Source organism: Vibrio sp. AND4, from assembly GCF_000171815.1.
GTDB lineage: Bacteria > Pseudomonadota > Gammaproteobacteria > Enterobacterales > Vibrionaceae > Vibrio.
This window is the reverse complement of record NZ_ABGR01000005.1, coordinates 57,672-115,342: the sequence shown is the minus strand read 5'-3', so window position 1 is coordinate 115,342 and position 57,671 is coordinate 57,672. Positions and strand designations below refer to the sequence as shown.

The 57,671-nt window shown below is 46.4% G+C and carries 60 protein-coding genes and 2 pseudogenes (2 of these 62 cut by a window edge); 10 read left to right on the top strand and 52 right to left on the bottom strand.

Annotated features, from left to right (window positions below; translation table 11 throughout):
* The 4 genes from AND4_RS08575 to AND4_RS08560 form a co-directional block, all read left to right on the top strand.
* On the top strand, window positions 1-409 hold the 3' portion of the coding sequence (locus AND4_RS08575) for a sigma-70 family RNA polymerase sigma factor (protein WP_086026805.1). 140 nt of this gene lie to the left of the window's left edge; only the last 409 of its 549 coding nucleotides appear in the window; its start codon lies beyond the left edge, outside the window; the stop codon is at window positions 407-409.
* Window positions 402-1,136, top strand: a complete 735-nt coding sequence (locus AND4_RS08570) for a DUF3379 domain-containing protein (protein WP_009842562.1) — start codon at window positions 402-404, stop codon at window positions 1,134-1,136. The genes AND4_RS08575 and AND4_RS08570 overlap by 8 nt, the downstream gene beginning before the upstream one ends.
* 299 nt (window positions 1,137-1,435) lie before the next feature.
* Window positions 1,436-2,716: an outer membrane protein transport protein gene (locus AND4_RS08565; RefSeq protein ID WP_009842561.1), complete on the top strand. Its 1,281-nt coding sequence runs from the start codon at window positions 1,436-1,438 to the stop codon at window positions 2,714-2,716.
* 304 nt (window positions 2,717-3,020) lie between these two features.
* Window positions 3,021-4,310 carry an outer membrane protein transport protein gene (locus AND4_RS08560; RefSeq protein ID WP_009842560.1) on the top strand — a complete coding sequence of 430 codons (1,290 nt, stop codon included), beginning with the start codon at window positions 3,021-3,023 and terminating at the stop codon, window positions 4,308-4,310.
* A gap of 88 nt (window positions 4,311-4,398) precedes the next feature.
* On the opposite strand, the gene AND4_RS08555 is transcribed toward AND4_RS08560, so the two are convergent.
* The 49 genes and pseudogenes from AND4_RS08555 to AND4_RS08315 all read right to left on the bottom strand — a co-directional run bounded on the left by AND4_RS08555 (window position 4,399) and on the right by AND4_RS08315 (window position 52,523).
* Window positions 4,399-5,178, bottom strand: a complete 780-nt coding sequence (locus AND4_RS08555; protein WP_009842559.1) for an MlaA family lipoprotein — start codon at window positions 5,176-5,178, stop codon at window positions 4,399-4,401.
* A 195-nt stretch (window positions 5,179-5,373) separates the two neighbouring features.
* Window positions 5,374-6,591, bottom strand: coding sequence for a c-type cytochrome biogenesis protein CcmI (gene ccmI / locus AND4_RS08550; RefSeq protein ID WP_009842558.1), 1,218 nt, complete (start codon window positions 6,589-6,591; stop codon window positions 5,374-5,376).
* Window positions 6,591-7,076 carry a cytochrome c-type biogenesis protein gene (locus AND4_RS08545; protein WP_009842557.1) on the bottom strand — a complete coding sequence of 162 codons (486 nt, stop codon included), beginning with the start codon at window positions 7,074-7,076 and terminating at the stop codon, window positions 6,591-6,593. The genes ccmI and AND4_RS08545 overlap by 1 nt, the downstream gene beginning before the upstream one ends.
* Complete coding sequence (locus AND4_RS08540) at window positions 7,073-7,627, bottom strand: DsbE family thiol:disulfide interchange protein (RefSeq protein WP_009842556.1); 555 nt, start codon at window positions 7,625-7,627, stop codon at window positions 7,073-7,075. The genes AND4_RS08545 and AND4_RS08540 overlap by 4 nt, the downstream gene beginning before the upstream one ends.
* Before the next feature lie 3 nt (window positions 7,628-7,630).
* Window positions 7,631-9,613 (bottom strand): heme lyase CcmF/NrfE family subunit, encoded by a 1,983-nt coding sequence (locus tag AND4_RS08535; protein WP_009842554.1) that lies wholly within the window; start codon window positions 9,611-9,613, stop codon window positions 7,631-7,633.
* Window positions 9,610-10,095: a cytochrome c maturation protein CcmE gene (ccmE, locus tag AND4_RS08530; protein ID WP_009842553.1), complete on the bottom strand. Its 486-nt coding sequence runs from the start codon at window positions 10,093-10,095 to the stop codon at window positions 9,610-9,612. Before ccmE ends, AND4_RS08535 begins: the two co-directional genes overlap by 4 nt.
* Window positions 10,092-10,298, bottom strand: coding sequence for a heme exporter protein CcmD (gene ccmD, locus AND4_RS08525; RefSeq protein ID WP_009842552.1), 207 nt, complete (start codon window positions 10,296-10,298; stop codon window positions 10,092-10,094). The genes ccmE and ccmD overlap by 4 nt, the downstream gene beginning before the upstream one ends.
* 2 nt (window positions 10,299-10,300) lie before the next feature.
* Window positions 10,301-11,053 carry a heme ABC transporter permease gene (locus AND4_RS08520; protein WP_009842551.1) on the bottom strand — a complete coding sequence of 251 codons (753 nt, stop codon included), beginning with the start codon at window positions 11,051-11,053 and terminating at the stop codon, window positions 10,301-10,303.
* Window positions 11,054-11,161: 108 nt separating this feature from the next.
* Window positions 11,162-11,830, bottom strand: coding sequence for a heme exporter protein CcmB (ccmB, locus tag AND4_RS08515; RefSeq protein WP_043991570.1), 669 nt, complete (start codon window positions 11,828-11,830; stop codon window positions 11,162-11,164).
* 1 nt (window position 11,831) lies between these two features.
* On the bottom strand, window positions 11,832-12,449 hold the full coding sequence (gene ccmA / locus AND4_RS08510) for a cytochrome c biogenesis heme-transporting ATPase CcmA (RefSeq protein ID WP_009842549.1): 618 nt from the start codon (window positions 12,447-12,449) through the stop codon (window positions 11,832-11,834).
* A 197-nt stretch (window positions 12,450-12,646) separates the two neighbouring features.
* Complete coding sequence (locus AND4_RS08505; RefSeq protein WP_009842548.1) at window positions 12,647-13,135, bottom strand: DUF2802 domain-containing protein; 489 nt, start codon at window positions 13,133-13,135, stop codon at window positions 12,647-12,649.
* A gap of 14 nt (window positions 13,136-13,149) precedes the next feature.
* Complete coding sequence (locus AND4_RS08500) at window positions 13,150-13,644, bottom strand: chemotaxis protein CheW (RefSeq protein ID WP_009842547.1); 495 nt, start codon at window positions 13,642-13,644, stop codon at window positions 13,150-13,152.
* Window positions 13,645-13,680: 36 nt separating this feature from the next.
* A complete protein-coding gene (locus AND4_RS08495) occupies window positions 13,681-14,754 on the bottom strand; it encodes a chemotaxis protein CheW (RefSeq protein ID WP_009842546.1) in 1,074 nt (357 codons plus the stop codon).
* Window positions 14,744-15,522: pseudogene (locus tag AND4_RS08490) on the bottom strand (ParA family protein). Before AND4_RS08490 ends, AND4_RS08495 begins: the two are co-directional and overlap by 11 nt.
* Before the next feature lie 8 nt (window positions 15,523-15,530).
* A pseudogene (locus AND4_RS08485) lies at window positions 15,531-16,643 on the bottom strand (chemotaxis response regulator protein-glutamate methylesterase).
* Between the two features lie 29 nt (window positions 16,644-16,672).
* Window positions 16,673-18,886 (bottom strand): chemotaxis protein CheA, encoded by a 2,214-nt coding sequence (locus AND4_RS08480; protein ID WP_009842542.1) that lies wholly within the window; start codon window positions 18,884-18,886, stop codon window positions 16,673-16,675.
* Window positions 18,887-18,895: 9 nt separating this feature from the next.
* Complete coding sequence (locus AND4_RS08475) at window positions 18,896-19,636, bottom strand: protein phosphatase CheZ (protein WP_009842541.1); 741 nt, start codon at window positions 19,634-19,636, stop codon at window positions 18,896-18,898.
* Window positions 19,637-19,755: 119 nt separating this feature from the next.
* Window positions 19,756-20,124: a chemotaxis response regulator CheY gene (cheY, locus tag AND4_RS08470; RefSeq protein WP_043991578.1), complete on the bottom strand. Its 369-nt coding sequence runs from the start codon at window positions 20,122-20,124 to the stop codon at window positions 19,756-19,758.
* 45 nt (window positions 20,125-20,169) lie between these two features.
* Window positions 20,170-20,904 carry an RNA polymerase sigma factor FliA gene (locus tag AND4_RS08465; RefSeq protein ID WP_009842539.1) on the bottom strand — a complete coding sequence of 245 codons (735 nt, stop codon included), beginning with the start codon at window positions 20,902-20,904 and terminating at the stop codon, window positions 20,170-20,172.
* The gene (locus AND4_RS08460; protein WP_009842538.1) at window positions 20,897-21,784 is read right to left on the bottom strand and encodes a MinD/ParA family protein; all 888 of its coding nucleotides are present in this window, start codon (window positions 21,782-21,784) and stop codon (window positions 20,897-20,899) included. The genes AND4_RS08465 and AND4_RS08460 overlap by 8 nt, the downstream gene beginning before the upstream one ends.
* 14 nt (window positions 21,785-21,798) lie before the next feature.
* Window positions 21,799-23,310 carry a flagellar biosynthesis protein FlhF gene (flhF, locus tag AND4_RS08455; protein ID WP_009842537.1) on the bottom strand — a complete coding sequence of 504 codons (1,512 nt, stop codon included), beginning with the start codon at window positions 23,308-23,310 and terminating at the stop codon, window positions 21,799-21,801.
* Between the two features lie 28 nt (window positions 23,311-23,338).
* Entirely contained in the window at window positions 23,339-25,438 is a 2,100-nt protein-coding gene (gene flhA / locus AND4_RS08450) for a flagellar biosynthesis protein FlhA (RefSeq protein WP_009842536.1), read from the bottom strand.
* 227 nt (window positions 25,439-25,665) lie between these two features.
* Window positions 25,666-26,796: a flagellar biosynthesis protein FlhB gene (flhB, locus tag AND4_RS08445; RefSeq protein WP_009842535.1), complete on the bottom strand. Its 1,131-nt coding sequence runs from the start codon at window positions 26,794-26,796 to the stop codon at window positions 25,666-25,668.
* Window positions 26,797-26,805: 9 nt separating this feature from the next.
* Complete coding sequence (fliR, locus tag AND4_RS08440) at window positions 26,806-27,588, bottom strand: flagellar biosynthetic protein FliR (protein WP_009842534.1); 783 nt, start codon at window positions 27,586-27,588, stop codon at window positions 26,806-26,808.
* 8 nt (window positions 27,589-27,596) lie between these two features.
* Complete coding sequence (fliQ, locus tag AND4_RS08435) at window positions 27,597-27,866, bottom strand: flagellar biosynthesis protein FliQ (RefSeq protein ID WP_009842533.1); 270 nt, start codon at window positions 27,864-27,866, stop codon at window positions 27,597-27,599.
* Window positions 27,867-27,893: 27 nt separating this feature from the next.
* The gene (gene fliP / locus AND4_RS08430) at window positions 27,894-28,763 is read right to left on the bottom strand and encodes a flagellar type III secretion system pore protein FliP (protein WP_009842532.1); all 870 of its coding nucleotides are present in this window, start codon (window positions 28,761-28,763) and stop codon (window positions 27,894-27,896) included.
* Complete coding sequence (gene fliO / locus AND4_RS08425) at window positions 28,750-29,163, bottom strand: flagellar biosynthetic protein FliO (protein ID WP_009842531.1); 414 nt, start codon at window positions 29,161-29,163, stop codon at window positions 28,750-28,752. The genes fliP and fliO overlap by 14 nt, the downstream gene beginning before the upstream one ends.
* A gap of 1 nt (window position 29,164) precedes the next feature.
* Window positions 29,165-29,575 carry a flagellar motor switch protein FliN gene (gene fliN / locus AND4_RS08420; protein WP_009842530.1) on the bottom strand — a complete coding sequence of 137 codons (411 nt, stop codon included), beginning with the start codon at window positions 29,573-29,575 and terminating at the stop codon, window positions 29,165-29,167.
* Between the two features lie 97 nt (window positions 29,576-29,672).
* Complete coding sequence (gene fliM / locus AND4_RS08415) at window positions 29,673-30,719, bottom strand: flagellar motor switch protein FliM (RefSeq protein ID WP_009842529.1); 1,047 nt, start codon at window positions 30,717-30,719, stop codon at window positions 29,673-29,675.
* 7 nt (window positions 30,720-30,726) lie between these two features.
* Window positions 30,727-31,227 carry a flagellar basal body-associated protein FliL gene (fliL, locus tag AND4_RS08410; RefSeq protein WP_009842528.1) on the bottom strand — a complete coding sequence of 167 codons (501 nt, stop codon included), beginning with the start codon at window positions 31,225-31,227 and terminating at the stop codon, window positions 30,727-30,729.
* Between the two features lie 36 nt (window positions 31,228-31,263).
* Window positions 31,264-32,955: a flagellar hook-length control protein FliK gene (locus AND4_RS08405; protein ID WP_009842527.1), complete on the bottom strand. Its 1,692-nt coding sequence runs from the start codon at window positions 32,953-32,955 to the stop codon at window positions 31,264-31,266.
* Between the two features lie 391 nt (window positions 32,956-33,346).
* Window positions 33,347-33,790, bottom strand: a complete 444-nt coding sequence (fliJ, locus tag AND4_RS08400) for a flagellar export protein FliJ (RefSeq protein ID WP_009842526.1) — start codon at window positions 33,788-33,790, stop codon at window positions 33,347-33,349.
* Between the two features lie 6 nt (window positions 33,791-33,796).
* Window positions 33,797-35,116, bottom strand: coding sequence for a flagellar protein export ATPase FliI (gene fliI / locus AND4_RS08395; RefSeq protein WP_009842525.1), 1,320 nt, complete (start codon window positions 35,114-35,116; stop codon window positions 33,797-33,799).
* A gap of 3 nt (window positions 35,117-35,119) precedes the next feature.
* Entirely contained in the window at window positions 35,120-35,920 is an 801-nt protein-coding gene (gene fliH, locus AND4_RS08390) for a flagellar assembly protein FliH (protein ID WP_009842524.1), read from the bottom strand.
* A gap of 154 nt (window positions 35,921-36,074) precedes the next feature.
* The gene (gene fliG, locus AND4_RS08385) at window positions 36,075-37,130 is read right to left on the bottom strand and encodes a flagellar motor switch protein FliG (RefSeq protein WP_009842523.1); all 1,056 of its coding nucleotides are present in this window, start codon (window positions 37,128-37,130) and stop codon (window positions 36,075-36,077) included.
* Complete coding sequence (fliF, locus tag AND4_RS08380) at window positions 37,123-38,865, bottom strand: flagellar basal-body MS-ring/collar protein FliF (protein ID WP_009842522.1); 1,743 nt, start codon at window positions 38,863-38,865, stop codon at window positions 37,123-37,125. Before fliF ends, fliG begins: the two co-directional genes overlap by 8 nt.
* Before the next feature lie 14 nt (window positions 38,866-38,879).
* Complete coding sequence (gene fliE, locus AND4_RS08375) at window positions 38,880-39,191, bottom strand: flagellar hook-basal body complex protein FliE (RefSeq protein ID WP_009842521.1); 312 nt, start codon at window positions 39,189-39,191, stop codon at window positions 38,880-38,882.
* 126 nt (window positions 39,192-39,317) lie between these two features.
* Window positions 39,318-40,727 carry a sigma-54 dependent transcriptional regulator gene (locus AND4_RS08370; protein WP_009842520.1) on the bottom strand — a complete coding sequence of 470 codons (1,410 nt, stop codon included), beginning with the start codon at window positions 40,725-40,727 and terminating at the stop codon, window positions 39,318-39,320.
* 38 nt (window positions 40,728-40,765) lie between these two features.
* Complete coding sequence (locus tag AND4_RS08365; protein ID WP_009842519.1) at window positions 40,766-41,794, bottom strand: ATP-binding protein; 1,029 nt, start codon at window positions 41,792-41,794, stop codon at window positions 40,766-40,768.
* 192 nt (window positions 41,795-41,986) lie between these two features.
* The gene (locus AND4_RS08360; protein ID WP_009842518.1) at window positions 41,987-43,453 is read right to left on the bottom strand and encodes a sigma-54 dependent transcriptional regulator; all 1,467 of its coding nucleotides are present in this window, start codon (window positions 43,451-43,453) and stop codon (window positions 41,987-41,989) included.
* 284 nt (window positions 43,454-43,737) lie between these two features.
* On the bottom strand, window positions 43,738-44,148 hold the full coding sequence (fliS, locus tag AND4_RS08355; protein ID WP_009842517.1) for a flagellar export chaperone FliS: 411 nt from the start codon (window positions 44,146-44,148) through the stop codon (window positions 43,738-43,740).
* A gap of 12 nt (window positions 44,149-44,160) precedes the next feature.
* Window positions 44,161-44,466 (bottom strand): flagellar protein FliT, encoded by a 306-nt coding sequence (locus tag AND4_RS08350; protein ID WP_009842516.1) that lies wholly within the window; start codon window positions 44,464-44,466, stop codon window positions 44,161-44,163.
* Window positions 44,467-46,455, bottom strand: a complete 1,989-nt coding sequence (fliD, locus tag AND4_RS08345; protein WP_009842515.1) for a flagellar filament capping protein FliD — start codon at window positions 46,453-46,455, stop codon at window positions 44,467-44,469.
* Window positions 46,456-46,475: 20 nt separating this feature from the next.
* Window positions 46,476-46,904 carry a flagellar protein FlaG gene (flaG, locus tag AND4_RS08340; RefSeq protein ID WP_043991568.1) on the bottom strand — a complete coding sequence of 143 codons (429 nt, stop codon included), beginning with the start codon at window positions 46,902-46,904 and terminating at the stop codon, window positions 46,476-46,478.
* A 79-nt stretch (window positions 46,905-46,983) separates the two neighbouring features.
* Window positions 46,984-48,114, bottom strand: a complete 1,131-nt coding sequence (locus AND4_RS08335; RefSeq protein ID WP_009842513.1) for a flagellin — start codon at window positions 48,112-48,114, stop codon at window positions 46,984-46,986.
* A gap of 287 nt (window positions 48,115-48,401) precedes the next feature.
* Complete coding sequence (locus tag AND4_RS08330; RefSeq protein ID WP_009842512.1) at window positions 48,402-49,535, bottom strand: flagellin; 1,134 nt, start codon at window positions 49,533-49,535, stop codon at window positions 48,402-48,404.
* Window positions 49,536-49,796: 261 nt separating this feature from the next.
* Window positions 49,797-50,930, bottom strand: coding sequence for a flagellin (locus AND4_RS08325; RefSeq protein ID WP_009842511.1), 1,134 nt, complete (start codon window positions 50,928-50,930; stop codon window positions 49,797-49,799).
* Between the two features lie 163 nt (window positions 50,931-51,093).
* Entirely contained in the window at window positions 51,094-51,996 is a 903-nt protein-coding gene (locus AND4_RS08320; RefSeq protein ID WP_009842510.1) for a Dyp-type peroxidase, read from the bottom strand.
* A 41-nt stretch (window positions 51,997-52,037) separates the two neighbouring features.
* On the bottom strand, window positions 52,038-52,523 hold the full coding sequence (locus AND4_RS08315; protein WP_009842509.1) for a DUF2919 domain-containing protein: 486 nt from the start codon (window positions 52,521-52,523) through the stop codon (window positions 52,038-52,040).
* Between the two features lie 145 nt (window positions 52,524-52,668).
* Between AND4_RS08315 and AND4_RS08310 the strand changes: the two genes are divergently transcribed.
* On the top strand, window positions 52,669-53,022 hold the full coding sequence (locus tag AND4_RS08310) for a DUF2956 domain-containing protein (protein WP_009842508.1): 354 nt from the start codon (window positions 52,669-52,671) through the stop codon (window positions 53,020-53,022).
* A 1-nt stretch (window position 53,023) separates the two neighbouring features.
* Entirely contained in the window at window positions 53,024-53,356 is a 333-nt protein-coding gene (locus tag AND4_RS08305) for a DUF4156 domain-containing protein (protein ID WP_009842507.1), read from the top strand.
* Between the two features lie 19 nt (window positions 53,357-53,375).
* On the opposite strand, the gene AND4_RS08300 is transcribed toward AND4_RS08305, so the two are convergent.
* Window positions 53,376-53,663, bottom strand: a complete 288-nt coding sequence (locus AND4_RS08300; RefSeq protein WP_009842506.1) for a helix-turn-helix domain-containing protein — start codon at window positions 53,661-53,663, stop codon at window positions 53,376-53,378.
* Window positions 53,664-53,951: 288 nt separating this feature from the next.
* Here AND4_RS08300 and AND4_RS08295 point away from each other — a divergent pair, with 288 nt between their 5' ends.
* The 4 genes from AND4_RS08295 to AND4_RS08280 are packed head-to-tail and all read left to right on the top strand — an operon-like array spanning window position 53,952 to window position 56,389.
* Window positions 53,952-54,302 carry an ArsC family reductase gene (locus AND4_RS08295; RefSeq protein ID WP_009842505.1) on the top strand — a complete coding sequence of 117 codons (351 nt, stop codon included), beginning with the start codon at window positions 53,952-53,954 and terminating at the stop codon, window positions 54,300-54,302.
* Window positions 54,303-54,320: 18 nt separating this feature from the next.
* Entirely contained in the window at window positions 54,321-55,457 is a 1,137-nt protein-coding gene (gene dapE / locus AND4_RS08290; protein ID WP_009842504.1) for a succinyl-diaminopimelate desuccinylase, read from the top strand.
* A gap of 33 nt (window positions 55,458-55,490) precedes the next feature.
* Entirely contained in the window at window positions 55,491-56,189 is a 699-nt protein-coding gene (locus AND4_RS08285; protein ID WP_009842503.1) for a M15 family metallopeptidase, read from the top strand.
* A complete protein-coding gene (locus tag AND4_RS08280) occupies window positions 56,186-56,389 on the top strand; it encodes a DUF2897 family protein (protein WP_009842502.1) in 204 nt (67 codons plus the stop codon). The genes AND4_RS08285 and AND4_RS08280 overlap by 4 nt, the downstream gene beginning before the upstream one ends.
* A gap of 149 nt (window positions 56,390-56,538) precedes the next feature.
* On the opposite strand, the gene bamC is transcribed toward AND4_RS08280, so the two are convergent.
* Together bamC and dapA are read right to left on the bottom strand one after the other, a co-directional pair.
* The gene (gene bamC, locus AND4_RS08275; RefSeq protein ID WP_009842501.1) at window positions 56,539-57,558 is read right to left on the bottom strand and encodes an outer membrane protein assembly factor BamC; all 1,020 of its coding nucleotides are present in this window, start codon (window positions 57,556-57,558) and stop codon (window positions 56,539-56,541) included.
* Window positions 57,559-57,623: 65 nt separating this feature from the next.
* On the bottom strand, window positions 57,624-57,671 hold the end of the coding sequence (gene dapA, locus AND4_RS08270; RefSeq protein WP_009842500.1) for a 4-hydroxy-tetrahydrodipicolinate synthase. The gene runs 831 nt beyond the window's last position; only the last 48 of its 879 coding nucleotides appear in the window; the start codon falls outside the window, past its right edge; its stop codon occupies window positions 57,624-57,626.

The window sequence follows — 57,671 nt, the reverse complement described above, 5'->3', positions numbered from 1 at the left end:
AGACCTGGTGCAAGAAACCTGTCTGCGCGCTTGGAAGTCACTGGATAGTCTTCAAGATGAAAAGGCCGCTAAATCTTGGCTTATTACTATTTTAAGACGAGAAAACGCCCGCCGCTTCGAACGTAAACAATTTGATTTGGTTGATATCGATGATCACAGCAACGATGCTAAAGTCAGCGATGACCCACATCACCAGCAAGAATGGCTTCAAGCTCAGATCATGAAGCTTGATGTTGAATACCGTGAGCCTTTGTTTCTTCAGGTTGTCGGCGGTTTCAGTGGAGAAGAAATCGGCAATATTCTTGATCTAAACAAAAACACAGTAATGACACGTCTATTTCGCGCACGTAACCAATTAAAAGAGATGTTGGATTCTCAAGATACTCAGAGAGGACAAAAAAATGGATGATTTAGAATTTCGTCGTCGTATTTTGTCGGATCCAAAACAAAAGGATGAAGAGCTTCTGCGAGCGTTGGCGAAGAACGATGCCAACAGTAAGTTTGCTGATGACGTTTTGGATCTCGACCTGAAAATACAGCAAGCCATGAATGTTGACGTACCTGAAGATCTTGCTGATAAAATTTTGTTTAACCAGACATCGAGTGTATTAGATGAAGAAAAAGTCGTCAGGCCTAATTTTGCTCGTAAAGCGATGGCACTGGCCGCATCAGTTGCGTTTACTGCGGGCCTACTGGTAGGTCAAATTAATTGGGGCAATATTATTGTCTCTCCAGCGCAAGCAAGTCTCGCTGATACAGCAATGAAACACGTAGTCGCAGAAGCACCTTTTGTCAGTAACATCGATGAGGATGTTTCGAATAAGCAAGTAAATGCGAAAATGATGCCTTTCCATTATCAGATCAATGGTGATTTTCCATACCATGTTTACTACTTAAATCATTGTGGCTTTGGTGATTCGAATAATGCTTTACATGTCGTGTTCCAAGGAAACAAAGGTAAAGTGACCATGTTTGTGACTGATGTGAAGAGCGACCAAAAAGTCGATTTTGATAAAGATGGTATGACAGGCGTAGTGAAACCAGTCGGTAACGCCAGCATGATTCTTGTTGGCAGCAACGGCGAAGACATTGACGCTATTGCGGCTAAACTGGCACCCATGATGAAGCCGATGTAATAACTTTCAGTAAAACTCTACAACTATTGATTTAAAAGCCGCTAAATTTCATAATCTAGCGGCTTTTCGCTTATGTATAACCAAAAAACCATTCACTATAATTATCCATTTTAGAGCCAAGACTCTAAAATATGCACTTTAGATGCAATTTCCCGACATTTAGACATCATTTCTACAATTTTTATTCAAATTTATCCAATGGTCGGATTTGTATGGTCCACTCTTAATACTACTATCTGCGCCACTGAGCGAAAGCTCAACTTATCGTCCAAAGAGACGAAACCCATAAGGAATAAAAAATGACTCAGAACACGCGTCTGTTTAAAAAGACTCTCGTAGCAGTAACGGTTGCAATGGCATCAGGCCAAGCAATGGCAGCTGGTTTCCAAATAAACGCACAATCAGCGACGGGTATCGGTCGTGCATTCGCCGGTGATGCGGTAATTGCAGATAACGCATCGGTAATGTCTCGTAACCCAGCAGCAATGGCGCTATTTGACAAAATGGAACTGTCGCTAGGTTTTGAAACTATCACCACTGATATCACTGCAAAAGGCGTTCAATATAACGGCTCAGCAGCAGAGTCTTACGATGATGCTGGTGGCACTTCAGTTGCACCGAACATCCACCTTATCGTGCCAGTAAACGACAAGTTTGCATGGGGCGTAAACGCATACTCTAACTTCGGTACCAAAACTGACTTCTCGAACAACCTATCTTGGTCTGAGTACGGTGGCCTAACTGACGTTAAAAGTGTAAACGTTGGTATTGCTGGTTCTTACCGTCTAAATGACCAATGGAGCTTTGGTGCTGGTATCGATCTAATTTACGGTGCGGGTAAACTAGAGCGTTATGCTGGTAATGGTATGTGTATCGCAGCTATCTCTGGTAACTGTGTAATGCCAGTTTCACAAGGAACAACTCTAGTTAAAGCGGATGCATCAGGTTTTGGTGTTGGCTTTAACGTTGGTACTGTCTTTGAACTAGACGAGAATAACCGTTTTGGTCTTTCTTACCGTTACAGCCCAGAGATCGAAGCAGAAGGCGATGTCGAATATTCAGTTAACGCAGATAGCAACGGCAAACTGCACATGCCTCTACCAGATATCGCAGAATTCTCTGGCTACCACAAAATTCAAGATACTCAGTTTGCTGTCCACTACAGCATCCAATACATTGGTTGGAAAGCATTTGACACGCTAGATGCAACAATCAATGGCTCGACGGCACCACTAAACGAATATAACTGGCAAGATGGCTGGCACTACTCTATTGGTGGTACGTACTACATGAACACTGACTGGACGCTACGCGCTGGCTACATGTACGACACTAGTGCTCAAGATGAAACAACGTCTATCTCTGTTCCAGACTCAGATCGTCAATGGTTCTCAGCGGGTGCAACTTACCACATCGACAACAAATCGAACGTAGATATCGGCTTTACCTACCTACTTGGCGATGATGTTAGTGTGAGCGAGTCTACTCCGAACCCTATCGGTGGTAGCCTATCGACGATCGAAGCCACAACTCGTGCAAATGCGATTCTATTCGGCTTACAGTACAGCCGCAGCTTCTAAGCACGACCAAACATGCTAATGTAAGCACACTATTTAAAAGGCTGGAATTCCAGCCTTTTTCTTATCTATCGGTTACCTTCACTCAATTTGAGCGCACATGTGTACTCAAAGCCTCGATTATAACTAACAAGTGTTCGCTGAATTGTTTTTACACAGCCATTACAGTTAGAGAGTTGTTCTATATAGATTCAAATAAATAGATAATTAGCCTAAAAAGGCTGTTTTGTTGGCTTTTCATTTTTAAAGCAATAACTCTAAACGTAAACTTGCGCCTCACGTTATCAATAACTCAGCGAACATTACAATGAAAACCAACAAGACTCTTCTTTCAGCAGCAGTGGCATTCGGCCTATTAAGCACTTCAGGCGTTGTAAACGCTGCGGGCTTCCAACTTGCAGAATACTCTGCAACTGGCCTAGGTCGCGCGTACGCTGGTGAAGCCGCAATGGCTGATAACGCGGGCGCACAATGGCGTAACCCAGCAATGCTTACATACCTAAAAGGGACACAAGTGTCTGTTGGCGCAATCTACGTAAACCCAAACATTGATGTAGAAGGCAATGTAAATTTCTATGGTAAGAATATCCCTGCATCTTCAGACGACTTCGCTCATGATGCAGTCATTCCAAACTTCTACCTATCTCATCAATACAACGAGAAGTTCGCGCTTGGTCTAGCATTCGGTACTAACTACGGTATGGAAACCGATCTAGGTAAAGACTTTGGTGCGTCTCATTTTGGTAACCAAGCAAGCGTAACGTCTATGGAAGCAAACCTAAACGCGGCTTACAAACTAAACGAAAAACTCAGTGTCGGTGGTGGACTTCGATACATAATGGCAGATGGCAGTATTGGGGCGGTAGTACCTCCTCAAGTAGGAGCGGTTAAACCTAACCTACCGGGGCAAACCCTAAAATACATGGAAGGTGATGACACAACTTGGGGATGGCAAGTGGGTGCGGCTTGGCAAATCAACCAAGATAACCGCCTTGGCTTCGCTTACAAATCAGCTGTTGATCTCACACTGCAAGGTCACGCGATAGGTTTGGCGTTCAAACAAACGAACCATAACGCTCAAAAAGCGGGCTCAATGGACTTAACATTGCCAGCAACAGCGGAACTAGCAAGCTTCCACCAACTAAATGACCGACTAGCAGTACATACAAGTATTAATTGGACAGATTGGAGCAGCTTTAAAGAGCTAGTGGCGGATTTCCCTGACTCTTCTAATCTCATCAAATCTGAAAACTGGGAAGATAACTACCGCTTTGCCGTTGGTGCTACCTACCAAGCCGACAACAAATTAGTGCTACGTTCTGGTGTTGCTTATGACATGTCAGCGGTTGATGACAAATACCGCACGACCACTATTCCAGAAACAGATCGTCTATGGCTAAGTGTTGGTGCAGGCTACGAATGGTCTAAAAACCTAACGCTAGACGCTGGCTTTACTTACATCTTTGCTAAAGACGCTTCCATCAAGGAACCTCGCGATGCATCTGATAATTCAGCTGCTATTTTAGGCGGCGCGTTTACTGGTGAAGTAACAGGTAACGTATGGCTAATCGGTGTTCAAGCGAACTACACCTTCTAATCTGAACAAAATTATCGATACAAGAAAGTGACCGATGAAAAAAAGGCTTGGTGAAAACCAAGCCTTTTTTCGCAATTTATTTAAGCGTTTAGAAATCTTCTTCTAAGTACTCATCTAAGTATGCTTCTTCTTCATCATCGACTTCATCAAGGTTGTTGAGTTCCGCCTGAAAATCTTGGCGCTGCAGATACACATCACGTGCTAGCACATAAGGATCTGGTGACGAGTCAAGTTGCGCTTCTTGAGAAACCAATAGCGCTCGCTTCTCCATCCCCTCTAGTGCCCATTTACCTAGACCAGCCCAGAAGTTAAGGTAGGACAGAGGTACATACATACCGTCGACTGTATCTGTTACTTCACGCAACGTGTACGGTCCGTAACCAGGCACCATTACGTATGGGCCATTGCCAACACCGTAGTGCCCTACTACGCTACTGAACTCTTTATTATCGTATTTGGTGATACCAGCAGCCGTTGCGATATCGAACAAGCCAAAAATACCGAACGTCGAGTTAATCCAAAAGCGGTTAAAATGATCAACGGCTTTGGTGCCATTCCCCATCACAAGGTTGTTTATCATACTTGCCGGTTCATCTAAGTTCGCTAAGAAATTAGCAATACCTGAGCGAATAGGCGTAGGCGTATAATCGACGTAAGCAAGGGAGATTGGGCGAACCAAGTACGGGTCCAGATAGTCGTAGTTGACATCCCACATTACGCGGTTGAAGCCTTCTAATGGATCATAAGCATCAGAAGTTGATTGATTCGTTTCGTTTTCCTCATTTACTGCCTCCTCAGGCACACTTGAACAGCCAACCAGTCCAACTGCAAACAGCAAAAAAAAGATGGATTTAACCTTGTGATACATTCTTAGTTCCATAACGACTATTGATATACCTAAGAAACCTTCGTTTTCGTGGCTTTAACACAGAAAAAAGTTACTTGGGTATATAAATAAAGGTCAGCAATTGCTGACCTTTATTTATTCTACTCGATTGTCGCCAGTCATACCACAAAACTGACACGTCGCCCACTAAGTAATAAGTATCAAAAATGATTGTGTTTATTGATACTGTTTATCGATCATCACTTCAACTGGCTGACCAAAATCCACCACAGCGCTTTCACCGTGCCAATCTTGATCACGAGTCGCAACGTTACCATCAGAGTCAACGCGAGCGCGGACAATCAACTTATCCAGTGAAGACAGCTTCTGACCATCCATCATTGCGTTACCATCATCTAATACCACAGTACGAGGGAAGGTCCCCAATGGGTAACGAGCCGCCGCAACTGGCATGGGGGAACCATCAGCGCGATGAACCGACACAATCAGTACTGCGTTTGGATCCAACTGGGCTTTTTCAGCGATGTTAATCGTCACTGCCACGCTCTTATCTGGCGAAACCGCTTCCCCCATTCGCTTGCGAGCACTTTCGATACTGCGACCTAGCATTTCATAACGGCTGTCTTCTGAGCCAATCATTTGCTGCATAATGCCCCAGTATTTAATCGCCGCAGGGAAGTCTTGACGCTCGAACGCATCAAACGCAAGTAGCGAGAATACACGTAAGTCCACGTAATCTTGCTGCATCAACTTACCAAGCAGAGAGCGGGCTGTGGCCTGTTCCACTTCGTCTTGAGAAAGCATCAGAGCCTGCGCGTAGCCAAGTTGAATATCAGGATCCTTTGGCTCTAGCCCGTACGCTTTCTCCATCGCATCAATTGACGTCGTCACATCACGATTGGCCAAAGCAATACGACCAAGAAGCAACCAACCCGTTGAATCTTCAGGTTGGTATTGCAGGCGAGTACGTAATGCCAAAGACAAGTCTGCCATTTCGTCTTCACTAAGCGGTTCAGACGCCGCAGACATCAGCTTTTTAGAGAGCTCAGGGAGATTAGCGTTAACTTCTTGCCACTGAACCACATCCTGCGAGGCGCCAAACTTGTAATATAAGCCGTAACTCAATACCACAGTTAAAATCACAGAAGAAACCAATACAGCAATTGGAGAAACCTTGGTCTCTTTTTGCGTTTTATCACTTGGAATATCGTCAAGGAGTGATTGCTTTAGATCCGAAATCAGGTCATCTTCACTTTCAACCAGACCTTCGTCTGTCTCTTCGGCAAGCTCCGACAGACGGTCTTTGTAGAACGCTTTGTTGAGCTCATCACGCAACACTTCATCATTGTTGGCTTTTTGCTTTAGCAGTGGCATCGCAATCAGTGCACACGCTACAAGTGTAAGAACAATAGTGGAAACCCAAAACAGTGTCATTACTTCTTATCTCCGTTGTTCTCTTCATCAAGCAATGATTTGAGGCGCGCTTCCTTCTCTTCGTCCCAATCTTCATTACTTGTATGAACTAACTCTGCCTTTGATTTTCGGCTACGTAGCACGATCAAACCAAAGCCGCCGAGCACGACTGCTAGTGGGCCTAGCCACAGAATCGCAGTGGCAAAAGTAAACGGTGGGTTGTAAGTAACAAAGTTTCCGTAGCGAGCAATCATGTAATCAACAATCTCACTCTTCGATTTGCCCTCTTTCGTCATTTCATACACCTTGTGGCGTAAGTCTTGAGCTAATTGCGCGTTCGAATCTGAGATGGTGTTGTTTTGACATTTTGGACAACGCAGAGTGTGCCCTAGCTCTTTAAACTGCTGTTCTTGCTCTAGGTTGTCAAACTCGTACACTTCAATCGCTGCGTGGGCAGCGAAAGAAAATATCATTGCAGACACTGCCGCTAGAATAAACTTTCTCATTGCTTCGCCTCCTCAACCAATTTGTTGTAGAGCGGCTCGAGTTTTTCCGCCCAGTTGCGAGGGTTTACGTCGCCAACATGGCGGTAACGAATGACGCCGTTTGCATCAATAACAAAGGTTTCTGGAGCACCATACACACCAAGATCTAGACCCAACATACCACTACCATCAAACAAGCTGATCAGATATGGGTTACCTAAATCATTTAACCATCCGACCGCTTTATTGCGATCATCTTTGTAGTTCATACCAATAAGCTTCACCCCTTTACCGGCAAGCTCGTTGAGATATTTGTGCTCTGCGTAACAGGTTGGACACCAAGTTGCCCATACATTGAGCAGTAAAGGTTCCCCTTTGAAAATCGATTGATCGTATTGCTTACCCGGTTCAGCCAAATCCTCAAGATGAAACTCAGGCACTGGTTTACCGACCAGTACAGACTCCAATTTTGTTGGGTCATCGCCCTCTTGGTTACGGACCAACTGAGATGCGAAGATGCCCGCCAACACCATAAAGGCCACCAATGGAATAAATAAGACTTTCTTGTTCATTTATTATGCCTCCTTCTCCGCTAGTGTTGATTTTTCATCTTTCTTAGCCGTTTTGCGGAAGCGGTAACGTCTATCAGAGATAGCTAGTGCTCCACCTAAAGCCATAATGAGTGAACCAGCCCAAATCCAACGAACGAATGGTTTGTAGTAAATTCGTACCGCCCAAGAACGGTTGTCGTCCAGACGCTCACCCATCGCAATATAAAGGTCACGTGTGATGCCGCGGTCGATGGCTGCCTCTGTCATCATAGACTTGGCCGTACTGTAGAAGCGTTTCTCCGCGTGCAAGGTATTTACGTATTTGCCATCACTTGTGATTTCGAAGTCGGCGATATAACCATCGTAGTTTGGACCATCTTTGTCACGTAGACCCGAGAAGTAAAAATCGTACCCGTAAATCTTGAAGTGCTCACCGGGGGCCAAGCGCACGTCACGTTCAATACTGTAGTTTTGCACCATGGCAATACCAATAACAGTAACAGCAAGACCAATGTGGCCAAGCATCATTGCCCAGTGACTGCGTTGAAGTTTACGAACACCTTCTGTGAAACGGTGGCGGTGCGTTGCACGTTCATGCAATTCAAAACCATGCATTGCGATGATCCAGATTGCCATCACCCAGCCGATGTAAGCCATCACTGAGAAAAAGTCAGCAAACATAAAGACACATGCTGCAGCTAACGCGAAAGCAAGCACACCAGAAATAACCATTGGCTTAATAAGCTTAGATAGATTATCGCGCTTCCAGCGAATCATAGGGCCAATGCCCAATAGAAAAGCAAACGGCATCATCAACCATGCAAACAACATGTCGAAGAATGGCGCACCAATCGATACCGAACCCAAACCAATCTGTTTGTGAACTAAAGGCAGCAAGGTACCAACAAGGACCACCACAAGTGCTGCAATTAGCAGCACGTTATTAGACAGCAGTGCGTTTTCACGCGATACCAAATCAAAATTACCACGCACACGAACCGCAGCCCCTTTCACTGCAAATAGCAGGAGAGAACCACCGATGACGAACACTAGGAAAGCTAGGATAAACATACCGCGAGACGGATCTGATGCGAACGCGTGTACCGATACCAAGATGCCGGAACGGACCAAGAAGGTACCCAATAAACTGAGCGAGAATGCAGAAATAGCAAGTAGTACTGTCCACGCTTTAAAGGTACCGCGTTTTTCTGTTACTGCCAGAGAGTGCATGAGTGCGGTGCCAGCCAACCAAGGCATAAACGATGCGTTTTCTACTGGGTCCCAAAACCACCAACCGCCCCAGCCAAGTTCGTAATAAGCCCACCAAGAACCGAGAGCAATACCTAACGTTAGGAATACCCATGCTGCCGTTGTCCAAGGTCTAGACCAACGAGCCCAAGCCGTATCAAGGCGGCCTGTCATTAGAGATGCGATAGCAAACGAGAACGCAACAGAAAAGCCCACATAACCCATGTAAAGCATTGGGGGGTGAACGATCAACCCGGGGTCTTGAAGAAGCGGGTTTAAATCACGACCATCGACAGGGAAGAACGGCAACGTGCGAAGAAATGGGTTTGAGGTAATGATAATGAACAGCAGGAAACCTACAGAGATCATACCCATCACGGAAAGTACGCGTGCGACAGACTCTTGTGGCATGCCACGACTAAACGTCGCGACAGCAACTGTCCACATTGCTTGGATAAGAACCCAAAGTAAGAGCGAACCTTCGTGAGCACCCCAAACCGCCGTTATACGGTAGTACCATGGAAGTTGGCTGTTTGAGTTACTCGCTACGTATTGCAACGTAAAATCGTTGGTGTAAAAACTCCAACAGAGTATCGCGAATGAAAAAAATAGCATGATAAACATCGACCACGAAAGCGGTCTGGCGGTGTTCATCAGCATTGTGTTGTTATTAGATGCGCCCCATAATGGCAGTGCGCTGAGCAACAATGCCATTGCCAGCGAGATAATGAGGGCAAAGTGACCGACTTCAGCAATCATTGGCCGCTTCCTTGTTTCTGTTCTGTTGTGTACTGTAAAGGCTCATGATTCTTCTTCATTGCCTCTGCAATTTCAGGTGGCATGTACTCTTCATCGTGTTTTGCCAACACTTCAAACGCTTTTACGGTAGTGGCGTCTTCAAGAACACCTTGAGCAACGATACCTTGACCCTCGCGGAACAAATCGGGAAGGATACCGTCATATACTATGGTTACTATCGGGCCCACGTCGTGCAGATCAAAGCTCACTTTAAGAGATTCAGGATCACGGCGAACCGACCCTTCAACGACCATGCCACCAATACGCAGACGTTGCCCAACCTCAGGTTTCGTACCGTCCGGTTTGCCATTTACCAATTCTGAAGGCGTATAAAATAGGTCCATGTTTTGGTTGAGTGCGTAAAGCATCAAACCTATGGTTGCACTAATACCGATAAAGATCGCTAAAACAATAGCTAGCCTCTTTTTACGTCTCGGATTCATAAGGTGTTCTCCATATTCTTCGCCGCGTCGATGCGCGCTTGACGATCAATTTTCTTTTTCACCTCTTTCAACAGTGCATCACCACGACGGACACTAGAAATAAGAAGAATAAGCATAGATAAAAAGGTGATACCAAACGCGCTCCACACATACCAGGCATACCCACCCATGGCAAAGAGTTCGCTAAGAGAATCAAAATGCATAATCAATTACCCTGCTGAGTTTTTTCAGCTGCGAGATTGCGCACCCAAGGACGGTGACTCTCTTTGCTGATAATTTCGTTACGAAAACGCACCATAGTCACTGCCCCAAAAAAGAAGGCAAAGCCAAAAATATTGAGCAAAAGAGGCCAGAGCATGTTGGATGATATGGATGGTTTTTCAAATTTAGTAATCGTCGCGCCTTGGTGAAGTGTATTCCACCACTCTACCGAGAAATGGATGATAGGTAGGTTAACCACCCCTACGATAGCTAAAATACCTGCCGCTTTCGCTGCGGTCTTTTGCTCATCGAACGCGTGGTACAACGCAATAACGCCAAGGTATAAAAACAGCAGGATTAGCTCTGAAGTAAGGCGCGCATCCCACACCCACCAGGTACCCCACATGGGTTTTCCCCACACGGCTCCTGTTAATAAAGCAATAAAAGTGAATACTGCACCAATCGGCGCCATGGCCAGTGCCGCCATGTCTGATAGACGCACTTGCCAAACCAAGCCGATAAATGCGGCAATGGCCATCGACATGTAAATGCCCATCGACCAAATAGCCGCGGGGACATGGATGTAAATGATTCGAAAACTGTCGCCTTGTTGGTAATCAGAAGGCGCAAATGCAAGACCCCAGACAGTACCAGCTGTTAGGCATACAAGGGCCAATGCAGAAAACCAAGGTAAAAACTTACCACTTAGGTGATAAGCTGCTTCAGGTTTGGCGTAAGGATGTAGCCATTTCCACATGTTAAGTTCTCACTCTTACTTCAGGGGCACTGTCTAGAGGGTCGAGACCGTAGCAGTGCTTTAATAATAATTCTTTGATCTGACGCCGCTTAAATCGCACTTATTGTTCTAGTTAACACTAACTCGCAGTGCAGCGCTGATGGCAAATGGTGTGAGGGTCATCGCCCCCATTAACATTGCACCTAAAATCGCCAGTTGTCCGTTATACGACATACCTAATGATGCAGCATCAATCGCAGATGTAGCGAAAATTAAAATCGGAATGTAAAGCGGGAGAATAAGCAAGCTCAAAAGCACCCCGCCTTTTTGCAATCCAACCGTAAGTGCCACACCAATAGCACCGATAAAACTCAAGGTGGGCGTGCCAATCGCTAGTGTCAGTGCCACAGAAAGCCAAGTATTAAAGTCAAGAGAAAGCAGAATGGCTAACAATGGACTGATCAAGATCAGAGGCAATCCTGTCAGCAACCAGTGAGCGGCAACCTTAGAAACCACCACAAGTTGCAATGGAATTGGCATCAGCATCATTTGTTCAAGACCACCGTCTTGATAATCATCACGGAATAAGCGCTCTAATGATAATAAGGCAGACAGCAACGCTGCAACCCAAACGATGCCAGCAGCAATACGCGCTAACAAATTCGGCTCAGGACCAATGCTGAGAGGGAAAAGTGTGATCACTATGATGAAGAACCACAACGGGTTCAAGATGTCTGCTTGACGGCGAAATGCGATCAGAAGCTCACGGCGAATAATGGTAGTCATGGCAGAAATCATATCAATCACCCAGTTTTATTTTTCTAAGTTTCGGGCTGTTTGCAAACATGTCTTGGTGCGTAGTAAGTACAACAATGCCGCCATTGTCTGCATGACGGGCAAACAACGACTCTAGTACTTTGACACCTTGTTTGTCGATGGCAGTGAGGGGTTCATCCAAAATCCACAGAATTTGATTGCTTAACCACAACCTCGCTAAAGCCACGCGACGTTGCTGGCCTGCTGAAAGCTGTGCTACAGGTACATCCTCTCTTCCTGCAAGCCCCACTTGGGCAAGTGCAGAAAAGATATCTTCTTCAGAGGAGCGATGATTGTGAATAGATTGGTAAAAACGCAGGTTTTCTAATGCGGTCAGCTCGCGTTTAACGCCAGTTTGATGCCCTAAGAACAGCAAGTCTTGATGGAATACGTCGCGAGATTTCTCAACCTCTTCTCCTTTCCACTTAATGATGCCCTCTTCTCTGTCCCCTAACCCTGTCACGATACGCAATAATGTGGTTTTACCTGTACCGTTACGTCCTTCAATCTGGACTAACTCACCAGGCTTGATTTCGAATTGCAGGTTTTCAAACAGGACCCGGTCATCACGGATCGCAGTTAGGTTAGAGACTTCTAACATAGGGCTTCAACTAAAAAAGGAACGAGTTGCTATATTAGCACAGCTTAGATGTGACAAAACAGGATAAGAAAGCGTTGATGTATTTAAGTTCGTGAGTTTTTGTTAACTCATATTCACACTTCATCAAAAATAACTGAGAGTGATGGTAAATTTCTAATTTGCAAATAAAAAGAAGCCGAAGCTTCTTTTTATTTTTCTTAACGTCTTCTAGTAGAAGGAGGGAGCAGCGTGTCATGTGGTTGACTGCTTAATGGTGGAATTTTCTCTTTCCCTGCCAATTTTTTCTGCAAAGACAACATCAATTCCGCTTCTGCTTTAGGCAATTCACACTCTTCAATCAACTCATTAATATCGGCACCAAGTTGGACCATTTTTGAAGCTCTACTGTACAGCCGCCCGTCTGTATCGGCGTGTTCAAGCTCTCGAATACGTTCATTGAAATGTTGAATGACATCTTGTTGTTCAGTGACTTTTTGACCTAAGCCAACCACGACAGAACGTACTTCTAACAGTTGCTTGTTCAGCTTTTGTGCTTCTTTTTCCGCATGACGCAATTGCGCGCGTTGCTGAATAATCTGCTTTTGCAAACCCGCACGCACGCGCAGTTGAAGTAAAAGCAGAACAAAGAAGACAATCGCGACGCCGAATAAAACAAACGGCAATGACTGGAAAGTTTCTTCAACCATGATTCATCAGCCAATTACAGGTGAGCCATTTCATTCCATTCGTCATCTGTTAGTAACTTGTTCAAATCAACAAGGATAAGTAGCTTACCATCACGATTGCTCACGCCTTGAATAAATTTCGCACTTTCTTCTGTACCCACAGAAGGAGTGGTATCGATCTCAGAAGAACGTAGGTAAACCACTTCAGCAACGCTATCTACTAGGATACCGATTACTTGATGCTCAGACTCAATCACGATGATACGTGTGTTATCAGTCACTTCACCAGCCATTAAGCCAAAGCGTGAACGTGTATCGATAACCGTTACGACGCTGCCACGCAGGTTGATAATACCTAACACGTAATCTGGCGCACCCGGAACTGGAGCAATTTCTGTGTAGCGAAGAACTTCACGAACTTGCATCACGTTAATGCCGTATGTTTCTTCCTCTAGTTGGAACGTCACCCACTGAAGAACTTCGTCGTTCGATGTATCTTTCTTCACTTCTACTTCAAAAGCTTGAGACATAGTCAATCCTCGTTAATGTCGTCCCCGACCAAAAATCTAATTCAGTGATTTAACATCTAAACCAGCGTTTAGCATGTCTATAAGTGCTTGGACATGAATTAAAGCACACATTTTTTCTTTTACCATGCCCGCTAGCCATGGGCGTTTTCCTGCTTGCTCCCGCCAACGGACTTTATCGATATGAAGCGTTTCAGTACCCATCAATTGGTTACTTGCCAGCCCCCACATGCTTTCACCAAGCATGACGACATACTGGTAGTTATCTTTGTAATTTTCGTCATGAAGCTTATCCGCCATCACCCACTTTGCGGTGTCGACAACATCAAATTGCTGCTCACGACTGGTTTGTAAACCTAGGTACCAAGCAGGGCGACCTATCAAATGACTCAGTTCTGTGATTCGATGAATCCCGCCTAACTCATCAAGCGGCACCGCAAAAGTCACGCCATTTACATCAAAGTACAGCACCTGAAAATCTGCACTACGTTGTGAGTTCTCCCAAGTAGTCGGTAACTTTGATCCCGCTTTAGTTTCCAGTTCTGTTTCTGTGTGGTCTACACCCTCCACTTCAACATCAACATAGGACTCAACCCTTTCAATTTCAGGTTGCTCCCAGACTGGCTCAGGTTGCTCAACCTCAACAGTAGGTATCGGCTCTTCGTCGATCACCCACTCTTGAATTTCTTCAACAGTTTCCACCACAGTGTCGGCATCAACTTCTGGCTCCATGATTTTTGCTTCGGGCGCAATATCAAGGGTGTTCTTATCCAGAATGTCATCGATGTCCAAACCTACCACCACATTGGTGGACTCAAGCTGACTAAGCAGCCGTTGCACATCGTCTAGATCCGGCGTTTCTAGCTCTGGTGAGCACGAATCACTGGATTGATAAGGCTGCGGTTCTGCATATTGCAGCAGTGGCTCTGGCTCTGGCTCTGGCTCTGGCTCTGGCTCTGGCTCTGGCTCTGGCTCTGGCTCTGCAGATAATAGTTCTTGAGCTGGTGAGTGAAACTCTTCCTCTTGCTCAATGGCATCGACTTCTTCACCAAGCAATGCACTGAAGTAATCATCAAGTGCCTGTTCACTGGAAAGTACGTCGTTATTGCTCATCAAACGCTAGCCTCTCCAGATACACCAACAGTTGCTTATAAGCAAAGACTCCACGACTGCCCGACGCAAAATGCGAGGCTGGTAAGTGTTTTAAGCTCGCATCGCGAAATTTGGTGTCAATCGGAACCGCCGAAGTCCATACTGATCCGGGTAATCCCTCTTAAGCTGAGTCAGCGTCTGCAGTGAGGCTTTTGTACGCTTATCGTACATAGTTGGTACGATAGTCACTTTGAAACCACCCGGACGAGACTTTTGCATGATGGTCAAGGTGCGAATCATGCGCTCCAAGCCCTTCATTGCCAAAAATTCAGTTTGAACCGGAATTAAAATACGGTCACTGGCCGCTAATGCATTAACCATCATCACGCCAAGAATCGGCGGACAGTCTATTAATACATAATCGTAGTCTTGAGCTATCACTTGTAATGCACGCTTCAAGATCAAGCCCATTCCGCCGCGGTTACCCATTACGCGATCCAGCGTAGCAAGAGACATATGTGCCGGTATGATATCTATGCCTTCAAGATGACTCTTTAAGATCAAAGGTTTTACCGTTTCACGCGAGAACGTCTTAATTTGAAATAAATCGAACAAGCTTGATGTTACTGCATCCGGATCATAACCAAGATAAGTCGTCAGCGACGCGTGCGGATCGGTATCCACCATCAAGACACGGTGACCTTTTTGGCTCAATAAGCCAGCTAACGTCACCGTTGATGTGGTTTTACCTACCCCACCTTTTTGATTAGCTACACTCCAAACGATCATGATATTTCCTACGCTAAGCCCACTTCCACCAGCATGCGTTCTGCAATTCGATCGAGTGGTAAATCTTCAGTAGAAATGCCTGCTTTTGCAACCGCTTGCGGCATGCCATAAACCACACAGCTCTCCTCATCTTGTGCCCAAATGGTGGCACCTGATGATTTCAGCATGCGCGCGCCTTCACGACCGTCAGCTCCCATTCCAGTGAGTACCATCGACAATACTTTATCGCCGTATACTTTTGCAGCGGAGCCGAACGTGACATCCACACATGGTTTGTAGTTCATGCGCTCGCCACCGTCGATAATACGAATACGAGCAGCGCCAGCACGACCATCCACCATCATCTGCTTACCGCCAGGCGCCAGATAAGCAACACCGGCTTGCAGCACATCGCCATCTTGTGCTTCTTTCACTTGAATTTTACACAGCGTGTTTAAACGGCTTGCAAACGCCGCGGTGAAAGTCGCAGGCATGTGTGAATAAGCACGATCGGGTGCGGATATTCACTGGTAAACGAGTCAGAATTTTTGTAGTGCAACAGGACCGCCGGTTGACGTACCGATCGCGGTTAACTGGTATTTTTTACCCGATGCACGAAATTTTGTCGTCAGCGGTCGGCTAGGTGCTGATGCTGTCGGCGTAGTTGTCCGAGATGCCAAAGGAGACGTCACCGGGCTTGGCACTGCCACTGATGGTCGGGCAACTGGTCGACGCATCAACGCACGCTTTGAAGCAATCTGAATCACTCGCTGTTGAAGAAGTGAGACCGCTTCATCACGGTTTCGGGCAATGTCTTCGAATTTTTTCGGTAAGAAATCCACTGCACCTGCGTCTAGCGCATCCAACGTTGCCTTCGCTCCGTCGTGAGTCAGAGAGGAGAACATCAGGATTGGCGTAGGAGAAGCCGCCATTATTTCACGAACAGCGGTAATACCATCCATGACTGGCATTTCAATATCCATCGTAATAACGTCAGGCTTGAGAGACTTAGCTTTCTCGACTGCTTCTCTGCCATTAACCGCCACGTCTATAACCTCTAGGCGCGATTCTGAGTTGATGATTTCGCTTACGCGACGACGGAAAAAACTCGAATCGTCAACGACTAATACTTTGATCGCCATCTTATTCCTTTTATCGAATCCAGCCGCGTTTAAATACGCGAGGCTGCAGCATATTGCTTAAGTAGATCTGGAACATCCAGAATCAATGCGATGTGACCGTCACTGGTAATCGTTGCACCAGCCATACCTGGCGTGCCTTGCAACAAGTTATCTAGCGGCTTAATCACGACTTCTTCTTGACCGATCAACGTGTCCACCACAAAACCAACGCGTTGGCTACCGATCTGAACGATAACGACATGACCATGACCTGTGCGTTCTCGTACACTACTCGGTGTAGACGCCAACCAGTTTTGTAAGTAAAACAGTGGGATAGACTTTTCGCGGACAATAATCGTCAGCTGCCCATCAACCACGTTAGTACGGCCTAGGTCTAGGTGGAAAATCTCGTTCACCGACGCCAGCGGCAGAGCAAACGGATGGCCACCAACGCCAACCATTAGTGTTGGAAGAATCGCGAGTGTCAGCGGAACTTTGATGGTTATCTTAGTGCCTTTGGTCAATTCTGAATCAATATCGATAGAACCGTTTAAAGCGTTTATCGCCGTCTTAACCACATCCATACCTACACCACGACCAGAAATGTCTGAAATCTTCTCTTTGCTCGAGAAGCCTGGTGCAAAAATAAGGTTGAAACACTCTTTATCCGATAGGCGTGCTGCCGCATCTTCATCCATCATGCCGCGTTTAACCGCAATGCCACGAAGTTTATTCGGGTCCATACCGCCGCCATCGTCAACGATAGCAAGTTCAATATGATCACCTTCTTGCGAGGCCGACAAAACAACGTTACCAGTACGAGGTTTACCTGCTTTGACACGGTCATCTGGCATCTCAATACCATGGTCAACCGAGTTACGCACCAAGTGAATCAACGGATCCGCCAGAGCCTCAACTAAATTCTTGTCCAGGTCGGTTTCTTCACCGCGCATTTCCAGCACGATATCTTTGTTGAGATTACGCGCCAAATCTCGAACAACGCGTGGGAAACGGCCAAATACTTTCTTGATTGGCTGCATACGCGTTTTCATTACCGCACCTTGAAGGTCAGCAGTAACGACATCTAGGTTCGATACCGCTTTCGACATTTCTTCGTCGTTGCTGTTCAAGCCAAGACTAAGGAGGCGATTGCGAACCAATACCAACTCACCAACCATATTCATGATGGTGTCTAGCGTCGAGGTATCAACACGCACCGTTGCTTCTGCTTGGGGCTTCTTAACTGCTGGCGCTTTCGCTTCTTCTTTTTTAGCGACTGGTTTTGCTTGTGGTTTTGGCGCTGGTGCTGGTGAAGGCACTGCAGCTGCCGGTTCTGGGGCTGGAGCTGGAGCTGGAGCAACATTTTCTGATGCTGGCTTGGTCGCCAAATCTAATTCTTCGAGAGATGGACCTTTACCCGACCCATGCAAGTCATCGAGCAGTTTTTCAAACTCCGCATCCGTCATCAGATCGCCACCCGACGATGCAGGCAGAGACGAAGCCTCTGGCTCAGGCGCTTTTGGCGGCGCTACTGGATCGACATCAGAGACTGTTGGACTCTTACCCACACCGTGCAGCTCATCCAGCAAGCGTTCGAATTCATCATCAGTGATGTCGCCGCTTTCCACCGATGGTGTGTTCGCCGGAGCAGATTCAGAAACTGATGCTTGCTTGCATGGAGAAGAACCTTTTCCGTGCAGTTCATCTAGCAGCTTTTCAAATTCGTCTTCGGTTATTTGGTCAACAGAGCCAACGCTTGAAGGGTCAGAATCCGGCTCGACTGGCGCAGCAGGTTGTTCGATAATTGGCTCAGGAATCGCAGGTTCTGGCGTCACAATTGGGGCTTCAACCTCAGCAACCACTTGATCTTCAGACTCCGGCCTGCATAGTCGGTGGAGCTCCTCTAACAAAGCAGGATCTGCCGCCTCTGCCGATTCACGATCTTGCACCGCTTGGAATTGATGGTTAACCGTATCGAGCGCTTTCAGCATGGTATCCATTAGACTTGGTGTCACTGAGCGCTGACCATTTCGCAATACGTCGAACACATTCTCCGCACCATGGCAGGTATCGACCAGTTCCGCTAATGATAGGAATCCAGCACCGCCTTTTACCGTGTGGAAACCACGGAAAATCGCATTTAAGAGATCTTTGTCTTCAGGGTTATTTTCCAGTTCAACAAGCTGCTCAGACAGCAGCTCTAGGATTTCTCCAGCCTCAATGAGAAAGTCCTGAAGAATATCTTCGTCTAAATCGTAGCTCATACGTTACCTTTAAAATCCAAGACTGGACAACAAGTCGTCGACTTCGTCCTGCGACGAGACCGCATCTTCCCTTTGTTCAGGGTTAAGAATCGGGCCTTCTGCTTCGCTTGATTGTTTAATCTTTTTATCTGACGGTTCTGGCAAAACTTGAGTGTGTTCTTCTGGTTTATTACCAGAAAATACGGTCAAGATCTCAACCAGGCGATCTTCCACTTCATTGACAAGAGTGATCACCCGACGAATGATTTGACCTGTTAAGTCTTGGAAGTCTTGTGCCATAAGAATTTCGGTCAACTGTCCACGCAAGTCGGTGCTATCGCCCTCAACCTGAACTAACAGCTCATCGATACGATGGCAAAGTGCTTTGAACTCGCTTAATTCTATACGCCCGTGCATGAGTTCATTCCACTGAGGACGCACTTGTTGAAGGCACCCATGCAGGTTGTCAGCGATAGGTAAGCAACATTCGACTGCGTCCATCGTTTTGTTGGCTGCTAGCTCAGTTTTATCAATCACATATTGCAGACGATCTCTTGCGTCAGGGATTTCTGCCTGCGCAATTTCCGTCATGCGTTGATCGATATTGAATTGCTTTAATGAATCATGAAGGTCACGGGTTAATGTGCCGATTTCTTTTAACATCGGACTGCCGTCGCTTTCATATATCGAGGCAACAAGCGCATTCGCTTGTTCTTGCTCCCCGTCTTCTAGCATCTTAACGAGCGATTTCGCCTGCTCTAGTGAGATCATCCTGAATAGACCCTTTTTTACGTTTTGTTCTTTCTTTTCGCTTTTACAGCGTCAAACGAGCTTTCTTTGAACATTCACTAATAGGAGTGATGACTCGATCAGCAAAGAGTGGGAAAGCGTTATAAACGTTCGAAGATTTTATCTAGTTTTTCTTTTAGAGTCGCAGCAGTAAATGGCTTAACAATGTAACCGTTAACGCCAGCTTGTGCTGCTTCGATAATCTGCTCACGCTTTGCTTCAGCAGTGATCATTAGAACAGGTAGTTGCTTAAGTTCTGCATCGGCACGGATGTGTTTCAGCAAGTCAATGCCTTGCATACCCGGCATGTTCCAGTCAGTGACGACAAAGTCGAAACCACCTTTTTTCAGCAAAGGTAATGCGGTTAAACCATCGTCCGCTTCCTGAGTGTTATTGAACCCCAAATCACGAAGCAGGTTTTTAACAATACGGCGCATTGTTGAGAAATCATCAACAATAAGGATCTTCATGTCTTTATTCAAAATTGCCTCCACTGAATAGTTAAATCAGTGTGTTTAGTCATTTTGTGTCCACGCACTGAGCTTGGTGCGTAAACGTTGCATCGCTTGACTCAGTATTTGGCTTACGCGAGATTCGCTTACACCTAATACATCGCCAATCTCTTTCAAATTGAGTTCTTCGTCATAATAGAGCGAAAGCACTAGCGCTTCACGCTCTGGCAGTTGTTTTATTGATTCAACCAGTGCTTTTTTGAACGAGTCATCAGCAACCCCCTTAAATGGGTTGCTATCATCGGTTTCATCAGCCGGTGAAATCACATCATCAGAGACACCTAAATCTTCAATTCCCACCAATTTAGAACAGTTTATATCGGTAAGAGCACTATGATATTGGTCTAACGTCATACCAAGATGCTCTGCTACTTCTGAATCAAATGGATCTCGATTTAGTGCGCCTTCAAGCTCTGCGATTGCTTGATTAATTTGACGATTATTTTTATGAACAGAACGAGGTACCCAGTCACCTTTACGAATGTCGTCTAACATTGCACCGCGAATTCGGATACCTGCATAAGTTTCAAAGCTCGCACCTTTAGAACCATCATAATTCTGCTTAGCTTCGATAAGGCCGATCATGCCGGCCTGAATTAAATCTTCTACTTGAACACTCGGCGGTAAACGGCCCAGTAAGTGGTGAGCAATACGTTTAACCAACACCGAGTAGCGTTCAATGAACGCTTGCTGGCTGTTAAATTTGCCATGTTGGTCATAGGTAATCGCATTATTCACCAAAAGAGTCCTCTGAGAATTCAGTACGATTTACCAGTCTTTCAACAAAAAACTCTAAGTGGCCACTTGGTGTTTTTGGCAGTGGCCAAGTCAGCGCTTTATTTGCTAATGAGCTGATCGCTAAAGCCGCAGGAGATCGCGGGAATGCATCCACAACAATCTTTTGTCTTTTAACGGCTTGACGTACTTTGTCATCTAATGGGATACATGCTACGAGTTCAAGGCTAACATTCAAGAAGCGCTCTGTGACTAATGTCAACTTTGCGAATAATTCTCTGCCTTCTCGGTAGCTTCTGACCATATTTGCAACAACTTTGAAGCGCTGAACCTGATGTTCTTTGCTCAACAGCTTGATTAGTGCATATGCATCCGTGATAGAGGTTGGCTCATCACAGACCACAACGACCACATCTTGAGCGGCACGTGAAAAACTAATCACCATGTCAGATATACCCGCAGCTGTGTCAATAAGCAGGACGTCTACTTCTTCGTCAAGACTTCCGAACGCACGGATAAGCCCCGCATGTTGAGCAGGAGATAGCTCGGTCATGCTTTGCGTCCCAGAAGTTGCAGGGATTATCTTTATACCATAAGGACCTTCAACAATCGCATCTTTTAGCTCACATTCACCCGCAAGAACATGCCCTAGGTTACGTTTCGAACGGATTCCGAGCATAACGTCTACATTGGCTAGGCCCAAGTCAGCGTCGAGAACCATCACTTTTTTGCCTTGACGTGCTATGCAGATCGCTAAACCCAGTGTTACGTTTGATTTACCCACGCCACCTTTTCCGCCAGTAACTGCAATTACCTTGGTCAATGATGGTTGTGTTAAGCGACGGAGGCCGCTTGCTTGATCGTGTATCATATTCTCAGTCATAGTAGTCCGCCGCCCTAGAGTTCTTCGCTGTCACTGTTCCAAAAGTGAGGTTCGCTCTCTGTCGACTTCTCTAACAGTTCATTTGCTTTCGCAATCATGTATTTTGGTTGTGCTATCACAATGTCTTCTGGTACGCGCTGGCCATTGGCAATATAAGCCACTGGCATTGCGTTTTGGATCACCACGCTGATAAATTCACCAAGACTTAATGATTCATCAAGCTTGGTTAAAATACATCCCGACAACGGAATACGTCGGAAATGATCCAATGTTTCTTGTAGAACACGACGTTGTGCGGTAGCTGGCAAAACAAGGTAGCTGTGAATCACTTCTCCGCTCTCTTGCATTAGAGTATCAAGCTGTTCAGACAGTCTTACGTCCCTTTGCCCCATCCCTGCCGTATCGACCAAAATCAGTCTTCTGTTTCGTAGCTGATATATAACATCGGCTAGCTCATCAGAATCTTTAGCAACTCTTACAGGACACCCCATAATTCTTCCGTAAATTGAGAGCTGTTCATGTGCACCTATACGATAGGTATCCGTGGTCACAAGAGCCACATTGTCGGCCCCAAACTCCATCGCAGCACGTGCCGCAAGTTTTGCAACCGTCGTCGTTTTGCCAACACCCGTGGGGCCAAGCAATGCAACCACTCCACCGCGCTTGAGGATGTCTTGCTTTGGAATGCTGATTTGATCTGCCACGAGCAAAAGCAATGCTTTCCAGGCTCGTGCAGGCTTGGTATCTTCTGGAATGTAGCAAGCCATTTGGTCAGCAAGTTCAGGCGATACACCCATTCGCTCCAAACGCTTAATCAGCATCGCACGCAGCGGCTCCCGGCGTTCTACCTCTTGCCACATTAAGCCCGACACTTGATGTTCCAACAGACGACGAATTGACGTCATCTCTTCACGCATGTTCTCCAATTCGTTTGCTGATTCTTCTCGCTCATCCGAGGGGCGACGGCGATCATAGCGCGTTGGATCCAACTTAGGCGTTGGGCGATCGAATCGATTATCTTGCGCAATCAGCTTTGCCAGTGGTGAATCTGCTTGATAAGTCACTGGACTCTCTTGATTATAACTTTCACGGTGCTTGTTTTGGCGCTGGAGCAAAGCAGATAAGGAATCTTCGTTCTCAGCCACATGTGCATCGGACTCGGCCGAGTCGCCACTGTATTGCTTAAGCATGTTAGCGAAACGTTGCGTCATTGAGCCTGTTTTTTCTTTGTTCGCTTGTAAGCTGATTTTGTCTTCATCCAAACCGCGAGCTTGATAGCGCCCTGCAGCAGATGATGGCAATTGGCGTTGTTCGCTGTAACGATTTGGTTGTTCTGCACCTCGATTAGGCAGAGAGTGTGCCTGCGAAGTCGGTGCCGCATTCGATTCACCATCGATTGCTGCTACGATCTCTACACCGCCTGCCACTTTCTTATTTGACATGATCACCGCTTCCGCACCCAGCTCCTCTTTCACTTGGAGCAGTGCAGTTCGCATATCTTTGGCAAAAAATCGTTTAATTTTCAAACTATAAATCCATTAATAATGCGCGGGATTAGTTACCCACGGCTTGCACAATTCTGATCTGCTTCTCGTCCGGTACTTCTTGATAAGACAAGACACGGAGGTTAGGTATCGTGTTCTTAACGAACTTCGCTAATGTTGAGCGCAATACACCAGATGTCAGCAAAACCGCTGGCTCGCCTTTCAGTTCTTGCTCTTGTGTCGCTTGGCTCAGAGAGGACTGAAGTCGCTCAGCCAATCCCGGTTCAATTCCCGCAGATTCGCCACCTGAAGCCTGCATAGTTTGATGCAATATTTGTTCCAGTTCTGGAATTAGTGTTATTACAGGCAATTCAGGCTCTATACCATTGATTTCCTGAACAATTAGACGCTTTAAGCTGATACGTACCGCGGCTGTCAAAATGTCAGGTTCTTGACTCTTACTCGAGTATTCTGCCAAGGTTTGTATGATGGTTCGAATATCACGAATCGGAATGGCCTCATTAAGCAGGTTCTGCAGCACTTTCACCACCACACCCAACTGAAGTTGGTCAGGAACAAAGCTCTCTACCAGCTTAGGCGCACTTCGACCAAGCATTTCCAATAGGTTCTGCACTTCTTCATGACCAATCAGCTGAGAGGCATTATTGGTCAATAATTGACTTAAATGAGTTGCTAGCACAGTGGATGAATCCACTACGGTGTAGCCGAGCGCTTGAGCGTGCTCACGTTGATCTTCCTGAATCCAAACCGCTTCTAAACCAAATGCCGGGTCAATCGTTGGTTCGCCTTCTATCATGCCATAAACCTGGCCCGGGTTAATCGCTAACTCTTGGTCTGGGCGAATCTCTGCCTCACCCACAGCAACCCCCATCAAGGTGATACGATAGCTATTTGGCGTCAATTCTAGATTGTCACGAATATGAACGGCTGGGATCAAAAAGCCGAAATCTTGGGAGAGCTTTTTACGAACCCCTTTCACGCGCTCTAGCAGTTCACCACCTTGGTCACGATCCACTAATGGGATCAAGCGATAGCCTACTTCTAGACCAATGATATCGACAGGTTGTACGTCGTCCCATGACAACTCACGTTGAGAAACTGGCTCACTACCATCTTCCGTTTTTGCGGGCAAAGCGAGATCGCTCGCTGCTTGTTTTTGTTTTTTTCCGAGCCAGTAAGCGGCACCACCAGCCACAGCAGCCAATGATAAGAATGAGAAATGCGGCATACCCGGTACTATGCCCATCACACAGAGAATAGCGGCAGTGATCATGAGGGCTTTCGGGTTGTCGAACAACTGGAAAATCAGCTGTTCGCCCATGTCTTCATCGGTATTTTGACGCGTTACCATCATTGCCGCTGCAATAGACAATAATAACGATGGAATTTGTGCCACCAAGCCGTCACCAATGGTCAGCAAGGTGTAGATTTGCATCGCTTCAGAGAAGCCCAAACCGTATTGCGTCATACCGATCGATAGACCACCGATGATGTTGATAAAAAGGATTAAAATACCCGCTATCGCGTCACCTTTTACGAATTTAGACGCACCGTCCATTGAACCGTAGAAGTCCGCTTCTTTGGTCACTTCAAAACGACGTAAACGCGCTTGATCTTGGTCAATCAAACCCGCGTTTAGATCCGCATCAATCGCCATTTGTTTACCCGGCAAGGCGTCTAAGGTGAAGCGAGCGCTTACCTCAGAAATACGGCCTGCACCTTTGGTCACAACCATGAAGTTAATGATCATTAAAATGAGGAAGACCACGAGGCCTACGGCGTAGTTGCCGCCGATCACCACATTTCCGAAGGCTTCTATTACATTACCTGCCGCATCGCCCCCTTCGTGACCATACAGAAGTACCACGCGAGTCGATGCCACGTTCAATGCTAAACGCAATAACGTCGCGATAAGTAGAACGGTGGGAAACGCCGCGAAATCGAGCGGACGACGTGTGTAAACGGTTACTAACAACACCACCATGGCGAGGGCGATGTTGAACGTGAAAAATAGATCAAGCAGAAATGCAGGTATAGGCAACACCACCATGGCGAGGGTGGCCAATACCATAACTGGCGCACCAACAGCAGGCATGGAGCGCTGAGGTATTTTTGGTAATTTATCTGCAAATGGCAGGCTTAACTTCATACTGCGAGGTATCTCAATCGGTCTGGCGCATTACATAAACAAGAAGCATGTCATTAATATTTCGCGACTGCTTTCGCCCAAAAGTTTAGGTATTGTTGTTGATTAACGAAATATAAGCAATGCGTGTACCAAGATTAACGCCAAAATAGTGACTAGTTGTTCAAAGAAATTACAATCCTCTGATCTAAGCCAAGTTTTCGTCTTATTAATTCATGCAATCATTTTCATTAGTGGCGATGCTCGGGTGGGATTGGTAAGTCGTAATCCTTAATTTTTGGTCGCTGACCGCCACGCTTACGATACTGCTTAAGTTGGAACACAAACGCCAGCACTTGCGCGACAGCGGTAAATAAGCCGTCTGGAATTTCTTGCTCTAACTCCGTGGTGTGGTAGAGCGCGCGGGCCAGTGGTGGAGCAGGAACGATGGTAATATCATTTTCACGTGCCACTTCCCGGATTTTCATCGCCATATGATCCGTTCCCTTCGCGATCACTATAGGTGCACGATCGGTTTTCTGTTTGTAGCGCAACGCGACTGAAAAGTGCTCTGGGTTAGTAATGATAACGTCAGCTTGCGGCACATCGGCCATCATACGGCGCTGAGCCGCTTCTCGCTGTAACATACGAATACGGCCTTTTACTTCCGGCTTACCTTCCGTTTCTTTATATTCATCTTTGATTTCTTGTTTTGTCATCTTTAGTTGATTGGCATGTTGCCAAATCTGAAACGGAATATCTATCGCGACAACGATAAGCAATGAACAACTGATCAGCAAAATAAAGTTAAGTAAAGTATCCAAAGCGTGAAAAATGTTTTGCGGGTAGACATCCATACTCAGTTGTATCAAATCCGATTGCGACGCTTGGATGAGATAAATCGCCATACCCGCAACCAGCCCAACTTTCAAAATTGACTTAATCAGCTCCACCCAACTTTGCATACCTACCATACGCTTAAGCCCACTGAGCGGGTTCATCTTGGAAAGTTTTGGCATCGCCGCTTCGGCAGAAAAACTTACACCACCAACGCCAGCCGCACCGATCAACGCTGCAATAAACAGAGTGATAAGAATAAGGAACAGCGGGAAGAGCAAATCCGCCATTGCGCCAAAAGCGATATCGAACAACTTTGCAGTATCGAAGATTTCATCGCGAGTTAGGTCAAACAAGCGACTCATGATGGCAAACAGCGAACGCGCCAATGACTCACCAAACCACATCAAGGCGATGGCGCCGACTATCAGCACTGACGCTGATGCAAGCTCTTTAGACCGAGCAACCTGCCCCTTTTCTCTGGCTTGTTGTAACCGTTTGGGCGTGGCATCTTCGGTGCGTTCTTGACCGTCTGACTCTGACAATTAAGTCTCCTAGCAATCCAAGCGAATGAGGCGACAAATCTGCTCCTGACCTACATTCCAGAACAATTCATAATGACTGTATAAGCCCGCTAAAATATACCAACAAAATAGCAAACCTATTATTAAGGCAAAGGTGAAGCCGAGTGAAAAGATATTTAACTGTGGCGCAGCTCGTGTCATTACGCCGAACGACAAATTAATGGTAAGCAGAGCGATAATACCCGATAGCGACATGCTCAATGCCGTCTTAAACATGATTCCTAGCCAACCCGCTAATTCGCGGAAATCCAATGCATTGAGCGAACCGGATCCAATTGGTAAAGTTTTGAAGCTGAACACCACCAATTGCAGCATTTTTAAATGCCCATCGGTAGCAAGGAAGAACATGGTCACCAAAAACATAAACAGCTGACCAAGCAAAGGCGTACTTTGACCGTTAGCCGGATCCACCATGGATGCAAAACCTAAGCTCGACTGCATACCAAGGATCTGCCCCAACAGAACAAAGGTTTGAATCATAAACTGAGTCACCATGCCCATCGCGACACCAATAATAATTTGCTCGGCAATGGTCATAAAACCACGGAAAGAGAGTAGTTCGATATCTTGTGGTACGGCTGGTATCGCTGGCGCTACCGCAAAGGTAATCGCTAGGCCTAGATAAAGTCGAATTCGAGGCGAGACGAAGCGCGCTCCAGTTACTGTCATCACCATCAGCATCGCTGAGATGCGGGTATAAGGCCAGAAGTAGTTTGCAATCCAGTCAAGGATGATATGAGTCGGATACTCCATACGCGACTCTAGTAGAGCACCTGTGGCAGCCGCTCAATCAGACCAAAGAAGTATTCCATCAACATTTGCGTCATCCAATGGCCAAATAGCATCAACGTCAACAAGGTGATAATCAAACGCGGTAAGAAACTCAATGTCTGCTCGTTAATAGAAGTCGCAGCTTGGAATATCGCTACGACCAGACCAATCAGCAAGCTTGGAATAATAATGGCACAGACCATGATCAGCACCATCCATAGTGCATCACGGAAAAGCTCGACAAACATTTCAGGAGTCATCTCTTTCCCTCTTCTCTTTGTGCCAATCTAAAGGGCAAAACTGCCTGCGAGTGTCGATAATATCAAGTTCCATCCATCCACCAGCACGAACAGCATCAGCTTAAATGGCAAAGATACGATCATTGGAGAAAGCATCATCATACCCATGGCCATCAATACTGATGCGACAACTAGGTCAATGATCAAAAACGGTAGGAACAACATGAAACCAATTTGGAACGCGGTCTTGAGTTCAGATGTAATGAATGCTGGTATCAGCACCGCCATAGAGACATCTTCCGGGTTTGTCACCTGCTCACCAGACATGTCCACAAAGGTTTCCAGATCTTTGATTCGGGTTTGCTTCAGCATGAAGGCTTTCATCGGTACTTGGGCCGTATCAAAGGCTTGGCGCGCCGTCAGCTGTTCATTCAGATAAGGTTGGATTGCGTTGTCATTTATTTCATTGAGAACCGGAGACATCACAAAGAAGGTAAGAAAAAGTGCGATACCTATGATGACTTGATTCGAAGGAGTTTGTTGCAGACCCATCGCTTGACGCAAGATGGACATCACCACCACAATTCGAGTGAACGACGTCATCAAAATGACCATGGCAGGCAAGAAGCCAAGCATGGTCATCAACGCAAGGATTTGCAGCGTAACCGAGTAGTCTTCGCTGCCATCGGCATTGGTCGTCATGGTAAAAGCAGGAATACCGCCACCATTGCCCACTGACATACTGTGGCTTGAACCTGATTCAGTTTCCATCGCTTTCACGGTCACACTATCACCCTGTGCTAGGTTAGTAGGTAACGGTGATTCCCCTGCTTGAGCAAACGAAAGTGAAGAAAATAGCATTCCGACTAGCAGCACAAACATGCTGAGCGTCAGGCGGATTGAATTATCCTTTGTCATTTTTTTTTATTAGTTGACTGAACTGGGTAGCAAAAGCACCGGAGGCCAACTCTTCCTCTTTTAATGGTGTTTCAAGCTTGGCAAGCGTTTGAATAGATTGACTAGTAATACCGACTAAGAACTGCTCTTCACCAACTTGGACTACCGCAATTCGCTCTTTGGTGCCAACGGGTAACTGGCTGACAATCCGTAACCCTTTTTGCTGTCCCAATGCCGGTACTTGCATGCGTTTCAGCATCCAAGCAAGCAGCAGAATCACACCAATAACCAGCACTAAAGAGCCGAGTGTCGTCGCCAAGTCTAAGTTACTTGGCGCCGCAGCAAGGGCATAAGGAGCAATGAGCGTTAAGCCAAGTGTTCCTGCCATTTGCTTCAATCGAGTTTTTACTGAACAGCCCATATTAGCGCAGCTTCTTAATACGTTCGGTTTGGCTGATGACGTCAGTAAGACGAATACCAAACTTATCGTTGACGACAACCACTTCTCCGTGAGCGATCAAAGTACCGTTGACCAATACGTCGAGTGATTCCCCCGCCAAACGATCGAGTTCCACGACCGAACCTTGGTTTAATTGCAACAGATTACGAATACTGATTTGCGAACGTCCCACTTCCATTGAAATAGTCACGGGAATATCCATGATGGAGTCGAGTTTACGGCGCTCGTCATCAGTGATTGGACTAGAGGTGTCTTTCAACTCTTCCAATGGTGCCGCCAATACTTCATCAACATCAATTGAAGGAGCAGAGGGGTCTTCGCCCAGAGCCGCTGCCCACTCGTCTGCTAACTTTTGATCGTCACTTGGTTCCATTTTTCTATCCTGTATTTGACCTTACTGTCCCCACTTCTTAAGTTATGTACGCCCATTTACTAAGAGCGAGAAGTGAAGCGATGGTTGAGTAAGGGTTTTAATCGTCTTTATCGTCGTCGTGCTCAAGTTCAGACATGATGTCCTTACCCAAGAACGCCAAATCGGTTTTCACCACATGTGGACGTTCAATTTCCTCAGAAACTTGCACCGCAAGCTTGTCTTCAGAGCGCCCCATTTTCACGCGGTAAGTTGGTAAATCTTCAATGAACATGGTCGCATTTTCCGGCATATCAATCGGGATAACATCACCGGGTTGCAATTCCATCAAATCACGCAATGAGATGTCTTTTTCTAGCAAATTGACACGGAAGTTAACCGGACAATCCATGATCTCTTCACGCAATGCGGAGCTCCAACGCACATCGGTTTCCATCTTGTCAGACTGAACACCCGCATCGAGCAATTCACGGATAGGCTCCACCATTGAGTAAGGCATCACTACGTGGAAATCACCGCCGCCACCATCGACTTCAATGTGGAATGAACTGACCACGATCACTTCGGTCGGGCTGACGATGTTGGCCATGCTCGGGTTCACCTCAGAATCGAGGTATTCGAACTCAACGCCCATCACTGGTGACCAGGCTTCTTTATAATCTTCGAAAACAATTTTCAGCAAAAGCTGGATGATGCGGCGCTCTGTTGGAGTAAATTCACGGCCTTCAATTTTGGCATGGAAACGACCGTCACCACCAAAAAAGTTTTCAACTAGAATAAACACTAAGCGCGCTTCCATGGTAATCAGCGCCGTGCCTTTTAACGGACGGAAGCGAACCATATTCAAACTTGTCGGAACGTACAAGGTATTTTGGTATTCACCAAACTTCATCATCTGTACGCCGTTAATCGACACCTCAGCGGTTTTACGCAACATATTAAATAGGCTGATTCGCATGTGACGGGCAAAACGCTCATTGATAAGTTCAAGCGTCGGCATCCGACCACGGACAATCCTATCTTGAGACGAGAAATCAAAATTAGTGGTATTCTCGTCGCGGCCGTCGGAGGATTCATCGACGTCATCAACGTCATCAACCCCGTGCAGTAGCGCATCAATCTCATCTTGGCTTAATAGATCGGTCACGTTATACCTATTGAATTACAAAATCTGTAAACAGTACTTTTTCAATTACTGGCTGCCCCACCGCTGTACTTAATGCGGCTTTGATGTCATCAGAAGCACGCTCGCGCAGTTCCACACGCCCCGTCGGCGAGCGCAGTTGCTCTGCCGTCGCTGAAGCAAACGTTGAAAGCAACGAGCTTTCGATCAAGGGAGAGTGGTACCGTGCTAATTGCTCGTTTTCACCACCGCGTACCATCAGTTGCGCTTTGATTTGCACCAATCTATCACGACGGTCGCCTGTCACGTTAAAAATAAAAGGTTGTGCAATGTTCACATACGCAATTGGTGCGGCTGTCGTTTGCGGTTGTGTTTGCTCAGCTTGTTCAGGTTGCGCAGACTCATCAGAGCCCATCAAAAAGAAGGCTGCCGCACCACCACCTACAAGCAAAACCACCACTGCGATAATGATGATCAGTAATTTACTTTTTCCATTTGGTGCATCGGCACCTTGCTGCTGTTCTTCTGCCATTACTGTCTCTTATTGTTCTGTTTTTAGGCCACTATTTTACGCGTAAAAGCTAATTCCATCACGCTTTGAAACCACATTCAAATCAATATTCGTGTCAGTATCAAAGTTTTCATCTGACTGACCAGAAAATCCACGACCTTGAGTGCCTTGAGCGCTACGTTGCGCATTTGTGTCGCCATTCTGATGCTGGCCGCTACTCTGCTGCTGAACCGAAGAGTCTGCCAATTGCATACCTTGCTGAGCCAACATTTCTCTCAAACGTGGTAATGTTTGTTCGACCAAGTCACGCGCTTGCGGGTTTGCCACAGTAAAGTGCACGTTAGCGAGATCGTTGTTCATCGTCATGCGGATGTGCATTCGACCCAGCTCAGGCGGATCAAGACGGATATCGAGATTCTTTAAGTTCTTCGACATCATCATTTGGACTTTCTCTGCCACTTGGTCATTGGCCATTTCTTTGGTGAGCTGCAACGGCAATTGCGCTTGCTGCGCCGCATCGGCTCGTGCTTGTTGTTGAACTGCGGCGTTCTGTTGGCCAACCGCGGCTTGAATTTGTCCAGCCAAACCGTGTTGCGGATCGGGTTTGTCTTGCAAGTTTGTTGCGCCTTTTAATGCACTTGCTGCAAGGCCTGCACTCATTACTTTCTTACTCAACTCAGCACTGGAGACCACTTGGCCTGCAGGGCTTAGGTTGGCCGCTGCCAGAGCTTCTGGCATAGCAGACAGCGCCGACTTTTCAGTATTTGCTACCGAGGCCTGCGCACCCGCTTGTTCAGCGGTATGCTTCATGTCTTGTGCAACGAACTGATGCGCTTGCTGAGCCGCAACTGCAGAGGCCGCAACACGAGTTTGGTTGTGAGTGTGTTGATGCTCTACCATCGCCATTTTCACGTCACTTGGTAAAGCAACAAATTGAGCCATCTCTTGCTGTGGAATATCCGCGATTAACTCGCCTGTTTTTAATTGCTCAATCACATCGAGTTCTTGTTGAGAAAGCGGTTTCCCTTGCGCGAGCTTAGTGTCAATAATTTGCAACTCATCCAATGAAATGCGTTTTTCGCCAGAAGACTCGCCATCGGCCACTTGAGCATGCGCTGGGAATACGGATTGCAATACTTCAGTTTCTGCTAGCCCATTTGCATCCAATACCCGTCCTTGTGTATCACTGAATGGCGAAACGTCACCAGAAGCAACTGAACCTGATGAAGCTAGCGCAGATTGCCGAGCAGAGGCTTGGTCAAATACTGCCTCCGATGGCAATACCTTGCCGCCATCAGCAAAAGTCTTGTCCGTCGTTAGCGTTTGGTTCGCTTGCCCTATGCGGCTCAGTAATTGTTGTCCCTCTCCCATCGCACTTCTTATTTCATCATTGGGAACCTGACCTGAAACATCAGCTTTGCTGGTTTGTGTATTGCTCTGAGTTGCGCTCTCTTGGTTAAGCAACTCGTCGGTTGATTCTGTTGATGGCTCCTCTCCAACATCTGTCGCGACTTTTTCTTGGCTCTCATCTTGTGTGCTTGCGGATACCACTTTCCCTGCCTTCTCCGAGGTTTCTGCAGCAGCGTCTGAAACATCAGATTTCGCAACTGCTTTTTGTGAATCAGTAAATACCCCGGCTAAGGTTTCAAAAAAACCATTGCTTTCAGGGTTTTCTGCATCCACTTTATTTGAAGAATCGGAAGCCGACGCTTTATTGGTTGCAGAAACATTGGACAAATTCACATTCATATAGAAACTCTCGTTCTCGGCAACATTGAGCAAATTGCAGTCGGATTGCACATGGGCGGTAAACTTAGGTCAAAAGACCCGATACTGACGAATAAATTGCAAAAATCACGCCAACGCTCAGCGTAACTTTTTCTGACGGTGTCACTTAGGGATAGTGATGGAACAAATTTAAACTTGTGAAGATGGCCATGGTTACTTTATTTGGTTACGTGAGTTCAACAATGAACAAACCCGCCAAACCATATACGCAGAGACCTACAATGAGTGGTGGATTAGTGAGATTCGACCAAAAGTGTTTAAGTTGATAGAGCAAGACTCCGTCAAAGTAACCTTGCCTGAATCAGTAAAGATGTAACCAGCAGCACTCACGCAATATAGCGATGAGAAACGCTTAGAAACGTTGCGGCTTTCGGCTGTAAAGCAAGGTAGAGAACTCATCCATCTGCTTTTGTTCACGCTTAGCTTCCGCCATTTGCTTTTCTTTCTCACGCTTTTCAATCATCCACTCGTAAGACATTCGTTCTTTACGCATGTTTAACCAATAATCTTGGCAGTTAACGACTTCCTCTTTGAAGTGGCTTTCTGCCTGCTTTTGCTTAGATAGCGTTTCATCAAGCTGAGTTAAAAAGCGGTTTAAATGTCCATATTGACTTGCGGTGAGCCCCGCCATACCACGGTCAACTAATTGCTGGCAGTAGTCCAAACGGTATTTTTCAATTTGCTCAACTTGGCGGTAGTAACCCTCAAGATCTGAGCGCGCTTTATTGAGCGCTAATACCGCTTGATCTTCACGTTCTTTGGCTTGCTCAAGCAGAAACTCCATCGCGTTATTCATGCGCTATTACCCACCTAAGATGCTCTTCAACATGTTGACGCACATGTCGTAAGGTACTGATTCTTTCATGCGCTGCTGCAGATATTCGTCCAACTTAGGTTTGAGGGTAAAGGCACTATCGATAGCAGGATCGGTACCCGGTTTATAGGCGCCAATCGAGACTAGATCTTGGTTCTTACGACAAATCGACAATACTTGACGTACCGCTTTTGACATTAATACATGTTCTTCAGTGGTGATTTGCGGCATAACACGGCTCACCGATTTCTCGACATCGATAGCTGGGTAGTGACCCGCATCGGCCATTTCACGTGATAGCACGATGTGACCATCAAGGATCGCACGCGACGCATCGGCAATCGGGTCTTGCAGATCGTCACCTTCGGTCAGAACAGTAAAGAAAGCCGTAATAGAACCTTGCTCACCTCCCCCATTCCCCGCACGTTCCACCAGTGCAGGCAGTTTAGCAAACACCGAAGGCGGATAACCTTTGGTTGCAGGTGGCTCACCCACAGACAAGGCAATTTCACGCTGCGCTTGAGCAAAACGAGTGAGGGAGTCCATCAGTAGGAGAACATCTAACCCTTGATCACGAAAGTATTCGGCAACCGTCAGTGCAGTTTGGCAGCCCTTCAGGCGCATCAAAGGCGAAGCATCGGCAGGCGCAGCAACGACCACAGAGCGGCGGCGGCCATCCTCACCTAAAATCTCTTCGATAAATTCTTTTACCTCGCGTCCACGCTCACCAATCAGACCAACAACAACAACTTGTGCTGTCGTGCCTCGTGTCATCATGCCAAGCGTGACCGATTTACCGACACCAGAACCGGCAAACAGGCCGATACGCTGACCTTTACCGACAGTCAGTAGGCCATTGATGGCTTTCAGGCCAACATCGAGGGGCTCAGAAATAGGTTTGCGAGCTAATGGATTAATAGGCTCGGCGTTAAATGAAGCACGATGCTCAGTATACAAGGGGCCTAAACCATCCAGTGGGTTACCAACACCGTCAATGACACGTCCAAGCAGCTCCATACCAACAGGCAAACCGACTTCACTGGTTAACGGTGTGACTCTTGCTCCCGGTAGGATGCCCGTGATTTGCTCACTCGGCATTAAAAAAAGATTATCACCGGAAAAGCCGACCACTTCTGCTTCCATATGACCGGACATGGTTTCGACCAAACACAAACTGCCAATCGGAGCACGACAACCTGTCGCTTCCAAAGTCAAACCAACAACACGAACGAGCTTGCCAGAAGCCACTGGACGCGTGGTTAACCCCTCAACCTTGTAGTTTTTTAAACGCTCTGCCAAAGCTAACATGGATTAGTCGCCCTCTTGATGGCGATTTGCGCCACAAAAGCGGCTTAACACGCTTTTCACGCGCTCTTCCATGCGATAGTTAATGCTGGATTCACCGGCGGCAATCTGGACATCGCCACGATTTAGAGATGGTTCAGCCACTAAAGTCCAGTTACGACAATCAAGCTCTTCTTCGCCATATGCAGAGCGGATAATCGTCACATCCTCAGGGTTTAAATGTAATGTGATTGGATGACCAGAGATTGGCAGCGCCTCAAAAGACTGCTTTACCGTATCGAGAATAATTTGTGGATTGGTTTGCACTTCCACATGCACGACTTCTTTGACTAGGCAAAGCACCATATCGACCAGTTGCTTTTCAACCTGAGCGTTCATCAACTCCAAAGGCTGAGCAAATTGATTGGCCAAGTTCATAAAGGTTTCTACTTGTTGCTGGATATATTCTTGCCCAGCCGTAATGCCTTCCGCTTTGCCGAGTTCAAGTCCTTCTGCATGACCTGCACCAATGCCTTCTTCTTTGCCTTTTTCGTAACCTTGATTGAAGCCAGCTTCTTGACCTTGATGCAGACCTTCTTGATAAGCACCTTGCTTAATCAACTCAATCTGCTCTTCTGTCAGTTCAAGAGCGTGCTCTTCTTCGGGCTCATCAAAGTTTGGCACCCAACCAGGGTCGTAGTTAAACGCGGTTTGCTTAGCTTGGTTTTCTCTCGCTTCACCGTAGTCAGGTAAACCCCAGCGCTGCGGCTTGATCATCGAATCGTCTTCGTCAGGACGGATAAATCCACGTTTTCTATCGCCAGCCATGCTTAACCTACAATCTGTCTATGTTAAAATTGATGTTGAAAATAAAGTGCATTGGGAAAATTAACTACGCTGAAAATTCAAGTTTATTTAAAATTAAATTGCGCAGCAAAAGAAGAACATTCCTCTTGCCTTGAGCAAGAGGAATAAGAAAGGATTACAAGAACTCCTCTGCGCCACCTGATAGCATGATTTCACCAGCGTCGGCCATACGGCGAGCAATCGACAAAATTTCTTTCTGAGCGGCTTCTACATCCGCAACACGAACTGGAGGCATGGCTTCGATATCATCGCGCATCATCTCAGCGGCACGTTTAGACATGTTTTTGAAGACTTTCTCACGCAGAGAATCATCAGCACCTTTGAGGGCACGTTGCAGAACATCTTGTGGAACATCACGCAGCAATTTCTGAATACCTTGGTCGTCCACTTCCACCAAATTCTCGAAGACAAACATAAGGTCTTGGATTTGTGTTGCCGTGTCTTCGTCTTGGTCGCGAATTTGCTCCATCAAGATACCTTCGACATTGTTGTCTAGATAGTTCATGATTTCTGCCGCTGCCTTCAGGCCACCAATTTTTGCAGCTTGAGCCCCCGCTTGGCCTGCAAACTGTTTCTCCATGATTTCGTTCAGCTCAGCCAATGCCGATGGCTGGACTTCTTCTAGGTTAGCAATACGCATCATCAGATCCAGACGAACACGCTCTGGGAACTGAGAAAGGATTTCTGCCGATTGGTCTGCATCCAAATATGAAAGCACAATAGTTTGAATCTGTGGGTGTTCATTGACAATGATGCTTGCCACTTGGCGAGGATCCATCCATTTCAGTGAATCCAAGCCTTTAGAACCAGTACCAAGTAGAATTTGGTCAACCAAGTTGTTCGCTTTGTCTTCACCCAGTGCCGCCACCAACGCATTGCGCATGAAGTCTTCGCTGCCCATGCCAATGTTAGTGTATTTCTGGATGTCTTCTAGGAACGCACGATGGACACCAGATACCTTGTCTTGGCTCAGGTCTTTCGCTCGAGCCATTGAACTACCCACACGCTGAACCTGTTTTGGCTCTAGGTGTCGAATGATGCCGGCCGCGTCATTTTCGTTCAGGCTCAACAGCAAAATCGCCGCTTTCTCTTCACCCGTCATGCCAGAGATATCAAACTCCGCTGGCATATCTGCACCGTTTTCATCTTGAGGTACGATATCGTTAGCCATTTTCGTTCATCCAGTTTTTTACTACTTGAGCAGCGAGCTCAGGCTCATTAGCCACCAGAGCACGCACAGCTTTGAGTACATCTTCATCTTTGTGAAGGTTAGGCAAATCAATGCTTGAACCAAACTCAAACAGTTCGCCGCTTTCGATGTCACTGCCAATCAGGCTAGTTTCACCATCCGCACCAATCGGTAAGCCATCTGGTCCATACATTTCATCTTCGTCATCACTCGCTGGGTTGAGCAGTTTCTTCATTGCTGGACGCACCAGAACCAAGATAATGACAATGATCACCAACGCACTTGCGAACCAACGGACCCAGTCGTTGAAGTTTGGATGCTCCCAAATCGGTGGATCAGTCATTTGCTCAAGCTCTGGCTCAGCAAACTTAACACTCAGTACATTCAGCAAATCACCGCGACTCTCATCAAAACCAACCGCGCCAATCAGTACTTGGCGAATTGCATTGATTTCAGACTCTGACAACGGTGTGTAAGTCACTTCCCCCGTATCAGGGTTCACCACTCGACGGTCTTTGATCGCAACAGAGACGGTTTGACGAGCCAAGGTACCCGTCTGCTTGCGTTCATGGCTGATAGTGGTATCAAGCTCAAAGTTACGCGTCGATTCTTTACGAACCGAGCCTTGACCAGTCAATGTGCCATCTTTCATCTGCGCCACATCTTGAGGAATAGACGCATCCGCTGGCGGCTGGTTACTCAATGCCCCGGGAATGCCCGCGACCATGTTGCCGTTATTGTAATCTTCAAGAGCGTATTCACTGCGCGTAGACGGTGTATTTGGATCGAAATTCTTGCGCGTTTGCTCTACGGTGCTGAAATCCATCTGGATGTCCACCTGAGCCGTATAATTACCAAAGCCCAAAATTGGTAATAGCACAGAGTCAATCTTCTCACGCAGCCCTTGTTCTTGGCTGCGCTCTAGCTCTTGTTCTTTGCGACGAGCAGCCGATGCTGGGTCTTGAGAACCTGAGCTGAGTAGACGACCATGTTGATCGGTTACCGTGATACGAGAGGTCTTCATACCAGGAACCGCACTTGCCACCATATCAACGATAGAATCGACCTCTTGCTGTTTGAGGTTTACACCCGTAGAGATAGTCAATGATACCGAAGCAGACGCTTCTTGGTTATGACGAACAAATACACTATGTTTTGGTAGAGCAAGAAGCACACGCGCTTTTCGAACCTGCTTCATTTCTTCAATCGCTTGAGCAAGTTGACGTTCGCGACTGAGCTTCAAACGTTCCTGCTCAAGACGCTGGGAAACACCAAAGCCCATGTCTTGCAGCAAAATATCATCACCGGCTGCCGTTGCTTGGTTCACCCCCGCTCGTACCATGCCCAGCTTGATCGAGTTGTAATCACTCGATTCCACCGAAACCGTACTGCCATCTAGCTTGTAATTAATTTTTTGCTGATCGAGGTAATCCAATACTGGGATCAGTTCTTCTGTCTCGTACGCACCAAGTGGACGCATTTCAGGCTCTTTCACCCAGAAGAACAACATTACGATCAACGCAACACAGATAGAGATAGAAAGAACTAATACGACCTGACGAAGTAGATCTAAGTCGCCCACTGCCATATCAAATTTTGACGCACTGCGCTCTTCAAGATCTGGGTTTTGACTTTCCACATCCAGATCTGAGCCAGCCATCATTGCACCATCGGCGCCGCCATCAGTGACGGTTAAATCTGTAGACTTTTCTGCCACACTTATTACCTAAATTACACTGGCATATTCATGAGGTCCTTATAGGACTCAACGAGCTTATTACGGATTTGTACAGTGGCGTCGAAAGCAACACTGGACTTGTTACGAGCAATCATTACATCAGAAAGGGAAACATCCGCATCACCACGATCAAAACGCGTTTGTAGATCGCCCGATGCTTTTTGAAGTGAGTTTACGTTATTGATGGCTTTTGTGAGGAGATCACCAAAATCTGCCCCAACTTTCGCACCCGTTGCGATAGGAGCGGTATTGGTCGCTTCTACCATCATGGCACGCATTTCTGACTGAATACCATCAACTTTCATTGTCACCTCTAAGCCAAAGTTTTGACTATTAAATAAAACTGATTATTGATACAGCAAACATTGTGCCGTAAGACAATAGTGTCGTAGTGTACCCACACTTTTGCCCTATGGCTATTGATGTATAGATTAAGCCGGAATATCGATACCAGCATCACGCATTTTGGCGAGTTTATAGCGTAAAGTCCGCGGACTGATGCTCAGCTTCTCTGCCATTTCTTTGCGACGACCATTACATTCGATCAATGTTTCTAAAATGATCGCGTATTCTTGATCACGTAATTCGCTACCAAGACCTTCGCCACCAGCCGCAATACGGTTGTTCGCTTCAACTTGAGCTATCGGCTTAACATCAGGAGACACCATTTCTGCATTTTGAACAACGCGTTGCAGACTGCTAGCATCTTGCCAATCCACGCCTTCAAGTAAGATGTGTTCCGCATCAATATCCCCATTTTCACTCAGAATAAGTGCACGTTGAACCACGTTGTCTAATTCACGAACATTGCCTGGCCACGAGTATTGAAGCAGTTTCTCTAGTGCCATTTGCGAGAACTTGGGAACTGGCATACCCACCTTGGTGCAATGGCGCTCAGTCAGGTGCTGAGCAAGTGGCGAGATGTCACCTTTGCGATCACAAAGTGCAGGCCATGTGATTGGGAATACATTCAAGCGGTAGTATAAGTCTTCTCGGAACTTACCTTCAGAGACGTAATGTTTTAAATCGCGGTTACTGGTTGCTAGTACACGAACATCCAACTTGATGCTCTTACGACTACCCAAGCGTTCGACTTCACGCTCTTGCAGAACACGCAGTAGCTTGGCTTGTAGGTTTAAGTCCATCTCACTGATTTCATCAAGCAAGATAGTGCCACCCTGCGCTTGTTCGAATTTCCCCGGACACGCTTGAACGGCGCCAGTAAACGCCCCCTTATCGTAACCGAACAATGTCGCCTCTAGCATATTGTCAGGGATAGCGGCACAGTTAATCGCAACAAATGGACCATTTTTGTGGTTTGAGGCGTTGTGGATGTAGCGCGACATGACTTCTTTGCCTGAACCACTTGGTCCCAAGATCATGACGTTAGCATCCGTACGTGCGACCTTGTCTGCCAGGGCTAACAAGCGCAGGCTTTTCTCGTCCGCCACGACCGCATCACCGTTATCATCACTTTTGATTGGCGCGTAACGGCTCACCATATTAAGCAGTACTTCGGGTGCAAATGGCTTGGCCATGTAATCAATCGCACCTTCTTTCATTGCCGATACCGCATCTTCAATGTTTGCGTAAGCCGTCATAAGTAGGACAGGCATGTTCGGCCAGTTCTGCTTGATATTGCGTAGCAAAGCCAAACCGCCCATGCCTGCCATTTGCACGTCAGAAACCACGATGTCCACCGCATTCGACTTTAGCTTTAACAAAGCGTCTTCCGCACAATCGGCTTCTAGCCACTCATACCCTGCCAGAGCCAGAGTATCCACCAAGGCTTCACGAAGACCTTCGTCGTCTTCTACGATCAGCACTTTGCTTTGCGCCATTATGATTCTCCAGTAATGTTTTCAACAACAGTCGCTTACTACACTTCTGCTTGCACTCTCTCTAGCGGAATGCACATGGTAAAGCAGGCTCCATCACCCTGCTCTGAAATAAGTTCCAATCGACCGTCATGGGCACGGCAAACCATTTGAACGACAGCAAGCCCTAACCCGGTTCCCTGAGACCGTGTAGTAAAGAATGGCTCCATAATTTTTGCTTGTAATTCTTTTGATACACCCGGACCGCTGTCTTGTACAGAAATACGCAACTCACCGTTCACCGGGCGGAAAAACACATCTATCTGCGATTCTTTTCCTGACATCTGAATCGCGTTCATCACTAAATTACTCAATGCCGAGGCAATGGCGTTCGCGTTGCCCAGCAATTCAATGTGTTCTTCTTCGACTTCTAAGAAATAGTCAATGTTATTGTTCTTCAGCGCAGTTTCGACCATTGGCTGATATTCAGCAACCAACTGAGCAATATTAAAAGGTTTAATAACCTTATTATCACCACCTTTAGCAAAAAGCAGCATATCATTAACCTGCTTTTCCAAATCGTGCAGTCGATCCATTAATTTGCTTTGAAATCTGTCTCTTGTCGCCGGAAGCAAGTTTGGCGCCGCTAAATTGGATGCATATAGCATAGCACTCGATAACGGTGTTCTGACTTGATGTGCCAGAGACGCTACCATACGGCCAAGTGATGACAGGCGTTGCAAGTCACTCACGCGAGACTGCAGCAAACGTGTTTCCGTTAGGTCGGTAATTAAAATGAGCTGGCCAGTCGCGGATGCTGAAATCGCCAAACGAACTTTACGACCATTGCGCAGTGAAACTTCGTGACCATCATCTTCTCGTGGGTCAAATACTGCTTGGATGATATTGAACCATTTCTCTTCGACCAGCGGTATATCGAGAATGCGGTGCGCTTCAGGGTTGGCTTCGCGAACAACTCCATGGGTATCTAACAAGATCACGCCCGCCGGCATCACGTCCAAGACCTGCTTGTAACGTTCTACTTGATTCTCTACTGAGTCTAAATGGGATTGGTTGGTGTTATTGTCCATTCGCTGCCTGTCGAAATGTCGCCATTCAAATACTTAAGTAGCTTGGCAAGCAATTAGTATACCAAGCTGCTTCCTATATTTATCATGGCGTTATGTCATCGACAAGAAATTGACACCAAGAAATGGATGGTTTTATTGTCAGAAAAGATAACCAGCGGTCTTAAGTTGAACCACAGTAACGCCAAACAGACCCTAGCGTTGAAGGTTATATTTACGCATTTTCTCGACCAAGGTTGTACGTCGCATGCCTAGCATATCCGCTGCTCTTGCAACAACGCCACCCTGTGCCTCTAGCGCCTGGTTGATCATGTTGATTTCCATATCCGCGAGAAGTTCTTTTAAGTTTACCCCTTCTGACGGAAGAGCTTGAGGCGCATTCATATTGTGCTCTATTTCACTTTGCTCATCAAAACTAAAGTCCTCAGAGAAAATGTCCTGGAACACATCGCGTTCTTGCTCTTCCATAGAAGTAAATGGGTTACTTTCTGGTTGGAATTCAGGGATATCACTGTAGCGGTATTTAGTTGGTAGGTGGTTCACATCCACTAAGCTGTTGGGGTACAAGATCACCATACGCTCAACAAGGTTGGCAAGTTCACGCACGTTACCCGGCCAGTCATGCTCCATCAATGAGTTGATCGCACGAGGCGTAAAGTAGATGGGTTGCCCACCTTCGGCTTCTAGACGCGTCATCAGTTCTTGTAACAACAAGGGAATATCTTGCTTGCGTGATTTTAACGCTGGCATTTCAATGGGGAAAACATTCAAGCGGTAAAAAAGATCTTCACGGAATGTGCCATCGTTGATCATGGTGTCTAGATCGCGGTGAGTTGCAGCCACGACACGAACGTTTACTTTAATCGTCGTGTTGCCACCAACACGCTCAAAGCATCGCTCTTGCAGTACACGCAGCAACTTCACTTGCATCGACATTGGCATATCACCAATCTCATCAAGGAAAATGGTGCCACCTTCCGCTAATTCAAAACGACCTTTGCGTGTCGTTAACGCACCAGTAAATGCGCCTTTTTCATGGCCAAAAAGCTCGCTTTCTAGTAGGTCTGCTGGAATGGCACCACAGTTGATCGGTACAAAGGGGCCAGAGCAGTAAGTAGAATGATAGTGAATGTTTCGTGCCACCACTTCTTTACCCGTACCAGATTCGCCCAAGATCAACACATTTGCTTCGGTGGCTGAAACTTGTTCAATCAAATGCCGAACGTCTTGAATACCTCGGCTTTGACCAACCAGACTGCGGAAAAGGGTATTATTACGCGTATTCGCTACCACGTTTACGCCTTTACGGCCCAAGAAATCATTGCAATGACGTAACGCTTCGCTAAGTTGCGGATAATTAAGCGGTTGCTCCAATTCACCGACAAAGTTAGGCAAGTCATCAACAGGCAATGGAAAAGTGCCCATGACAAGAAGTGGGATATGGTGCGCTTGTGAGAGGCGAGCCATCACCGCTGTCGCGGCATGACCTGCACAGAGGTTAACGACAATGCAACCTGACCAAATCGCAGACCAGTCAACATCGCCTAGCTGGTCAGAGCTGACCGCTTCGCAACTTTCTCCAACAAATTCCAATATATTGCTTATATTCAGACGACTTGCTGCATTGTCATCGATTACAAGTAGTTTTGCCAAACCTTGCATAAGTAAGAATGATTGCCTTTCATATGGGGTTGTTGCGCCAGGCCTTAGTTTACGTTGTCGAACGTCGAAAAGGTTGTCACACTTTCAACAAACGATAGTCAAAATAGGGAAATCAGCAACAAAAAAAAGCCATTAGGGCCAATAATAACTTCTATTTTATTTGAATAAAAAAATAAGGCAACCAAGCAATAAAGAGGTGTGAGCTCTATTGTAACTTTTCTTAACTAATTAATATGCAACAAGAAATTATCCTTTACCTGTTCTGTAAAGTCTTCTATAGCCGACTATATACCGACTTCAGCTGCCGTTAGGTTATGGTATTCAGTTGGAATTTGGTCCCAAGCCGATTTAATTTCGCGAATGATATCAATAACATCATCAATTGGTTTAGGGTCGTTCTGGTGGTTTGCTGTCGAGATCTGAGTAATCATAAACTCGTAAAGTGAATCTAGGTTTGAAGCAATGTCTCCACCGTCATCCATAGATAAACAGCTACGCAGTGCGATGATGATGTCCAGCGCTTTGCCAAGACGCTCACCTTTTGCAGGAATATTACCTGCTTGCATCGCCGCTTTACCCTGAATAAGACGCTCGATTGCACCTGCCATGAGCATTTGAATGACTTTATGCGGAGATGCCGCACTCAGCTGGCTGTCAACTGATACCTTTTTGTATGCTTGCAGAGAACCGCGCATAGTATTCCTCTTTTATCTAAATTTTTTGTACTGCTGAAGCGAACGTTGACCATAGCGGAACTTGTGAAGGTCTTTACTTAGGTTCATCGTTTCATTTTGCATCAGCTCAACAATACTTTGGGTGCGAATGAGCAAGTCTTGCCACTCTGCTCCCTGCTTCAACGATGGATTGTCCTCAACAATGGAGAGTAGGTTTTGCAATAACTCTTCCCTGCTATCGACCAAGTGAAGAATTTCTTCAGTATTTAAGGCAGCTTTTTCCAGTCCTCGCGTAATTAGTCGATCAATATCACTAATTTCTATAAGTGCACTTTTCATCTATTGACCCAGAGCGTTCATCAGCGCCCCTAATTGACCCTGCATCTTTCCCGTCGCATCTTGCATGGCCGAAAATTTAGCATGAGTGCGCTTTTCAAGCCCCTCCATGCGACGGTCTAATGCGACTTGATCATCACCGAGGCGATAGTTCTGTTCTGTCAAGCTCTTCTCACGCGTACGGATGCTGCCCGTAAAGCCAGTGATACCTTGAATAGCTTCTTCAACGCGTTTAGCAAAACCCGAGTTACCACCAAAGAATTTGCCCAACTCATTAAAGTTGTTGTTCAATTGGCGATCTAAAATGTCATATTTGATTTCTAACGTGCCTTGACGTGTGGTGGTGATACCAAACTCGGTCAGGGACTTCAAATTTTCTGGCGCAGTGTCAATCGACGTTGAGAAGACAGATTTTAAACGCGCATCAGCGCTTCGCACAGTGCTGTCACCCGCCAACGGGCCTTTTTGGCCTGTAGTGGGATCCACACTCGCTAGCGCCTTCGAGTTTTGATAAAACGAATTGTAAGCCGAAACAAAGTTCTCTATGTCTGCACGCACACTTTGGCGATCATACTCAACACCAATCTCTGCTGGTGGTTTACCCCGTTCCGATTTTCCCTTTAGCGTAAGGTTTACACCTTCAATGGCATCTTCAATCACGTTGTTGTGGCTCGACAGCCTTGCCACACCATCAAGCATAACTTGTGAATCTTGACCGGCTTGTACTTCCGTCATGCCCGAATAAACTTCAAATGATTGTTGCGCTTGTGCGATTTTTGCCTCTGCGACGTCGATTTTCTCAAGACGTTCACGCTCTTCTGGTTCTAGTTTGGAACGATGGATTTGTTTCGCTTGTTCTTCCGTCAATTCACCACGGGCGACCTTTTGGTCAAGCTCTTGCTTTTCACCAGCGATCTTCTGCTCAATCTCGGCTTTTTCTTGTTCAAGCTGTCTTTTGGCTTCTTTGGTTGTGACATAAGAATCTGTGAGTGTCCCGGAGGCTGCATTGTTCCAACCCGGCACGTCTGGTGCTTTCGCGATGGCTTCTTCATCCAACTCTAATTCTGGCGGTTGATAGGAGTCGAGAAGTGTGCCTGAAGCCGTTTCTGTCCAACCGGGGATGCTGTCTTGCGGACGCATGCTCGCACGTTTGTTGGCTGCATCAATCGCTTCTTGCCCTGCGTGCGCTGCGGCAGCACCGGCTGCAGAGATCGGTTCATCCACTGCGCCATCTTGCGCATTCTCTGCTGTTTTTTGTCCATCTGGAGGTATAGGATTGCCGTCTGCATCGCGCATTGCTTCTGGTTCTTTCAGAGGTCCAAGCACAGCCTCAGCTGCTTCACGAGCTTCTTTGAGCTCGTTCACTCGGTCTTCCAGAGTTTTGTATTCGAGGTGTTTAAGAAGATTGCCCGCTTCAGCTTCTACACTAACTTTGATTTGCTGGTCCTCGCCCGGAAGGTTCGAAGCAAGGATCAAACGCGGCCCCGCGACATCGTTAATGACAGAAGCACGTACGCCAGGGTTATCCTTGGCGCCGTTAATCCCACGAACGACATCAATGAGTTTAGAGTGAGATCGGACATTTAGGTCAAAGGTGTTATCACCAAGAGAAATCTGCAGCTTACCAGCGCCAAATTTTGTATCTTCTGGCAGAACGTCAGAAGCGACTTTATGGCTCTGTGCAAGCTGCAACACGTCGATAGCATACTTACCGGCTATAGCGTCCGTTGTTGCGGTTGCAGATACGATGGCATCGTCGGTCGTCTCTACCGTACGAGCAGCAAATGCTTTCTCCTGACGAAAATTCGTCATGAGGTTCTTCATCGTATCCAACGATTCTCTGAGTCGCCCATAAGCACTGATACTGGCGTCAATTGTCGCGCGCTCGTTGTTGATGCGTTGCTGCTTTGGCACACGCTCAGCATCCACAATTTTGCTGACCATGGAATTGATATCCATGCCGCCAGACATCCCCAAAGGGCCTATACTCATTAAATCACCTCTAAAACAACTTACACCTTTTCAACTAACAAACCACTGTTAGCTGTGTGCTCAGCTAGGCGACGCAATACCACTAGCATTTCTTCATCAGGGATTTGACGAATCACATCACCAGTCGTGGCTTCGAAGATTGTCACAACGTCTCGACCCGATGCTTCATCGACTCGAAACGCCACTCCCTTATTCATGGCGTCGACAAATTCATTCATTTGCTTAACCATTTTTTCGCGCTCTTCTCTGTTCAGCTCTTGGCGATTTTCTGCCATTTCAAGTGCAGCTTGAACAGAGAGATCACGCTCGGCACCGTCCGTTTTTTTAACAGGAACGGGACCGTGAGAACTTGCTGTGTTAGGCGCGCCTACGCCAATTTCTTTAGCAACTTTTGTGCCACTTGGCGTGCCGTAAGGCTGGATGTTCGACATGTAGGAGGATATTTCCATTACAATCTCCCTTCCACCTTATGAGCTAACGATAGGTCTATCGCTTTGGTGACGATATCACGAGGCTGAGTAGACCTAATTAGCCCAATAAGCCTAGCGCCGCAGATGGTGATTGCTTCGCTTGTGCCAGGATTGAGGTACTTGCTTGCTGAAGGATTTGCGACTTTGTCATGGCCGTTGTTTCCTTCGCGTAATCAGTATCTTTTATACGGCTATTAGACGCATTAACATTTTCGTTAATGTTGTCTAGGTTGCTGATAGCGTGGTCAAAACGGTTTTGGAATGCACCAAGTGACGCACGTTGGCTGTCTACTGATTTTAGTGCACCGTCAATGATCGCTACCGCTTCTTGAGAACCCGCAACTGTGGTGACATCAATGTCTTTAACGGTTACGTCTTTCGCATCGCCAAAACCAATTTCACCTGCCAGGTTGCCAGAGAAATCCACTTCGCCTGTTATTTTTTGAGAAGATGCAAATACTTGTAGCTTGCCGTCTTCACCAACAGAGGCTTTTACATCTTCGCTCTGACCGTTAATGTAAGTCGCTAGCTGCTCAATATCGTCGCCCTGTTTTGCTTGGATAGTCAGCTCTTGCTCTTCACCTTGCTTGTTGGTGTACGTCATTTTCAGCTCGGTTTTATCACTTACTGTCCACGACGCATCTTTTCCGTCTTCTGCTGCGTAGCTCTTACCACCCATCTCAGCATCATCAGAACGTAGGTTACCCATAGAAAGCATCACAGCTTCACCAGAGTCCGCACCGATTTGGAAAGATTGAGTACCATAAGTACCGTTAAGAAGTTTGTTACCACCAAATGAAGTCGTCTCAGCGATACGGTTTAGTTCATCGTTAAGAGCTGTAACTTCCTCTTGGATTGCGACACGTTCTGACTTTGAGTTCGAACCGTTCGCAGATTGAAGCGATAGATCACGCATGCGTTGTAGAATGTTGGTCGATTCATTCATTGCACCTTCAGCAACCTGTGCAATAGAAATGCCGTCATTCGCGTTTTTCACCGCCATATCCAGACCACGGCTCTGTGCGTTCAAACGGTTAGAAATCTGTAGACCGGCAGCATCGTCTTTCGCGCTATTGATTTTATAACCCGAAGACAAACGCTCCATTGATTTTTGCTGACCTTCAGCTGCTTTGTTTAGGTAACGCTGTGCGGTCATCGCAGAAACGTTAGTATTAACGTTAATCGCCATAGTTGATCTCCTTAAGGCTTTAGTTGATGTACCGTCGTGTCTCTCACCTCACTTAGGTACATCTCATTTCTCTCAGTCCCTTTAACGGCGGCCTATAAATATCCTTTAGAAGAAATTTTCAATTTTTTGCGATTATTTTCCTCGATTTAATGACTTGTGATGAATATCTAATATTACGATTGAGGATAAAGAACTGGAAACACAGGCATAAAAAAACCCAGCCGAAGCTGGGTTTACTCGCTCATCTCTCACCACGAGCCAATATGGTTCTTGTCTTTAGTTAAAGATTAACCTAAAAGACTTAGCGCTGAGTTAGGCGCTTGTTTCGCTTGCGCAAGAATAGAACTTGACGCTTGCGATAGAATTTGTGACTTGGTCATTTGAGTCGTTTCCTTCGCGAAGTCAGTATCTTTAATACGGCTCTTCGACGCGTTTACGTTCTCGTTGATGTTATCCAAGTTGTTGATTGCATGATCGAAACGGTTTTGGAACGCGCCCAGCTCTGCACGATTACTGTCTACGTATTTTAGTGCTGCATCTATGATTGCCACAGACTCTTGTGCACCACCTACAGATGTCACGTCGATAGTATCAACCGTTACTTCTTTGCCGTCTTGGATATCGAGCTCACCAGCAAGGCCACCAGAGAAATCGACATTGCCTGTAACCTTGTTGTTGCCCGCGAACATTTGTAGCTTGCCGTCTTCAGTCACCGACGCTTTTACCGAGTCTTGTTGACCGTTGATGTAGGTTGCCAACTCTTCGATGTCGTCGCCTGCTTTTGCAGTGATATCGATCTCTTGTTCTTGGCCAAAGTTATCTGTAAACGTCATTTTCAGGTCATTAGAGCCCTCTTGTACGTTCCAGTTTTTGTCTTTTGCACTCTCAGTTTGGTAGCTCTGGCCGCCCATTTGTGCGTTATCAGAGCGCATGTCTTTCAGTTCCAACATGACGGCTTCACCGTTATCCGCACCGATTTGGAATGATTTCGTACCGTGTGTACCGTTTAAAAGCTTGTTACCACCGAAAGACGTCGTTTCAGCGATACGGTTTAGTTCATCGTTCAGTGCCGTTACTTCTTCTTGAATCGCAACACGCTCAGATTTTGAGTTAGAGCCGTTCGCTGATTGAAGAGACAGGTCACGCATACGTTGTAGGATGTTGGTTGTCTCATTCATTGCACCTTCTGCTGTTTGTGCAATCGAGATACCGTCGTTCGCGTTACGAACAGCCACATCCAAGCCACGGCTTTGTACGTTCAAGCGGTTCGAGATTTGAAGACCCGCAGCGTCGTCTTTCGCGCTGTTGATTTTGAAACCTGAAGACAAACGCTCCATAGAGGTTTGTTGTGCTGAGTTTGCGTTGTTTAGGTAACGCTGAGCGGTCATCGCTGATACGTTTGTATTTACATTCACTGCCATGGTGATTTCTCCAATTGATTTTCCGGTGTAGCGGTTTCCGACGTCTCGGAAAACCAAGTAGTTCTCTCAAAGTTACTTTTATTAACGGCGCATGCCGCGTTTTCTTTAGGGAAAGTTTAAGATTTTATTGAAAATTATTCGTTTGGAGAGCAAATCGTGACGAAGCTGATAAAAAAGCAAAAAAACTTTCATTTTTCACTAAAGCTTCTTATCAAATTGTCGATACAGGCTGATTTTTATGAATTTGGCTGGTAAGAAACATTAACCAAGTAAGGTCAACGCAAGGTTCGGGGCTTGTTTTGCTTGAGCCAGAATAGAAGTACTGACCTGTTGTAAGATCTGCTGCTTCACCATTTGCGTGGTTTCTTTCGCATAGTCAGTATCTTGGATACGACTGTTGGAAGCGGCAAGGTTCTCGTGAATGTTATCTAGATTATTGATGGCATGATCAAAACGGTTTTGATATGCGCCTAGCTCTGCCCGATGACTATCAACGTACTTCATTGCAGTATCTAGGACGGCCACGGCTTGCTGAGCACCACCAACAGACGTAATATCGATGTTGTCAACGGCATCGTACCCTTTTAGCTGCAAACCCAATTCACTGGCCAAGTCACCAGAAAACGATAACGCTCCTGAAGTCTCTTCTCCAGCCATAAACAGTTGCAACTGGCCCTCTTCGTTCACAGAAGCAGTAATTTTGTCAGTCTGACCATTAATATAAGTCGCAAGTTCTTCGATATCGTCACCTGCTTTAGCGTTAATCTCAATGGTTTCAGTTTCACCAAAACGATCGGTGAATGACATGTTAAGCGAACTCGCCCCCTCTTTTACTTGCCAATCAGAGCTCGCGCGCCCGTTTGCAATGTAACTAAAACCGCCCATCTCAATACCATCACTGCGCATCGACTTTAATTCAACTTGCACGGCTTCACCTGATGCAGCGCCAATTTGAAATGCCGACTGACCAAAGCTGCCATTGAGCAGTTTACGGCCACCAAAGGAGGTGGTTTCGGCAATGCGGTTTAGCTCATCGTTAAGTGCCGTCACTTCTTCTTGCAACGCTGTGCGTTCCGCTTTGCTGTTTGAGCCATTGGCTGATTGGAGCGACAAATCACGCATACGTTGCATGATATTAGTCACCTCATTCATTGCCCCCTCTGCGGTTTGCATAATAGAAATACCATCGTTCGCGTTACGCACCGCAACATCCAACCCCCGCATTTGCGATTGCAGCCGGTTGGAAATCTGCAGGCCCGCGGCATCATCCTTTGCGCTGTTAATACGCTTCCCTGAAGACAAACGCTCCATGGATTGGTTCAGCATATCAGTTGCACTGGTCAAATGACGCTGTGCGACCAGTGCTGCCACATTAGTATTAACGGTGATCGCCACGAATAAGGGTCCTAAAATAAGGGCTTTGAATACGTATCGACCAAATTGAACAAAGGTTTAGTATTGTTTGAAAAATCGTGAGCACATATAGAGTTAAAAAGGGCAAGGGCCGGAAACAACAAAGCCCTCCGAGCAGAGGGCTTTAGTCAGCACGCTGTAGCGATTACTTCACCGCCAAATCCATCAGCATTTGTTGCGAAGGGGCGAAGAAGTAAGCTCCAGTAACCGCTTTGGAAAAACGAAGCAATTGGTCAGTCTTACCATCCGTAACGCCGTACATGCTTTCAAGCATCACTTTAATATTGTGGATCGTGTTGCTGTAAGAGATAAACAGCAGGCCATGAGCGCCAGTCACTGTTCCATATGGCAGACTATGGCGAACAATTTTAAGGCCTTTGCCTTCTTCCTTAATGTCGACACGACCTACGTGAGATGCAGCTGGAACGTCTTCCAATTCGATAGAATCTGGCTTAGTACGGCCAACGATTTTCTCTTGAGCAGAAACATTCAATCGGTTCCACGCGGGTAGGTTGTGCTCAAAGCGTTGAACCATCACGTAACTACCACCAGCAAAGGCACCATCTTTGATCAATGCAATGTCAGCACGTGCCTCACCTTTGGGGTTCTCAGTACCGTCAATAAAGTCTGTCATGTCACGAGCATCTAGGTAACGATAACCGTAAGTCTCATCGACAACGGTCACGTCTTCTGCTGTGTCCGCCAAGAACTTACTGAGCACGTAGAAGTGTAAATCGTGGCGTGTTGAGTGACAGTGAATCAGCACATCGACATCAGATGCAGGCGCAATCACTTCGCCTTCGCCCAACTCAGGGAAGTCAATCAACTCTTCTGGCATTTGCATGTTTAGGTACTGCCAGAACGATTTGGTGAAGGCGATAGAAATCATGAGGTTTGCGCCGTTCTGGTTTGTATTTAGCTCATTGACTAACTCAGGTAGCGCTTTCAGTTTTGCTAGCACGTTTTCACGGTTTTGGTTCACTTTTAACTGAGTATAAAGTGCAAATGGTCCTGCGGCAGGCACTATCGCCGTTTGAGCTTGTGACATTGAGATATCCTCTTTATTGCTCCGTGTGGGAAATTTTTTTCTTAATTTTTTGATGGCTGTTCTTCTTTGCACTCAACTTGTGGCACATTAAAACAGTCTTTCGCCCATCTTCCATTAAAAAGATAGATCATAAACCAAGTTAACAGGGTAATGGTGAGCGCGTTTGCCCAGTTGAATACACCATGTTCGAGGTAGACATGATACATGGTCTGAACCAATTGAATACCGCACAAGATCAAAGTCATGGCACGACCATACTGGGTAATTTGATTCACCCAGCCTCTATCCGGATGACGTAAACCCACCAACCACATCAACAACAAACTGGGAATCCCCATCGATAGGCCGAGATATAATGTATTCGAATCGGGGTAAACAATCGCTAATATCTTACTACCACTATCTCTGCTGACTCCTGCCATGGCAAACACCACCCAGGAGCGCGCTAGGAACAGCCAGCCTAGCCATAACATCATTGGCGCTCTCAAAAATCCATGAGCGTCGTATTGATCAAATGAGTAGCGCACAATATCGTCTTCTTAGTTTCATAAAAACGTCACTTTAACTGATCGTTTTAGAGTTGCAACCCAGCAAAGATGAGAACTAAAGTTCATTTCGTCATCTTACGCAGGTAAACTAAGTTAAGATTTAAAGTAACATCGATAAAAAAGCATGAAAAAGAAAAACACAGCAGCAGCCGTTCCTTCTCAAGAGACGCAAACTGAGGCAATGAAAATTGCTAAATCAACCCAAAAACCAGGCCAGACCAAAGAGCAGACAAAACTGATCGCTCAAGGGATTGAGAAAGGTATTGCTCAGTACAAGAAACAGCAGAAAGAACGTAATCGGCAAGCCGACAAAGCGAAGAAAAAGCAACAGAGAGAAAAACAACGTCAACAAGGTGACCTAGTAGAACAAGACGAAATGACAAACGAAGTGCCATCACATAGACCGGCTGTATTGCCTTGGGCACTACTCGTACTGAGCTGGATTGGTTTCGTGGCTTACATCACGATGGGGAAATAAGATGCAACGTTATGTGATGGTAGGAAGCATCACATTAGCCTTGATGGGCTGCTCGACGGCTTCCACCACAGCAACAAAACCAAGTAGTCACGTTCAGATCCGCATTGATAGCCAGTTTAATCCAGAGCAATGCGAATACCTTGGTGAAGTCACGGGCAGCGAAGGTCACTGGTACAGTTATTGGTTCTATACCAATGATGCCATGATGCAAGGGGCGATGAATGACCTAAAAAACCATGCTGCATTACTTAATGCCGATACGGTTTACATGGTCTCTCCACAAGATTTTGTCACTTCTTTCAGTGTGCTAGGTACCGCCTACCGCTGCCAATAACGTTTTCCAAACCTAAAGCTCATGCGTGAAATCCAAGACTGCTAGCAATATCGCTCTCTCTTTCAAGAACCCATTGACTATCAAAAGGCCCCCAATCAGAAAGTTGATAATAGCCGTCGTTATGGCGACGACCATCCTGAACAAAGGTAAGTTCGATGCCAATCCCCGGTAGCGCCTTGAGTACATCTTGAATTGTACGGCGAGGCCACCCCGTTCTCTCAATCAATTTTGGTACATTTGGCCTTTCTAGGTTTTCTACCAACAAAGCTAAATAAAGCCGCCTTGCAAAGACAGGACTCAATTCCATTGATACCTCCTAAAATTGTGTTGATTCATTATTTCTTTTTTACTCAGCAAGGTGTTGCGTTTGATCAATAACTCGACTTTTCCGGGCTATTTAACCGAGATTTTTCTCAATCGGATTGCTGTTTAGTCAGGGAAAAGCGGATTTGAGTATTGAGCTGTGAAATATTCGCTGCATGATTTTGTCACCGTGGTTGCTTCTTGATAGGATGCTTGAACAGCCAAACAATGCACAATCGGGCGCTCTTTAACGCAAACCGATGAATAAAGTACAAAGAAAAAAGGAAACACTATGACGATCACTATGTTCGGTATCCCAAACTGCGATACGATCAAAAAAGCCAAAAAATGGTTAGAAACAGAAAACATCGCATTTGATTTTCATGACTACCGCAAACAAGGCATTGATGCAGCCATGGTCACTGAATTTTGCAACACACTAGGCTGGGAGCAAGTACTGAATAAACGTGGTACGACTTTCCGTCAACTGACTCAAGAGCAAAAAGACGCCCTCAACGAAGAAAACGTGATCGCACTACTCGTCGAAAACCCAGCAATGATTAAGCGTCCAATCTTAAAAGTTGCAGACCAGCTTCACATTGGTTTCAAAGCAGACCAATACTCGACACTTTTTAACTCTTAATCAAAGGAACACTCAAGGATGACAGACAGTCCAGTATTGGCACTCGCTAAAGACCTGATCAGCCGCCAGTCCGTAACGCCTGAAGATGCAGGCTGTCAGGACGTAATGATCGAGCGATTAAAAGCGCTTGGTTTTGAAATCGAAGTGATGGTATTTGAAGACACCACAAACTTTTGGGCTCGCCGTGGTGATGAAGCACCTTTGTTTGCTTTCGCTGGCCACACCGATGTCGTACCTGCGGGCAAGCGAGAGCAATGGGATACCCCCCCATTTGAGCCAACCATTATCGATGGCTACCTACACGGTCGCGGTGCCGCCGACATGAAAGGTTCACTCGCTTGTATGGTCGTAGCCGTCGAACGCTTTATTGCAGAAAACCCAGACCACAAAGGTTCGATCGGTTTTTTGATTACTTCCGACGAAGAGGGCCCATTCATCAACGGTACGGTTCGCGTCGTTGAAACACTAATGGCGCGCGGCGAAAACATCGACATGTGTATCGTGGGTGAGCCATCCAGTACCAAAGAGGTTGGCGATGTTGTCAAGAATGGCCGTCGTGGTTCGATCACTGGCGACCTGACCGTGAAAGGCACTCAAGGTCACGTTGCCTACCCTCACCTTGCGAACAACCCAATTAATCAGTCTCTCGTGGCAATTCACGAGTTAACCACTACTGAGTGGGATCAAGGTAACGATTACTTCCCACCGACAAGCTTCCAAATCCCGAATGTTTCGGCAGGTACAGGTGCATCTAACGTGATTCCAGGTGAATTTAACGTTCAGTTTAACCTTCGCTTTAGTACTGAATTGACTAGCGAGATAATTGTTCAACGCATCACCGAGACGCTGGATAAGCATGAATTGGACTACGATCTAAAGTGGACATTTAATGGCGACCCATTCCTAACCGATACCGGTGCATTGCTCGACGCTGTGGTTTTGGCCGTTGACGAAGTAAACAGCACTAAGCCAGCACTTCTGACGACAGGCGGGACGTCTGATGGCCGCTTTATCGCGCGTATGGGTGGTCAAGTGGTTGAGCTTGGTCCGGTGAACGCAACGATTCATAAAGTGAACGAGTGTGTGAAAGTCGATGACCTAGAGAAGTTGACCGACATGTACAAGAACACGCTGAAGCACCTGTTGGCAAAATAGCGCCTGCGCTTAAGTCGTATTAACGAGAACCCTATGACACCAGAGCAACTTACCGGCATCACAGATTCACATCTTCAACCTAGGTTAGTCGGGCAAAAAACTTTTATGCTTCACCCTGATGTGGCAGGTGATTTGTTACAGATGATAGAAGCGGCGACCAACGCTGGTTTTAAGATGGAGATTGCGAGTGGATTTCGCGACTTTCATCGACAAAAAGCCATTTGGAACGGTAAGTTTTCTGGTGAGTTAGCGATCTTAGATTGCCACTCTCAATCGCTCAATAAAGCGAGGCTCAGTGATGAAGAAAAGCTGATGGCAATTCTTCGTTGGTCTGCCTTACCCGGTGGCAGTCGACATCATTGGGGGTGTGATTTTGATGTCTACGCGCGTAACTTGTTACCGCCAGACACGCAACTGCAATTAGAGCCGTGGGAATACTTAGAAGGTCATCAGTTGGCGTTCTATCGATGGTTAGAAGCCAACCTAGATCGCTTTGGTTTCTTCTTCCCTTACCAACAAGATTTGGGTGGTGTGGCAATTGAACCTTGGCATATCAGTCACAAATCCGTTGGGAGACAATGCTTAACCCATTTGACACCAGCTGTGCTGAAAAATCAGTTAATTGAGCAAAATCAGATCGACAGCATTGCTGGGATTGAGGTCATATTGAATAATTTGGATAAGATTGTGACCAAATTCATCCGCAATATCACGCCTCCGGAGGCTCTATGATCGAATTACTCACCAACCCTTGGGTCATTATCATCATTGTAATCAGCATAGTGGTAGGTAATATCGCCGCGCTCAAGTACACCGCGAAAATGAAGTTCGGTCAGATGGACAAAGGTCGCAAGAACGATTTAGACAAGCTGAACGAATTGGATAAAGAGCGCAACGATGAACTCGGAGACAAGAAAGACGAATCTCCTTAAGCTTTCCTCAAGCTCATAGCAAACTTGATAGCACTTTGAGTGCTCTTCTCGTTATCGCTAAGATCAAAAAGGGACCATTGAGGTCCCTTTTGTTTGTCTGTGTCTAACAACTCACAGTAATAAGCCAGTGTTTCTGTTTTGACACGCCATTATTCTTTCACACTAGCGGCCAGCACTGGCGCCAGTGATTTCAAAAATGCTTCCTCGACTGGCTTGCCAGCCGAGTCAGTAATGTTGATTGAAGTACGGTTACCCAGGTCACCAAGTAAGAAGGTGTACTTACCCGGAGCAAGGTCAACAGGCTTCACACCGATGTCGTTCCAGAACTCATCATCTGGCGATGCGTACTTCGCAGTCACAGTGCCTTGAGATTGGCTGCGCTCTTCAATATTGAAACCCATCTTAGGTAGCGTATCAGGAAGACGGTTCCAAACCACATTGTACTGAGCACGGGCAATGATCACTGGCAGACCACTGCGATCTTTACCCATAGTGATTGGGATATGTTTCACCAGTTCTTGCGCTTTACGCTCGGCTTCTTCACGTACGTTTTGGTCATAGCGAGCCGTTACCAAGTTAGTCATAAACACGTTGTAACGCTCGCGGTTAGTGCGTGTGACTTCTTTCACTTGATTGCCTTCACGCCACTCAAGTAGGCTTACTTTAAATCCATGACGACCGTTCATCTCACCACGAACAATTTCGTAGCGGCTACCGATTTCCATATCTTCATCTGGTGAGTTCCAAGTTACCCACCCTGTCTCGATACGATTATCCGTTTGGTTTTCTACCGGGATTTTGTTATCTGCAACCATTTCTTGAACGGTTTGCCACACTTTATCCAGTTCATTCTTACGCAGCAGCCATAGTGTGACTTCGCCATCGCTACTGCGATCTAAGCGAGCACCTGGGATCAATTCCAAAACTTGCTGAGGTGGACGAATATCAACTTCTTGACCGATACCACCCGCGTAGTTCCCTTGAGGAATGCGGTAGTTAGGGTAAAACTGAGGTTGAGCACCTGCTGGCACACTCCACTCCTCAAGAGCTGGTGTGTTTAAATACTCGAAGTCATCTTTTGCTTGACGACGCTGATTGGCACCACCTGAACAGGCAGTCAATACGAATACAGCTAGTGAGCTAAACACTAACTGGCTTGAAAGCTTCATTTATACTCCTAAACACTGAGGGCTAACTAGCCCCCAGCATGAACTTCAGTCCTAGCAACTCAATCTTAGTAAATACCGGCGTCTGATAGCGCCTGTTCCAAGACTGGCTGCGA

Coding starts and splice junctions, on each gene's coding strand:
- AND4_RS08305 (WP_009842507.1), top strand. CDS start 53,024: ATGCAACGTTATGTGATGGTAGGAAGCATCACATTAGCCTTGATGGGC.
- fliL (WP_009842528.1), bottom strand. CDS start 31,227: ATGGCAGAAGAACAGCAGCAAGGTGCCGATGCACCAAATGGAAAAAGT.
- fliN (WP_009842530.1), bottom strand. CDS start 29,575: ATGGAACCAAGTGACGATCAAAAGTTAGCAGACGAGTGGGCAGCGGCT.
- ccmB (WP_043991570.1), bottom strand. CDS start 11,830: ATGATTTCTGCCATGACTACCATTATTCGCCGTGAGCTTCTGATCGCA.
- AND4_RS08570 (WP_009842562.1), top strand. CDS start 402: ATGGATGATTTAGAATTTCGTCGTCGTATTTTGTCGGATCCAAAACAA.
- AND4_RS08560 (WP_009842560.1), top strand. CDS start 3,021: ATGAAAACCAACAAGACTCTTCTTTCAGCAGCAGTGGCATTCGGCCTA.
- AND4_RS08330 (WP_009842512.1), bottom strand. CDS start 49,535: ATGGCAGTGAATGTAAATACAAACGTATCAGCGATGACCGCTCAGCGT.
- AND4_RS08280 (WP_009842502.1), top strand. CDS start 56,186: ATGATCGAATTACTCACCAACCCTTGGGTCATTATCATCATTGTAATC.
- fliE (WP_009842521.1), bottom strand. CDS start 39,191: ATGAAAGTTGATGGTATTCAGTCAGAAATGCGTGCCATGATGGTAGAA.
- AND4_RS08360 (WP_009842518.1), bottom strand. CDS start 43,453: ATGCAAGGTTTGGCAAAACTACTTGTAATCGATGACAATGCAGCAAGT.
- AND4_RS08540 (WP_009842556.1), bottom strand. CDS start 7,627: ATGAACAAGAAAGTCTTATTTATTCCATTGGTGGCCTTTATGGTGTTG.
- AND4_RS08370 (WP_009842520.1), bottom strand. CDS start 40,727: ATGGCGCAAAGCAAAGTGCTGATCGTAGAAGACGACGAAGGTCTTCGT.
- ccmE (WP_009842553.1), bottom strand. CDS start 10,095: ATGAATCCGAGACGTAAAAAGAGGCTAGCTATTGTTTTAGCGATCTTT.
- AND4_RS08320 (WP_009842510.1), bottom strand. CDS start 51,996: ATGTCACAAGCTCAAACGGCGATAGTGCCTGCCGCAGGACCATTTGCA.
- fliH (WP_009842524.1), bottom strand. CDS start 35,920: ATGGCTGGCGATAGAAAACGTGGATTTATCCGTCCTGACGAAGACGAT.
- AND4_RS08475 (WP_009842541.1), bottom strand. CDS start 19,636: ATGATCTCACTAGAGCAGGCGAAATCGCTCGTTAAGATGCTAGAAGAC.
- AND4_RS08300 (WP_009842506.1), bottom strand. CDS start 53,663: ATGGAATTGAGTCCTGTCTTTGCAAGGCGGCTTTATTTAGCTTTGTTG.
- ccmI (WP_009842558.1), bottom strand. CDS start 6,591: ATGACACTGTTTTGGGTTTCCACTATTGTTCTTACACTTGTAGCGTGT.
- AND4_RS08545 (WP_009842557.1), bottom strand. CDS start 7,076: ATGAGAAAGTTTATTCTAGCGGCAGTGTCTGCAATGATATTTTCTTTC.
- fliD (WP_009842515.1), bottom strand. CDS start 46,455: ATGAGTATAGGCCCTTTGGGGATGTCTGGCGGCATGGATATCAATTCC.
- AND4_RS08505 (WP_009842548.1), bottom strand. CDS start 13,135: ATGGTTGAAGAAACTTTCCAGTCATTGCCGTTTGTTTTATTCGGCGTC.
- AND4_RS08565 (WP_009842561.1), top strand. CDS start 1,436: ATGACTCAGAACACGCGTCTGTTTAAAAAGACTCTCGTAGCAGTAACG.
- fliP (WP_009842532.1), bottom strand. CDS start 28,763: ATGACAAAGGATAATTCAATCCGCCTGACGCTCAGCATGTTTGTGCTG.
- AND4_RS08480 (WP_009842542.1), bottom strand. CDS start 18,886: ATGAGCTACGATTTAGACGAAGATATTCTTCAGGACTTTCTCATTGAG.
- AND4_RS08495 (WP_009842546.1), bottom strand. CDS start 14,754: ATGAGCAATAACGACGTACTTTCCAGTGAACAGGCACTTGATGATTAC.
- AND4_RS08335 (WP_009842513.1), bottom strand. CDS start 48,114: ATGGCGATTAACGTTAATACTAACGTTTCTGCGATGACCGCACAGCGT.
- AND4_RS08365 (WP_009842519.1), bottom strand. CDS start 41,794: ATGGACAATAACACCAACCAATCCCATTTAGACTCAGTAGAGAATCAA.
- bamC (WP_009842501.1), bottom strand. CDS start 57,558: ATGAAGCTTTCAAGCCAGTTAGTGTTTAGCTCACTAGCTGTATTCGTA.
- fliQ (WP_009842533.1), bottom strand. CDS start 27,866: ATGACTCCTGAAATGTTTGTCGAGCTTTTCCGTGATGCACTATGGATG.
- AND4_RS08295 (WP_009842505.1), top strand. CDS start 53,952: ATGACGATCACTATGTTCGGTATCCCAAACTGCGATACGATCAAAAAA.
- ccmD (WP_009842552.1), bottom strand. CDS start 10,298: ATGCATTTTGATTCTCTTAGCGAACTCTTTGCCATGGGTGGGTATGCC.
- AND4_RS08535 (WP_009842554.1), bottom strand. CDS start 9,613: ATGATTGCTGAAGTCGGTCACTTTGCCCTCATTATCTCGCTGGCAATG.
- AND4_RS08460 (WP_009842538.1), bottom strand. CDS start 21,784: ATGACTGAGAATATGATACACGATCAAGCAAGCGGCCTCCGTCGCTTA.
- fliS (WP_009842517.1), bottom strand. CDS start 44,148: ATGCGCGGTTCTCTGCAAGCATACAAAAAGGTATCAGTTGACAGCCAG.
- ccmA (WP_009842549.1), bottom strand. CDS start 12,449: ATGTTAGAAGTCTCTAACCTAACTGCGATCCGTGATGACCGGGTCCTG.
- dapE (WP_009842504.1), top strand. CDS start 54,321: ATGACAGACAGTCCAGTATTGGCACTCGCTAAAGACCTGATCAGCCGC.
- AND4_RS08285 (WP_009842503.1), top strand. CDS start 55,491: ATGACACCAGAGCAACTTACCGGCATCACAGATTCACATCTTCAACCT.
- fliO (WP_009842531.1), bottom strand. CDS start 29,163: ATGGGCTGTTCAGTAAAAACTCGATTGAAGCAAATGGCAGGAACACTT.
- fliI (WP_009842525.1), bottom strand. CDS start 35,116: ATGTTAGCTTTGGCAGAGCGTTTAAAAAACTACAAGGTTGAGGGGTTA.
- fliG (WP_009842523.1), bottom strand. CDS start 37,130: ATGGCTAACGATATCGTACCTCAAGATGAAAACGGTGCAGATATGCCA.
- flaG (WP_043991568.1), bottom strand. CDS start 46,904: ATGGAAATATCCTCCTACATGTCGAACATCCAGCCTTACGGCACGCCA.
- AND4_RS08555 (WP_009842559.1), bottom strand. CDS start 5,178: ATGTATCACAAGGTTAAATCCATCTTTTTTTTGCTGTTTGCAGTTGGA.
- fliJ (WP_009842526.1), bottom strand. CDS start 33,790: ATGAATAACGCGATGGAGTTTCTGCTTGAGCAAGCCAAAGAACGTGAA.
- cheY (WP_043991578.1), bottom strand. CDS start 20,124: ATGAAGATCCTTATTGTTGATGATTTCTCAACAATGCGCCGTATTGTT.
- AND4_RS08405 (WP_009842527.1), bottom strand. CDS start 32,955: ATGAATGTGAATTTGTCCAATGTTTCTGCAACCAATAAAGCGTCGGCT.
- AND4_RS08310 (WP_009842508.1), top strand. CDS start 52,669: ATGAAAAAGAAAAACACAGCAGCAGCCGTTCCTTCTCAAGAGACGCAA.
- flhA (WP_009842536.1), bottom strand. CDS start 25,438: ATGAAGTTAAGCCTGCCATTTGCAGATAAATTACCAAAAATACCTCAG.
- AND4_RS08520 (WP_009842551.1), bottom strand. CDS start 11,053: ATGTGGAAATGGCTACATCCTTACGCCAAACCTGAAGCAGCTTATCAC.
- AND4_RS08350 (WP_009842516.1), bottom strand. CDS start 44,466: ATGAAAAGTGCACTTATAGAAATTAGTGATATTGATCGACTAATTACG.
- fliR (WP_009842534.1), bottom strand. CDS start 27,588: ATGGAGTATCCGACTCATATCATCCTTGACTGGATTGCAAACTACTTC.
- AND4_RS08500 (WP_009842547.1), bottom strand. CDS start 13,644: ATGTCTCAAGCTTTTGAAGTAGAAGTGAAGAAAGATACATCGAACGAC.